Source organism: Methanosarcina baikalica (assembly GCF_031461075.1).
Taxonomy (GTDB): Archaea; Halobacteriota; Methanosarcinia; order Methanosarcinales; family Methanosarcinaceae; genus Methanosarcina; species Methanosarcina baikalica.
The window spans coordinates 1-53,784 of record NZ_JAVKPK010000022.1 but is presented as its reverse complement, the minus strand read 5'-3'; the positions used below and the strand labels follow the sequence as shown (position 1 = coordinate 53,784).

Sequence of the window (53,784 nt, the reverse complement as noted above, 5' to 3'; positions counted from 1 at the left end):
CTAAGTTAGTTAGGAAGCTTTAGACGATGTTGAGAAAAAATCATTTCTAAAAAAGTCATTTCTAAGCCATATGGCCATACATTTTTCGTATTTCTGGAGGGTAGTATATGGAGCTTACAAAGAGATTTTTAGAAATTACACATAAACGTTATCATTAAACATTATTAAAGGTGGTATCAAAAAATGTAAAAATTAATTGGGGGTTATGACCACGTTCGAGCAGGCGTTAACGTCTTCTGCTTCGCTTAATTCGTGGGGTGGTTGTTTTTACTTTCGGTTTTGGTTTGTTTCCGGCATCTGGACTTACTGAGTTTTTATTTTTTGAGTCTACTGGGTCTTTTGCGTCAACATTTTTGGAGGGGTCAGGGGCATCCGTTTTTGTTGCAGTGTTGGGGTTAATGTGAGATTTTGCAGCCCGGATATTAGGTGTTACGTGTCTGTTCCAGAGACTTGACCAGAACAGCATTGACCAGAAACCAGAATGCCCAGTTTGGTTATTATTATATGAAGGTGTTGATGTATTATTATCTTGTGCGGATTGTTCCTGTCCGATGCAACCGCTAAATCCGCTAGTGATTAGCACCATGACTAATAAAAGACATATTTTTTTCATCAAAAAACCTCTTGTACTTCAATTCGAGTGTTGAATTTCCACAATAGATACACAGGTTTAAGTTCTCTATGTATCTGCCTCCGAATTGGCCATGAATATCTCAAAGAGTTCTGAGGAGTTTTAGGCATTTTATTCTTTTGTAGGGATTCCCCCATTTGAACCATTTTTACCCATTTTTATAAAGTTGTAAGCCTGAATTTTCCGTTTTTTCTTTTTAAGCTTCATGTTTGTGTTTTTTGCAATTATTCACTTAATGTTGTTCATTTTTGGATCGGTTATTAAAGAGCTCATCCCAAAATCTTGATTCCATTTCGTTCTTGCTACTGAGCTAGTTTCAAAATTACCTTCAATCCCTCTGAGCCAATATTTCTCAGTAATAAATCAAAATCAATTGAACTAAATGGAATATTTGCTTTTGGTCACAAACATAAAGAATAGAAATTTTGAAACCAGCTCCTCTGATTTTGCGGGAGATTACTTTTATTAAAAATAGAAGACTTATTTCTGAAATCTGTTTTCAATTTTGTTCCTCTTCACTCAACAAATATATCACTCCTTGAAGCATCTTCTATTTATGACCCTTGAGCCCGTGCATATGCATAAGATCTCGGAGCTTGCAAAAAGGATTGACAGGTCGTTTGAGTTTGAGGAGCTCAATACGGCGATAGATATCTATGCGTTGCTTGAGGAGTTGAAGCTCGATGGGAAGGTCATCCTTAAGGCCATCGGCAGACTCTTCCGGGGGATTGTAAGGACTGAGCTTATGGCACAGGGCGAAGACCCGTATCCGGTTACTTATGCTTGTGACAGCGGAAGTACTAACCCCATGACTTATGACAGCGGGCTTTTTGTAGACTTCTGCCACTGCGGGCTGGCTGCAACACCTACTGACCTCGATATCCAGAGATGCAGAACAATAGTATGTGCTGCTTATTCTTCTTCCCAGAGAGTAGCTATGCAGGCCACATCAGGCTGGGAAACCTTTGATGAAGGGCTCGGAAGGGCAAAACTGGTTACAATTGCTCCTGACGAGCTGAAAAGAAAGGCTCCTGACATGGTGCACAGTTTTGCCATGTACCTCGCAGAATCCGAGCATATTCTTTTCATGAAAGACAGGGTGGAAGCAGAGAGCTTTTTCATAATGGACGGACCGATTTACCCAAAACAGCTCATGTACTGGATGGTACTGGATGACGAGGAAGTAAAAGTCCGGCAGAACAATGATGCCCGGAAAATCCTTCAGAATTACATAGATATCATGGATCATTTTCTGGAAAAGCGGATGCCTGTGATCGGGTTTGTAAAAAATCCTACTGACATGCAGATTATGGACAGCGTCCGGAAGAAAAGGGAATCCTTCGACCTGCCATGGATGCTTGATTCCCAGTTTTTCCGGAATCTTCTCTCCCCCGAGAAAATTGATAGTATGTCCGGACACGGTGGAAGTACTTCGAAAAATAACGGGAAGAACGGCAAGCATACTGGTTCCAGGAATGCTTACATTACTTACACTAACTGGTTCTTGCAGCCCAATAGGTTTTATGAAAGGCTGCTTAATGGGACTTCACCCCTTGCAGCTGCCGATATGCTCCAGCAGAAACTCAGGCACAGTTTTTCACCTGAGGATTATGCCCTTTGTTTTTTCATGCTTTATGTGCCCTCGAAGGATGTGGTCTTCAAAGTCGAAGCCCCTTACGGGCTTGTCAAGGATGATTTCTTCCGTATGCAAATTACCAAAAAAGTGCTATTTGACCTTTCTCTGCATGGTTTTCCCCTTACCCTTATAAAGGCAGACTATCTCGCAAAAATCAGAAAAGTAGAGAGGCAAGAGATCGATAAATTCTTTGAAAACATGACTCCTGATGTCAGTTATAATGATACTCGGTGGGGTAATATCAATGAAATATGAAGATGCCGATATTCTGGCTTTTGTCTCCGAAAGGCCTAAAAAGGATCTGGTTCCTCCAATGAATTCAGGAGCAGAAGAAAATGCAGGCTTAAAAGATATCCGTGAAGAAGGAAATCCTGAAAATAACATCAGGGATAGCGCCGTGAATTCTCTTGAAGGTGCTTCTGATCTGGCTACAATACTCACACCTGACACACCTGACACACCCGAAAAATTACTGGCCTCTTTACCCGAAGCTCTGAGGAAAGATTATCCGGAAAACGTATCTGAAATTCTTCCAAAAACAGTATCAGGAACTATTTTTGGCTCTTCTGAATCCGTTCCTGAAACTGCTTCGTTGTCTTTCCCAGAAGCCTCTCTTGAATCTCATGCCTTCATGAATTCCGAAAAAAAAAGCCTTCCCTTTGAAGCCTTTGCCGATTATGATGATGGAGTCCGGAATATTTCCGCATCTTCAGAAGCCTTCGGAATTGTTACTACAGGTTTAGACCCTCTCGAAATCACCCCTTCAGGAGCTGTAATCACTGGCTATATTACATCTGCCAGGCGGAATGAGATCCGGCTCGGGACGTATGTTGTCGTACCCTATGAGCGTGGAGAAAAGCTCTTTGCCAGAGTAGGGAAACTCCAGTACAGGCAGGAGTTTGTGGTAGACGACGCAACTGAGATTCATTCTAGGCGTATGCTCAGTGCCCGTGCAACCCCTGTAAAAGAAGAAGATTACAAGTTCCTTGCCTGCCTTGATCCGCTCTGTATTCTGTACCGGAAGACAGAAGGCACACTTACCCGGAGGATGGCAGACAGAATTCCACGGCCTAACACTCCCATCCTGCCTGTCACTGACAGGCTTGAGGTTCAAACAGGGCTTAATATTCCTGAAGATGGTATTTTTCTCGGGCACCTCAGTGTTGGGGGAGAACTTTTGAAAACCCATTCCGAGCCCGAAACAGTTGCATATTACCTCAGAAATGACTATTCAATGGGTGATCCCCTTATTTTCAGGCATATGCTGATCTGCGGGAGCACCGGGACAGGAAAGACCTTCCTTTCAAAAAATATCCTCCGCCAGTTCATGACAGAAAATAACAGGTACAGGCTGAGGAGTTCTCCTGATAAAGCCTGGAAAAACTCCTGCCTGGTAATTATGGATCCCCAGGATGAATATTCCCAGCTTTTTGAGGACAACGAGACCCTTAATGAGGACGATAAATTCGGGTTCGAATCCGAAAATGTGACTTACGGCCGGGTCCGGTCTACAAAAGCTTTTGTAGCAAAGGTCGGTGGGCAGAAATATGCCGGGGACAAGTCACGAGCTGAGCAGATCGAGTTTACTATTCCTTTTTCCCTTGTAGAATACAATTCCTGGCTTATTGCAGCAGCCGGGATGTCCGAACTCCAGTTCATAGGGCTTGAAGTGCTTCTTGGTGATTTTTTCAAGTCCAGCGTGCCCCATACTTACCTGAATTTCCTCAACCATATAGAGAATGAGGGCACTCGTTCCTATTATGTCGACAGTGGAAAGCTTCATGAGTCGTCCTATGATGGGATTGCTAGGAGAGTAAAGAGCAAATTCTTCTCGAAGGTTTTTGATCAGGATGCAACCTCAATTATCGACATTTTAGACAGGATATTCAAGCCAGGGCAGATTTCGGTTTTCCCTACCGAATACATAAGCGCTCCGAGAATCAGGGATCTTATAGTACTTACGATCATGAGCCTGATAGTGGACAACAAGCTCAGCACATCGGGCACTGACGCCATTAAAGAAACTCCTATAATCCTGGCGCTGGATGAAGCTCACCGCTATCTCTCCAGAGCAAGCGGCGAACATTCCCGCCTTATTATCTCTCGTTTTGCAGATGCAGCCCGCCAGGGCAGAAAAGAAGGGTTGGGACTCTTTTTGATCACCCAGGACCCTCAGGATATAGATGACACTGTTTTCAAACAGATCAATACAAAACTGATCCTTAACCTCAATAATGACGCAGCTATTACATCTCTAAAAGTTCCGAAAGAATATGAGCGGAGAATTCCTTATCTTAAGAAAGGACAGATGATAATCCATTCCCCGGATAACAGTGATATAGTGGAAATAGTCGGGCTTTCAAATTGTGTAGTCCGACATCGCTGATCTTCATCAGGTCTGATATTTAACCGGTTTGCTGAGATAATTCTTCGGTTGTGCAGGGTAAGATTCCGGCATGATGAAAATCAACAGCGAAAAAATTTGAAACTCAATATATTTGATGTGGAAAATTAGTTTAAATAACCACCGGGCTAAATCCCCGGTGGTTTAATCTCTTCCTTTCCGGTATCTCTTTTCTATCGTTTTTTCAATTTAAGGTTTTATTTGTTTTTAGAGTATATACCCGGTCTTGTATTTGTTGGGGTGACTTTTATATAATTTTTTACTGTTTTCGTATTGCTGCCTACATCATTGGTTACTTTAAGCGATACTGTATAGTTTCCTTCTACCAGATATTTATGTTTCGGATTCTTGGCTGTTGAAGTTGTCCCGTCTCCAAAAGTCCATTTCCATTTAGTCGGTGTTCCTGTACTTTTGTCAGTAAAAGCAACAGTTAATGGTGCTTTTCCGGAGGTAGGTGTCGCAGAAAATTTTGCTACAGGAAGTATTGTGTCGCCACCCACCGCTTTAGATGCATTTATCCGGCCTGAACCATAGTCATTATCCTTTCCTACCGATCCAAGATCTACAGCCGTACTTTCTAATTTCTGCTTTGCAGCAGACGGCGTAAGAGTCGGGGTCTTTTCCAGCATTAATGCCACAGTACCGGAAACATGTGGTGTTGCCATAGAAGTTCCGGACCAGGCCTCATATCCACCGCCTGGAACTGTTGAAGTGACAGATACACCAGGTGCAGAGAAATCGGGTTTAACGTATGTCTGCCCATCAAGAGTAACGGGTCCACGGCTACTAAAATATGCTATTACATCGAAGGAATCTGTTGCACCGACAGTGAACGAATTTATTTCATCCCCGGGGCACGAGATTGTGCTAGATCCCGGTCCGGAATTGCCAGCCGCTATAACAGGAATTACACCTGCTGCCACAACATTGTTTATTGTAGTTGTGTACGCCGATGAATGAGAGGATGATCCACCACTGTAGCTTATAATTCGGGCTTTATTGTTGACTGCCCACTCAAAGGCAAGAATAACGTCAGATGAATATCCCGAACCGTATGCATCGAATACTTTTGCTGCAATCAGCTGTGTACCTGGTGCAACGCCGGTTTGCACACCGTTAGCCCCGGTTCCTGAAATGGTCCCGGATACATGAGTACCATGCCCGTGATCGTCATAAGGAGACGACTGCGAGTTTATGTAGTCAATCCAACCGACAACTTTCGGATCGTTTGTATTGGCATTGTCGTCAAGGTCGTCAAGATCGGGGTGCTTCGCATCAATTCCTGTATCTACAACAGCAACGGTTATCCCTTTCCCATTTATACCCCGCTGCCATACCGCAGGCGCTCCAATTTTATCAATTCCCCATGCATTTGCAGATATCGTATTTTGGGGTGTAGTAGATGCTTCTATTTCTGCGGAGGAAGTTTCGGATTGCCCTATGATAGAAACAACTTCATCAAGCTCGATCTTCCAAACGTCGGGTCTCTCGGCAAGAGAAGCTAAAACTTCCGGTGTTACACTGGCTGCAACAGCATTAACGATTTTAATAGGTTTTATTTCTTTTACTTTGTTGTTTGATTTTTCATTCTCGAGAAACTTTATTATATTTTTCTGATCGCTCTCGATTTGAGATTTCCCATTAGCAGTATTAAATGCTATATGCTGATCTGCTAGCAATATAATTACTGGAATTTGTTCACTTGCTGAAGTTTCGGCAATTTTTGAAGACAAACTTGTTGAGATCTTATCATTTGAGTTCATACTGGGGGATAGGTTTATATCTCCAGCCAATGCCGTAAATGAAAACAACGAAATTAAAACCAATGACATACAGATAATACATATTAATTCAGGAACCATTTTTTTTAAAGGGTTCACGGCTTTTTTTTGCACCTATTCACACTCCTTTTCAAGACTATTCCTATTTTAGAGATTTTGTATTATCTTCCGAGGTCGTCAAAATTTATCCTTATTTCAGTATTTAAGTGACGGCAGCCAATTGAAAATTCAGAACATAATAACATCTCATATTTTTACTTAGTTCCAGAATCTGATGATTTTTGGATTCCGGTCAAAAACATAACTTTTGTAGCTAACGCACTCATGTTTCCAAGCACCTGCAATGTCAACAGTATAATAACATTTGGCTGTCCGAATAATGACATTTTGTAACTGACCCGCAGGTGATCGATTTGTTTACAGAGTGTATCAGTTCTATCAAATATAGATGGCCTTCTATAAAATACTTATGAGGTTGGCAAATCTTATGCTTGATACCAAGAATTCAAAAAAAAAGTATTATACAAAGGTTCCTTAGCTCGATTGAGGCATGCAAAAAATTGTTTTTCGATAGGGGAAAACGTAAATCAAACCGTAGAATTGCGATTTTAGGAACTCAAATTTGGTGGTTTTTGTTTTAAGTTACGCACCGAATTAGAGGACCGCTTATAAATTTGACATTTAAGAAGTACGAATCTCAGTTTTATTTTCCCCTTGAATCGGACTGGATTAGCTATTTGAATAAAATTGAATCAATAGATCTTTCTTACCATTTCTTAAAAAGCTAGCTGTAATAAGAATACACGCATTTTTATTTGGGTGAATATAGAATACTTTCTTACTTTTTATAACCCTAATCCCACTATAATAGGAAATTCATACTATTTTTTTGGCGACATTAGTATGTTGTTCATCACGCTTTTCCTTTATGGATTTTTTCCCGCGGTAGAGGATGCAGAAAAAACAGCAATCGGTCGTGTTCCAGTTATAACATTTATGTAGTTTGATTTTTTTAACGTATTACTGCTTTTTGCATTCTTTACTGTTAAACTGACGGTATATTTTCCTGCTTTACTGTATGTGTGTGCAGGATTTTTTTGTTTTGAAGTTGTTCCGTCTCCAAAACTCCATTTCCATGATGTGGGTGCTCCGGTACTTTTGTCAGTAAAACTGACTTTCAGTGGCGTATTTCCTGAAGTTGGGGATGCGGAGAAGGCAGCAATGGGTGGGTTTTCATTTTTTAGAGTAAGAGTGTATATACTATTGCTTCCTCCTCTGTCAGACCAAAAAGCAATTTTTTTGCCATCAGGACTCCATACCGGAAATGAATCCGATGCTGGATCTGATGTTAACTGCACTTGGTTTTTTCCATCTGCATTCATAACCCATATATCTTCACTTCCAGTCTTATCCGATATAAATAAGATTTTACTCCCATCAGGTGAAAAAATAGGAGAATCATCATTTGCCGAATCTGAGGTAAGTTGAGTTTTCCCGGTACCGTCAGTTTTTATAGTATATATTTCTGAGTTTTCATCTTCAGAATAGGATTCATCTTTTCCGGCATAGTATACTATTTTTGAACCATCCGGAGACCATATCTGTGACTGCCAGGATTGAGTTTGATGAGCAATTAATCCAGGCCGAAATCTAGTCAAATCTTTACCTATCCTTCCACTGTCAATATAATAGTCAATATCAGCCGGTCCGTGCGCATAAATTGTTATCTTTGATGCATCCGGTGACAAGGCAATACCGTCAGCAATACCTATGTAACCGAGTTCATGTTTATCGGACCCATCTGAATCAATTTCCCCATAAGGGCCCCCCATCTCTTCATAAATCTCAGCATAGAGTATTTTTGAACCTGTAGGAAACCAGGTGTATATATAATAATATCTGTACCATACCGTATCGAGCAATTGGGTTTTTCCTTTCCCATTTGTATTCACTACCCATAAATCACTCCTGGGTCCCTCAGCATCATCATATCTGTTTTCGATATACGAAATTTTGCTTCCATCGGGAGACCATGCATAATCGGATGTAAAATTACTTCCCTTTGTAGAGGTGAGCTTCTTTTCTCCTGAACCATCTGAAAATACCTTATACAACCCACTTTCCCGTGAGAACAGAATTTCTTTCCCATTTGGAGACCAAACAGGATTTGAATCGTACGCAACATTGGATGCTACCTTTGTTAATTTCTCAGCTTCCATGGTATCAGCTAGTGCTACGTTTGATGCCATCAGCAGAAAAGTAAAAACTATTGACAGATAAATCACTCTTGGGTTGATTTTCACTATATTACCTTCACTTTCAACACGTACAGGTATTATTATTACTATTATTATTATTATTATTATTATTATTATTATTATTATTATTATTATTATTATTATTTTATTATATTACTATTATTTTATTATTACTTTTCATAAACTCTAGCAGGAGGATTTGTCCTGCTAGCGAAAAATTATCTGCCTTCCTTTACTCAGGTTCATAAAAAATAACCAAGAGAACCTGCTGTTTTTTCAGATTATTTCCAGGCTAAAATCCACTTAACAATAAGATTTCTCATTTGTCTTCGGTTAAATTCAAAATGCTAAAAATGTGTTACTTATGCAGAGTTTTCTCTAATCCAAAAGTTAGAAACTCTACATGTACCATTATTTTGAGTAACCATTTTAGGGTAGACAAATTCTTTACCCGAATACAAATTAATGAATTTTATCCCCGTTTTTCCCACGTTTAATATTTATATAATGTTGTAGATTATACAACTATAATTTATATTATATGTTAACTGATATAAGAATTTTTCTATGATCTTTTCACAAATATATATCATTAACTTATTCAATTTATTCTATATTTCCCCGAATGTCTGATTTTTATAATTATACCTGTATATATTGAGTTAAATGGAAACTCATACTAAATTGTATTTTCGTTAAAGATTTGAAACTGATTTTTGCTTTAAAAAATAAAATTCACACTAACTTTTTGTAAATTTCCTGCTTTGTGCTGGAGCCTTCAAAAGAGAAATTTATAAAAAACGGACCTTAGAAGTCAGTTACTAAAAACCGCAATAAAGGTAGCTCTCAAATCTGACAAAACAAGGCAAATGTGAGTTTTGTAATATTTGATAAATAATTCCCCCACTACCCTTTAGCTTTGGCCTTTTTTATTGTTTATCAATTTAATAAATTCATTTTTTGGAGACTGTAATATATCCAGATATAGTTTTAGTGTTGCTTCCTGCAGCATTCTTTACTGTTAAACTGACGGTATATTTTCCTGCTTTACTGTATGTGTGTGCAGGATTCTTGGTTGTTGAATATGTTTCGTCTCCGAAACTCCATTTCCATGAAGTTGGTGCTCCTGTACTCTTATCAGTAAATGTTACTTTCAGTGGTAAATTTCCTGAGGTGGGAGCTGCCAAAAAAGCAGCAACAGGTTTTATCGGGGCTGCTTTTACAATTATATAGTTCTTTATTGTTTTCGTATTTGTTCCAGCTGCATTCTTTACTGTTAAACTGACTGTATATTTTCCTGCTTTACTGTATGTATATGCAGGATTTTTAACTGTTGAAGTTTTTCCATCTCCGAAGCTCCATTTCCAGCTAGTAGGGGTGTTTGTGCTTTTGTCAGTAAACTGCACCTTCAGTGGAGAGTTTCCAGAGGTTGGGGATGCAGAAAATGAAGCAACTGGTTTTACGGGAGCTGTTTTTACAGTTATATAGTTCTTTATTGTTTTCGTATTTGTTCCAGCTGCATTCTTTACTGTTAAGCTGATAGTATACTTTCCTGCTTTACTGTATGTATATACAGGATTCTTAACTGTTGAAGTTTTTCCATCTCCAAAGTTCCATTTCCAGTTAGTAGGGGAGTTTGAGCTTTTATCCGTGAACTTGACTTTTAATGGCGCATTTCCTGACGTTGGGGATGCAGAGAAATCAGCAATGGGTTTGTTTCCGTTTTCTAAAGTAAGAGTGTATATACCAAGATCTCCTCCCCTCTCAGAGTAAAAAGCAATTTTTTTGCCATCAGGACTCCACTCTGGGTATGAATCCGTTGCTGAATCTGTTGTTAACTGCACTTTGTTTTTTCCATCTGTATCCATGACCCATATATCTTCATTTCCACTTTTGTCAGACAGATATACAATTTTTTTACCATCGGGTGAAAAAATGGGATTTTCATCATTCGCCGAATCTGATGTGAGTTGAGTTTTTCCGGTTCCATCGGTTTTTATGGTATAAATGTCTGAGTTTCCATTTTCATCGGAATTGTACACGATTTTTTTACCATCCGGGGACCATACTTCTGGTTGCCAGGATTGGGTTTGTGGGAATATGCTCCCATCGGTTAGATAATAACCACTATTTTGATTCAAACTGTGGACGTATATTTCCTCTGGATACTCCCAGTCCCAGTTCGTACATAATATCTTTGACTCATCAGGTGACACGGCAATTGCGCCATTAACATTAACACCAATTTCATGGTTGTTTGAGCCGTCTGAATTAATTTCATAAAGCGAACCGAGATTATCAACGCCACTGACATAGGCTATTTTTGAACTTGAAGGGAACCAACTGTATATATAGAAAAACAAATTACTGACTGGATTTAATAACTGAGTTTTTTTAGTTCCGTCTGCGTTCATCAGCGATAGGTCATACGATCCAACTTCATCTATAATTTGATAGTACGAAATCTTGCTCCCATCTGGAGACCATGCATAGCCCCCGTATGTATCGGATGCTAATTTCTTTTCTCCTGAACCATCTGAAAATACTTTGTATAAATTTGCCCCATAATTCCCTGCACCCTTTGCGAAAAGGATTTCTTTCCCATTTGGAGACCAGACGGGATTTGAATCAGATGCAACATTGGATGCCACCTTTGTTAACTTTCCAGCTTCTAAGGTGTCAGCTGCTGCTACATTTGATGCCATAACTACTAGAACAGTAAAAACTATTGACAGACAAATTAATTTTGGATTAATTTTCACTATGCACCCTCCTTTTAACAAGTATTCTTATTTTTCATAGAACTCTGAGAGTCAGATCATTTTGTTCTTCCAAGAAAAGACCATTTTTCTTTAACATTTGACATTTAATTTAAATCAAATTCTCGGCACTGCCTTTTATTCCAATTATAAAATTAAATACAGTTTTGAGACCGCCTGTTAAACTGTGTTTCTCTATTTTTATTTTAAGGCAAATAAAATTAATAGGTAGGATTTCTCACTTATCTTTAAACTTTTCCATTTTATTATATGTTTTTATAAAAATTTTCTAATTGATATCACTTTAATAGAGATCTGGCGTGAATACAGTGAATCCGTGTAGAAACTGCAGTGTCTTTAGACACGAAAAATAAAAAGAATGCCTTTAGAATTTCAACTCCGCGTAAATAAATTAAAAAAACCAAATTGTAAATTAAGTTCCCGAAAATTGTAAGGAGAACAATTATACTTAAATTTACCCAAAAAATAGATTTCCCTCTTTTACGAAATTTGATCAGTAACTCATATCTGCTGCATGAAAATGATATGGGAGAGAAAAGAGAAAGAAAAAAACATAAATTTCAAAAATGAAAGTTCTAAAAAAGAAGCATTAGAAATAATATATAAATGGGATAGCGCGGATTTGAACCGCGGTCCAAGCGTCCCAAACGCTCGAGGATGGACCAAGCTACCCTACTATCCCAAGGGGTACCTCCTCACAAAGGAGATTATCCTTTATATAGCTTTCGTTAGAACATGGATCTGTTGTTCCTTTTCTTCACATCAAAACTCCTTCTATTTCTTCTTTAGCTCTGTTTTCCCGATTTCTGGTTTTTCCTGAGATTATTTTCCCTTCACTCCCAGCGCCGATAAATCTCGTTTTCTATCCCTAGCAGGTCAAGAGTTCTCCCTACCATAATATCTATGAGGTCTTCAAGGGTTTTGGGTCTTGAATAAAAGCCCGGGCAGGCTGGAAGGATACTTGCACCTGCTCTTTTAGCCTGAAGCATGTTTTCTATATGTATAAGATTAAGAGGAGTTTCCCGGGTCATCAGGATAAGTTTTCTCTCTTCTTTCAGGCAGACGTCTGCTGCTCTTGTAATGAGGGTATCGGATACCCCATTTGCCACTGCAGCAAGAGTTTTCATGCTACAGGGAGCAATAACCATTCCTGCGGTCCTGTAAGAACCGCTGGCTATTGGCGCTGAAAAGTCTTTCTGGGAATAATTCCAGGTTGCAAGTTTTTCCACTGCCTCGGGCGTATAATCAGTTTCGATTTGGATTATCTGCTTTGCGGCGTCAGTCAAAATCAGATGGGTTTTAATCCCTTTTTCCGCCAGCACTTCAAGAAGGCGGATTCCGTACTGGATCCCTGAGGCTCCGCTGATCCCTACCGTTATTTCCATTATTCATCTCTCCCTGTCAGTTTATCCTTCTTTTCATAAAAAGCGATGAAACTTTCTACCATTTCCCCCGCGGCTGAGACTATATCCCTTATTTCCTCAGGGCTGATATTATCCTGATGTATGCCGGCAACAAATACCGATGTCTTACCCGTGGCCCTGCTTACCTGCCTTGCCCCATTCAGGGCGAGCTGCTCTTCCCGGTGTCCGGGCATTGTTATTACCGACGAGCTCGTTCTCTGGCTTTTTTCGTCAAAAAGCCCTATGGCAACAGCTCCCACATGTTCCCTTCCACCTGTAAGGGTCAGCAGGTAATCTTCTCCTATTTTCTTTGCTTTAAGTATTATTTCGGTTCTGCCGACTTTCCGTTTAATCTGAAACAAATTTCTTACCTCAGCGTTTCAAGCTTTTCCGGATGATTCCAAGCCTTATTATGCTTTTTATAAATTTGGTGCCACGTCTATTAAGTTCAGGCCCTTAAAACCTCAAACTATGAGCGAAAATCCCCTTTTTCCTTTCTATCTGAGATATCACTCAGTTTAAACTGTTTTGTGGCTTTTTTAACATCAAAATAATCTCTAGCAGCCTTTCCGACGGCTTCGCAGTGTTCTCTCAGGCTATATACCCCCATTCTCCAGTTATCCATATGGGCTTCCTGCAGGATGGATACGAAATGGGAAGCCTCGTTAAGAGGGATCATCTTATGGTCAGTCTTTATCATGGCCCGCATTTCTAACATTTCAGGTGTCTTTGGAATATCCAAGAGCACATACCGCGGATCAACCCCGGCGAGTTCTGCAATTTCTTTTTCTGCTCTCCGTATTCTGTCACGGTGCCTGAGTACGCCTTTTCCAACATCTTCAAGCCCTACATACAGGGCCCGCTTATACAATTTACGTGCATCCAGCTGCCGCGAAAGTTCCTCTGCATATCCCGATCCTGTTGCATTTCTCATTGCTGCCACAAGGTCTATGTCATCCATCTGTCTGAGCCTTAACGGGTCAAGCTCCTTATTTTCGATCATGTATTCCACTGCTCTGGAACACATAGCTTCTGAGATCCTGGTTACGTGATGATAATAGACAGATGTGTTCATCCAGAAGCGGGAGACCAGAAGAGATTCTGCAGCTTTTAATCCTCCATAGTCGACAACGAGCCGGTCTTCGTAAAAATTCATTTGATTTATCAGGCGGTTATAATCTACAACTCCGAAGGCAACACCTGTGTAATGTGCGTCCCGGACAAGATAATCCATTCTGTCCACATCAATCTCACTGCTCAGGATCTGTCCTATAGAGGTTTCTCCTTTGATGTGTTTTGCAAGGTTTCCTGGGGAAATTCCATATTTGTTCAATACTTCCCTTATTTCGCCCTTTCCCAGTATTTCTTTTACATCATCATGCCTGCGCCGCGTGTACCTGTCAATTATATTCTCGGTAACATGGGAAAAGGGTCCGTGCCCAACGTCGTGCAGAAGGGATGCCGCTTTTATCTCTGTTTTTTTATCCCCTTCAATTGAATCGAGATTTTTGGTTAGCATGGATGTAAGGTGCATTGTTCCAAGGGAGTGTTCAAAGCGGGTGTGATTCGCTCCCGGGTAAACAAGGTTTGAAAATCCAAGCTGTCTGACCCTTCTGAGGCGCTGCATCTGGGGAGTGGCAAGAAGTTCCTGAATCAAATCGTCCAGTTCGATGTAACCGTGTACGGGGTCAAGGACAACTTTCATTATTCTTTAGACAGATTTCATTATATATTGCTGTTACTATTACTCTGGTACTGTAAATTTTGCAGAAAACCCGCTACCCGAAAGTTGGACAAAAACCGGAAGAGGTATTCTCATGATTATATTTTCAGGCGGCACCGGAACTCCAAAGCTCCTTGACGGACTTAAGGAAATCCTCCCACCGGAGGAACTGACTGTTGTTGTAAACACTGCAGAAGATCTCTGGGTTTCGGGAAATCTTATTTGTCCCGATCTGGATACGGTGCTCTATCTGTTCTCAGACCAGATAGACAGGAACAAATGGTGGGGAATAAAAAACGACACCTTTCAGACTCATGAACGCATGCAGGAACTGGGAGTCTGGGAAAGCATGAAACTTGGGGACAGGGACAGAGCAACCCATATTATCCGCTCGGATCTGATCCGGGGTGGAGTATCCCTTACAGAAGCAACTTTAAAATTTGCGTCTATTTTAGGAATTGATGCACAGATTTTGCCCATGTCTGACGATCCTGTCTCCACTTATATAGAAACTCTTGAAGGAGTCATGCATTTTCAGGACTTCTGGGTCGGGAAACATGGAGAACCCGAAGTACTGGGAGTTGACATAAAGGGAGTTTCCGAAGCTCCAATTTCTCCAAAGGTACTCGAAGCCCTGGATAATGACGACAATGTCCTTATAGGGCCAAGTAACCCGATCACGAGTATAGGTCCCATTATTTCCCTGCCAGGCATGAAGGAACTGCTGGCGAAGAAAAACGTCGTGGCAGTCAGCCCAATCATTGGCAATGCTCCTGTCAGTGGACCTGCTGGAAAACTGATGCAGGCATGCGGGCTTGAGATCTCTTCCATGGGAGTTGCGGAATATTATCAGGACTTTCTGGATGTTTTTGTTTTCGATGAAAGGGATCTGGCAGATGAATTCGCATTTGAGAGACTCGGATGCCGTGCCTCCCGTGTTGACACCCTCATGACCTCAACTGAAAAAAGCAGGGAACTGGCAGAGTTTGTAACAGGGCTTTTTGATACTATTGTTTGATTTTCTAATTAATTTCTTAGTTCTAGTTTCTTAAATTTCTATTTGATTTTTCTTTTTACTCCTTTTCTACTTCTTTTTCTTCCCTTATCCTTCTTTTTTTCTTTTATTGTTTATTCCTTTTTACTCCCCTTTTATTTTTCCTCTTTTTTTACTTCTCATGTGCCCTGTTTAATATTTTTTTCATCTGTTTTCAGCGTTAACAAAATTAGAAACTTTTATGTAATACTTACTTTCTCTTTTGTAACACTAAAAAACATTAAATTTAAACTTTGTCTTATTTATTCTGCGCTATTTTCAGTTAAATGTCGCTTTTTTTGTCAAATTACAACTAAGTCTGACTTAATGAGTTAGAGGAAAAAATATGATTGGAATAAACATGATTAATATAAAGAGAATCAAAGCAAAATTCATCAGTTTCGTTTTCCTAGCAGCGCTTGTTATTTCCCTTGGTTCTATTCCAGGGATGGCAGCTGAGGTTAATAAATCGGAGTTAATGGCTCAGGTCTTTGATGCAGCCGAAGCAGACCTTGGAGGTATTGGACCAGAAGACACACTTATTATTACGGATATAGGCTCTCCTGCAGAGTCTTATGTTTTCCTGGACGATTTCTACTCAGAGTTTTATGACAGGGACCTTCAGTACACAAAAAATCTTCTCACTGTCCAGAACTCAAGGAATAGTCCTCTGTGGTTTGCATTCTTCGATAAATTCAGCGGGAACTGCACTTATATCGAGGTCTCTTATGAAAACGAAAGTGAGGTCAGCTACCAGGTAACGGAAAACATAGACTTTTGTATGCTTTCGAAAAGCCCGGAATCAAGAGCTGCCTGGAATGAAAAAGTAAATGAAACGGTATTTGACGGGCGCGAGTTTGCCATTCTTACGATTTCTAATGCCTGGGCTACCGGTGAGCTCGATTATGAGCTTATGCAGTGCCTGGAACTGCACAACCACTTCTGTCCAGGGATTTCCAGCGGTTATGTGCTTGCAAACTGGATAGAAGAAAATTATCCACTTAAGAAAGGAGTAAGTTACACTGTTTTCTCCTGCCCTAACTGGTGCAAAGAAGACGTTTTCGTAAAGCGCTGGGACGCAACTCCTGGGAAAGGAGGAGTTTGGGTATCCTCACTAACGGATGAAGAATTAGAAAAAATCGGAAACTCTACTGCCGGAATTTTCGTGGTTACGGATAAAAATACCGAGACTATGAAGGCTGTGGTTCTTGGGTTTGATTTTGATATTGTCCGTGCGGAATGCGGAGCAAAAGCAGATGATCCGGCATGGGTTTCAAAATATTTGATGGATCTCTGGCTTATGGACAAAGAAAATTGGGATACAGAGGGACTTATTTCGGTAATTTCAGTCGTTGACATTGATGCCGATACTTTGAATGAAATGAAACAGGCAAACACCAATCCCTATATAGTTCTTGGGTTGCTGAATCCAACAGAGATTATTAATCCCTCTAAGAACGGAATTTATGGAGTCGGTAACTGGACTAATGAATCCAAACCCGGTCAGAAAGCCTGATCTGATACAGTTGACAGCTTCCGATAATCTTCCTTTTTTCTTTTTTACTCTTCCTTTTTTAATTCCTTTTTGTTTTCTCTTTTTTTTCTTTTTTATTTCTCCTCCTTCTTTTACATCTGGAGCTTCTTCAAGCCGTCTAATTCTCTGGATTCTCCTTTACCTGTATCTTTAAATTTATTAACACTGACATGATTATTTATTATAAGTCATCCTGTTGAATAAGGCATGCACACATTAGGACAGCTAAAGTTATATTTTATGCTTCAACATTTTTTTCTAAAGTAGATCTACCTTCCATAACGTGTTTGCATGCGCCTGCTTGCTGACTGGATACAATGTACTCTTGATTGCCGGATAATATTACAGAATTCTTTGGACAGAATTCTTTAAATGGGATTCTTTACTTACAGGAATATCGCAACAGCCAAAAAGAGTTAATACCATGCTTGAAAGACTGAAAAGCTCCCTCATTAATTCTCCTGTGATCAAGCGAGGAGAATATAATTACTTTATCCATCCGATCTCTGATGGTGTACCCTCAATAGACCCCCGCCTGGTTGAGGAGATTTCCGATTATATCAACAAGATTACCGATATGAAACGGGTTGACACTATTCTTACGGTAGAGGCTATGGGTATTCCTGTGGCAAATGCTCTTTCCCTGAAAACAGGGATTCCTTTGACTATTGTTCGAAAACGCCCTTATTTCCTTGAAGGAGAAGTGGAACTGTCTCAGAGCACAGGGTATTCGAAAGGTGTACTCTATATAAACGGGCTCAAAAGAGGTGACCGAATAATTATTGTGGATGATGTAATCAGTACTGGTGGAACGCTGCTCGCACTCGTAAAAGCGCTAAAAACTATAGGTGTAGAGGTTCTTGATGTAATTTCCGTTATCGGCCGTGGAGATGGCTATTTAAAATTAAAGGAACTCGGGGTTGAGCCCAAGATTCTCGTCACAATTGATGTGGGCGAGAAAGGTGTGGAGATTAAGCATGTCTTTGGGGACCAGTGAAGCGTTTGACTTAAGGCCTGACTATATTATCAATGTAATAAGGAAACTGGGTGCAAAAACCGTAGGTTTCCAGTTTCCTGAGGGACTCAAAAGAAAAGGTCCGAAACTCGCAAAAAAGATTGAAGAAGCTACAGGCGCTGAGGTTCTTATTTCCGGAGACCCCTGCTTTGGAGCATGTGACCTGGACAGGACCTTGCTGGAGCATGTGGATATTCTTTTCCATTTCGGGCATGCAGAACTTGAGGATACGAAACTTTCAGATAAGGTCTATTTCATAGAAACGCGCTCCGCAGTTGATATTCGGCCTGTTGTTGAAAAAGCAGTCCCTGAACTTAAAGGGCAGATTATAGGGCTGATCACTACTGTTCAGCACGTCCACAAACTCCCGGATGCATGTGCTGTTCTCGAAACCAGTGGAAAGACCTGCGTGATCGGACGTGGGGACTCCAGGATCGCGTATCCCGGGCAGGTACTGGGCTGTAATTTTTCGGTTGCCAGGGACGAAGTTTGTGATGAATACCTATATATCGGAAGTGGGGATTTCCATCCTTTAGGCGTGGCTCTTTCCACAAAAAAGCGTGTCCTTGCAGCCGATCCTTTTTCCGGGGAAGTCCGAGAGGTCGATCCTTCAAGAGTTCTTCGCCAGCGGAGTGCGGTAATTGCAAAGTCCCTGGATGCAAGGGTTTTCGGGATTATAGTCTCAAGCAAAAACGGGCAGGAAAGGATGAAACTGGCTTCTTCTTTAAAAGAGAGTGCTGAAAAGCATGGAAAAGAGGCATATTTGATCCTGATTGATCTTGTAACTCCTGACCAGCTTCTCCAGTTCAAGGTGGACGCTTTCGTAAATACTGCCTGCCCGAGGCTTGCCGTTGATGAAGTAGGGCGTTTTCCCTCCCCTATGCTTACGCCTCAAGAGTTTGAAATCGTACTTGGAGAAAGGGAATGGGAAAAGCTTGTGCTTGATGAAATTACCGAGGAACCTGTGTGACCTTTTACCTACAGATTCCAATGGTAAAAAAGCTGCAGGATGTAGAAGAATTTGCTAAGGGCTTTTTACAGGAAATTTTATAAAATATAAAATTCTGAAATATTTATATAAAGCATGTATAGCATGTATATATTGAAAACTAAAGTCGATTAAATGAAACAAAGAAAACTTGAGATACTGCTTGAAGAAGTGGAAGATTTTTCCGATCATGAACTTGAGCTGGAACAGTACCAGACTCCTTCTCCCCTGGCTGCGGAAATCCTGCACTTTGCTTACATGCAAGGTGACCTTGACGATTCTGTCCAGGATCTGGGCTGCGGTACCGGAATCCTTGCAATCGGGGCAAAGCTTCTGGGAGCCAGAACGGTCTTAGGGTATGATACGGATCCGAAAGCGCTTGAAATTGCAAAAATAAATGCTAGAAAACTTGGAGTAGAAGTCGAGTTCGTATCCACGGATATTGCCGACGTTATAGGTCATGTAAAAACCACGCTTATGAATCCCCCTTTCGGGGCAAGAGTAAAGGGCAGGGACAGGCCTTTTCTTTCGTCAGCATTAAGAACAAGTGAAGTGATATATTCAATTCACAACCGCGGAAGCCTTGCTTTTATCCAAAAGTTCATTAAGCCTGCGGTCATTACACATTCTTACGTTGCAAAATTTCCTCTAAAACGAACCTTCGACTTTCATAAAAAAGAAAGAGAGGTTATTGAAGTAGAAATTTACAGGATTACAGTCTCTAAATAAATTCCAAGTTGAGTGCCGTTTACGGCATCACATTTTATAATGCTATGTCTTCAGGGCTTTATTTCAAAAAGGTGAATAATAAACACATGCTTAAACAAGTATGCCTATATATCCAACTATACTGTGCGTCTATAGGGATAAATTGGGCAGGAATACGAACATGATAATCTATTCTCCCCCTGAGGCTGATTATCTGTCGATTGGAAGCTGCCAGCATTCTATAATATTTTGGTAGTTACTGCGATTGCGATTTATATTGATTACTAACGATAATTCGAATGAGGGATCATGATTAGAATCCGAAAAAATAAAACTACGAGAAAGAAATTGACTGGTCCGAGCGAAGGAAAGCCACTTGCCGAAAAGGCGGCTCAAATCTCTTCAGAAAGCAGGGAGCAGTCCAGGGACCAATTCAAAGGTCAGTCGAGAGACCAGTTTAAAAGTCAGCCCAGGGAACAATCTCGGGAGCAATTCAAGGCTCAGCCCAGGGAACAATCCCGGGGGCAGTTTAAAAGTCAGCCCAGAGAACAATCCAGGGAGCAGTTCAAGGCTCAGCCCAGGGAACAGTCGAAGGACCAGTTCAGGGGAGACCAGAATAAAAAAAGAAGGCTTCCTTACTCGAAAAAAGCTCCAAGGGAAAGAATGGATATGCCTGGCTCCAGGGTGCCGCGCGAAGTAGAAACACCGGAAGAAGATCTTGAAAAAGGAAGCTTTGTTCTCCCTGGAGAACTTGTTGGAACCACAGAGGAGTTCAAGCCGGGAGCAGGAACAACCATATCTGCCGGAGATATTTACTCTACAGCTACCGGGAATGTAATTATTGATAGGAAAGCCAGAATAGTTTCGGTTAAGCCAAACACACTCACTCCGAATATCCTTAAAATAGGAGATATCTTGTATGGCAAGATAACTGATGTGCGCGAATCCGGGGCAATGGTAGAAATTGCAGGAATTGAAGGCAAAGAAGACAGGGAAGTTGTCAATTCACGGCTCGGGGATATCCACGTGTCAAATGTGAGGGACTCTTACGTTAAGAGACTTGCAGATGAGTTCAGGCCCTCTGATATAATCAGGGCCAGAGTCGTCGACACTGAGAGAATTCGCCTGACAACAGCTGAGGATTCTCTCGGAGTTGTGAAAGCCTACTGCTCAAATTGCAGAGGGGAACTGGTGCTGGAAGGGAAAAAGCTTAAATGTCCGGCATGCAATATGACTGAAACCCGCAAGATCTCAACCGAGTACGGGAAAGGGATAAAATAAATTTCTTTCTCCCTATTGGTATGGGTTTCTGCACAATCGATTATTATTACTCACCATTTACAGGTGATCACCAATGGAACTGAACATTCTCTCTAAAACAGATAACGAGCTTGAAGTTGAGCTCAAAGGCGAGACACATACCCTTCTCAATATGCTTAAGGACCTCCTGATCAAAGATGAGAGAGTTGAGATCGCCTTTTATGATATGAAACACGTGAGCATTAGTGACCCGATCCTTTACATCAAAACCGATGGTACGAACCCTATCGAGGTCTTAAAGGACGCTGCTTCGATAATTATTGCTCAGTGTGACGAATTTACTGATGTCTTTAGCAAGGCAGTAAACGCCTGAAATTCCTTGAAATGGCTGCATAACGTCTTCTTAAAGGCGTTCTGCTCTCCTTTTCCGGTAATCTGAACTTTTCCGGTTGAGAATTTCTGGTAGTTTTTCCAGTGAGCTTTTGCTCTCTTTGAATTTCAGGGATTTTTGGAATACTTTTTTATGAATTCTATGCGTATCCTGGGGAAATAAGGACTCTCAAATGCGGCAATTTGGCTAGAAGCATTAAACCGGACAGAATATGCCGGCTCTTGTTAGCCTGATGAACCATAAATCAGTATTTGTAACTTAATAATCATAAACCAAACCTACAGTTAACATTGAGGTATGAAATAAAATGAAACTTGATGACTCATCCCTTCAGAAGTTCGGTTTTATAAAGAGGGAAACCCTGGGCAGCATAAATATCGACCCTCTTCAGACAGGCGGGATTTTGACAGATACTGCAAAACAGGCTCTTGTAGAATGGGGAGACGGGTATTCGGTATGTGATTTCTGCGGAGGAGTTCTTGACCAGATAAAAAAGCCTCCGATTCATGATTTCGTACACCAGGCTCTCCCTGAATTCCTTGGCTGTGATGAGGCAAGGGTCACAAACGGGGCACGGGAATCCAAGTTTGCTATAATGCATTCTATGGGGAAGCCCGGAGACTGGATTGTGCTTGACGGACTTGCTCATTACTCTTCTTATGTTGCAGCCGAAAGAGCAGGTCTGAATATCAAAGTCACACCTCATTCAGGCAGCCCCGATTATCGTCTTGATCCTGAAGGATATGGCAAGGCAATCGAAGAGGTTATAAGGGAAAGCGGAAAACCGCCTGTTCTTGCACTTGTAACGTACCCTGACGGAAGCTACGGAAATCTGCCTGACGCTAGAAAGATTGCATCTGTCTGTCATGAATACGATGTTCCCCTTCTCCTGAATGGGGCATACGCAGTCGGAAGAATGCCAATATCCGCAAAGGAAATCGGTGCCGACTTTATTGTAGGTAGCGGGCATAAGTCCATGGCTGCATCAGGACCTGTTGGAGTGCTCGGGGTAAGTGAAGAATATGCCCCTGTCGTATTAAGAAAATCCGTACACAGCAAGGTAAAAGAAGTCGAGCTTCTCGGGTGCACTGCAAGGGGTGCTACAGTTATGACCCTTATTGCCTCTTTCCCTGACGTAGTAAAACGTGTCCGGAACTGGGACCAGGAGGTCGAAAACGCCCGCTGGTTCTCTGCACGGCTTGAGGACATGGGCTTTATCCAGCGCGGGCAGAAACCCCATTCCCATGACCTTATGTTCTTCGAAGCCCCTCGTTTCTTTGAGATATCAGAGAAGGTAAAGAGTGGCAGGTACTTCCTTTACAGGGAACTCAAAGAACGCAATATACATGGTATAAAGTCCGGGCTCACCAAATATTTCAAACTCAGCACTTTCGGGCTCGGTAAGGAAAAGCTGGAAGCTGTCGCAGATGCCTTTGCAGATATCTTGAAAAAGTACGAGGACGTTTAAGTCCATTTAAACCTGATCATAGCTGATGCCCGAGAAAATCGAAACCGTTGGTTCCGAGTCTCCGGCATCTTTAATATTTTTTGAAGCCGATAAATTCAGAGATTTCGGAGCATAAAATGCATCTTTCCGGAATTCATCTGTTGAATCGATCTGCTTTTACTTTTTCAACTCAACGTTTTCCACGTATCCTTCTCCTCTGGGAGTGAGGACATAATATGTAACTCCTTCGCTTTCCTCCTTTTCTATACAGAGGGTGCTTTCGAGCATATTAAGGTTGTAACTTGTCTGGGAGTCCGTGAGCTTGAATTCGGCTTTTATTTCTTCCAGGGACTTCTTTTGCTCTATCAGGGCTTTAAGGATGTTCCTTCGGACAGGGTTCTGAAGGGCATTAAGGCAGGACTTGTGGTCTTCGGTCATATCCTCTTTCATCCTGCCTTCCAGTTTCATCTTTGCAACCCATTCTCCTTTTCTTTTTGCGGCTTCCTCGGGGGTCATTGCTGATCATTATTATATTGGCCTGAGTATCTAAATAAGTTTGCAAAAAGCGAGAATTATGAGAATTGTAAAACAACCCCTTCAGGGTTGAAAGTTTCCGGCGTGAGCAATCTGAACTGTGGTGCCTGCGGATTTGGAACCTGCAAAGAAATGCTTGAATAGGGAAAAGTGCAGAAATAGATTCTTGGCCCCAGTGCATGATCAAGTATCTTGACATCGGGATTGCGGTGGGCTCGGCAGCAGCACAGGCAAAGGCGCCCTCTTTATCGGCAACCGTATCCTTTCTCCTCTGGGGCTGCAGCCTGCTACTTCAAAATGATAGAAGCAGACATATCAATGGGGCTTCCTTTGAGCGTTAATGAAAAAAAAATATCTTTTTTGACCGGGAATCCACAAGAAAAGTTAAGGAGTAAACCTCTTTTTCTATTTTTTACATAAATTGAGTATAAAGACAAATTCAGTATAAAGAAAAGGTTAATTCAGGCGCAGCAGTGAAATTTTTCTGCTGCTGACCTGTCTTTATGAGATCCCTTTCGGAACGTTTTTCTTGTTTTCACTGGAGAATTTTTCTCACCTGAAGTCTTTCAGGGCTTCGAAATCGAGGGTTGCAAAGTAATCCTCAATGGTTTCGGCTCTCCTGATCTGCACAACACTTCCGTCCTTTCTGAGAAGGAGTTCGGCCGAACGGAGTTTTCCATTGTAATTGAAACCCATTGCATGCCCATGAGCTCCGGTGTCATGAATTGCAAGGATATCCCCGATTTCTATCTCAGGAAGCTGCCTGTCGATTGCAAACTTATCGTTGTTTTCACAAAGGGAGCCGGTTACGTCATACTTACGGACAGGAGTTTCATTTTCTTTTCCGAGTACGGTTATGTGGTGGTAGGCTCCGTATATTCCGGGGCGCATTAAGTTGGCCATACAGGAATCCATCCCAACATAGTCTTTGTAGGTATGTTTTAGGTGCCTTACCTGAGAAATGAGGTATCCGTAAGGGCCTGTGATCACACGGCCGCATTCCAGGAAGACTTTGAGCGGATAAAGTCCGTTAGCTTTGATTGTGGCTTCATAGGCTTCTCTGGTGCCTTTTGCCACGGCTTCGAAGGAGACAGGTTCCTGATCTGGCCTGTAGGGAATCCCTATGCCTCCGCCCAGGTTCACAAATTCAAACCTTATATCCAGTTCCTTTGTGATTTCAACTATTAGTTCGAAAAGGATTCTTGCGGTTTCAACAAAGTAATCAGGGTTTAATTCGTTCGAGGCTACCATTGTGTGTATTCCGAAACGCTTCACTCCCTTATTCCTGAGTATACGGTAGCCTTCAAAAAGCTGGTCTCTTGTAAAGCCATACTTTGCTTCTTCCGGCTTTCCTATGATGGAATTTCCTCCCTTAAGGGGGCCCGGATTGTACCTGAAGCAAACGATTTCCGGAAGCCCTGCATATTTCTCAAGGTAGTCAATATGGCTTATGTCATCAAGGTTTATGTAAGCTCCAAGTTCTTTTGCCTTTATGAACTCGTCAGAGGGGGTATCATTTGAGCTGAACATAATGTCTTCAGCAGCCATTCCCGCTTTTTCAGCAAGAATTAGCTCAGGTAAAGAACTACAATCAGCACCGAATCCCTCCTCTTTGAGGATTTTGAGAATAAAAGGGTTTGGAAGGGCTTTTACAGCGAAAAACTCTTTAAAACCGGGAACTTCCCTGAAAGCTGCTTTCATTCTCCGCGCATTTTCCAGAATGGCTTTTTCATCGTAAATATGAAACGGGGTAGGGTACTGTTTTGTTATTTCCAGAATATCCTTTTTGGTGAAGGGAAGGTCCTTTGAAACCATATTATTACCTTTTACCTGTTTTTTGTTTAATGGATTTTGTACTAATTTGAACTTTTACTCCTTTATTAGTCTTTCTCCGATTCCCGAATTGCGCCTCGGGAGTACGCTGTCCTTCCCGAGTTCCGTTTCGGGAGCACGGGGTCCGTTTCACTCGCTTCGCTCGCTCAAGCGGACTGGTTTATATTAAAGATACTGAGCTGCGCTCGAGAGGACTAATTTATGGGATAAACGATGTTGTTTTTCGCGTCTCTCAAGAGGACTGATTTGTAAATAGTGAAACAATTTTTCCGGCCTGTAGGTGTTTTCCATGGTTACAGAACCTGAAGTTAATATGTATGAATATTTACATTGGAAGGTATAATCAGGGTCAGTGCTTGATTTTTTTGAATACTTCTTTAAGCCTTGAGTAAGGATATGTATTTACAACATCCTCTTTTTCGAGCCAGCCCCTTCGTGCCTGCCCGAGCCCGTACCTCATGGATGCAAGGTCTGAAATAGTGTAGCTGTCCGTAGAGATACAGAACTTCAGCCCAAAATTCTTTGCTCGCAGGATAAGCTCGTCGTTAAGGTCAAGCCTCGACGGTTGGCTGTTTATTTCCATCACCTTTCCGTTTGCAGCCGCAGCTTCAAAAACATTTTCAAAATTAACCGCATAAGCTTCTCTTTTTCCAAGCAGCCTGCCTGATGGATGGGCGAGAATATCAAGATACCTGTTTCCGATAGCAGAAACTATTCGTTCGGTCATCTTTTTTTCAGGAGCTGAGAAGCCTGAATGCACAGCTCCTACTACAATATCAAGTTCTTTGAGGACTTCATCCGGATAGTCCAGGCTTCCGTCTTTCAGGATCTCAACCTCAGAACCTTTGAGGATTTTTATCTTGAAACGTTTTGAAAGTTTATCAATTTCATACCATTGGGCTTTTAATTTTTCGATTTCCATACCGCTGGCAATCCTCTGGGAACGAGAATGGTCAGTGACTGCTATATACTCATAACCAAGGGCTTCTGCTTCTCCGATCATGGTTTCAAGGCTCTCTTTCCCTTCGCTATAGTTTGTATGCATATGGATGTCTCCCCTGAGATCACCTACCTCTATAAGTTTAGGAAGGGCATTTTTTGCAGCGGCTTTAATTTCTCCCCGGCTTTCCCTAAGTTCGGGTGGGATATACACAAGGCCCAGTTTCTCATAAATTTCCTCTTCGCTTTTGCCTGCAATCTGTTTTTCTGACTCTTTTGAATACAGCCCATATTCGGAGAGTTTATAGCCTTTTTTGATTGCAATATTTCTAAGTTCTATATTATGCTCCTTTGAGCCCGTAAAATATTGAAGTGCTGCTCCGTAACTTTCGGGTGTGACTACTCTCAGGTCAATAGCTGTCCCTTCTTTCAGGATTATACTGCTTTTTGTACTGCCTTTTAAGACAACCTCTTCGACGTCCGGAAGGGAGACAAAGGCATCCATTACCTTCAATGCCTCTTCTTTTTCTGCTTCTGCAAGGATATCAATATCCCCGATTGTTTCCCTCAGCCTGCGAAGTGAGCCTGTGTAGATTATCTTTGCGAGATCTACTTTACATCTAGCGCTCTTACACCTGGCTTTTAAGGCTGATATGATTTCGTCTGCAAGCGGAAGCGCCTTTCCGAGAGCTATCCTGGAATGACTTTTTTCATACTGCTCAACTGCCCTTGCAAGATTTTCTTCGCTTTTTTCTCCGAAGTTTTCCAGTTTCCTGAGTTTGTGTGCATTAATTGCTTCTTTGAGGTCTGAAACATTCATTATCCCAAAGGCGTCGGCAAGCTTTTTCATTTTCTTCGCCCCAATACCCCTGATTTCCATCAGTTCCGCAGTGCCTGAAGGAGCTTTCCCTTTAAGTTTTTCAAATTTTTCCACCTTGCCGGTTTCGAGATACTCGGCAATGTGATCGGCGATGGATTCTCCTATGCCCGGAATTTCAGTCAGCCCGTCTTTTCCGCTTCTTTCATAGATTTTTTTGATATCTTCCCCGAGATTCTCTATCATCTGAGCTGCTTTCCGGTAAGCTCTTGGTTTCCATTCTACCTGCTGGTATTCAAGAATGTCAGCAGCTTCGTAAAGTAATTCGGCAATCTCGCGATTTTTCAATGGTTTCCCCCTTCCCTTTTACTCTCTTTTTCTATTCCTTTTTTCTCCCTTCTCCCTTTTTCTCTCGTTTAACTCAAATACCACATCCCCTAAGATCCCCTATCCCTGAATACCTTTGTTTAACTTCCTCTTCGGAAACTCCGTATGCCCCTTCAATAGCTTTTAAAGCAAGCTTGTTCCCGATTTAAAGTGTCATGCTTTCAAAGGCAGGCCTTATTCTCCCTAGAAAAATATATGCAATTTCCTTTACTTCCAGCTCCTAAAAAAAATTAGCAATTTTTCGGACTATCTCCTTATGAGATGTAATCTTTTCAATTTCCTCAAAAAGTTCTGCAAGCTCCATTAACCGAGCCAGTGTCCTATCTCCGACAAAACGCCTTGATATTTTTCTCTACCTCTTATTCCATCCCCTGATCTTTATCGCTTTGCATCCTCAAATTTCAGAACTAAAACCTTTTCATTCTTCCTATTAAAACAGCTATCCTCGCCATCCTCTACTCATTACCGAAACCTTTAATATCTAAAAGATGCATGAGAAGAATACATCTCACTTCTTTACATCCTTGCGCGACTGTGGTTTAGTGGCTATGACCTGAGCTTCCCAAGCTTAGAACCCGGGTTCGAATCCCGGCAGTCGCATTGAAAACTCTTTTAGCTCTTTTTAATAAGGCAGTGGCATATATCATTTCCACTCTTGAAATTTAAAAAAGTATTTTTGCAGAAAACCTTCTGAAAATGCTCTTTTCCAGCTAGACTTTCTACTGAAATATTTCCTACTGAGATATCTCATGTTGAATTTAAATGCAGGAAATGTCATCAAGTGAAGCTTTTTTCCTGTAGCCCATTCCCTGAAATATTGCCACAAGATCTCCTTTATCATCAGTTATGTTTACCGTATACGTTGAAATTTTAGGGTTTATTGACGTTTCTTTTGCTTCGGCTATGAGGGTCTTGCCTGTTGCGGCTTTTACGAAAGAGATATTTGCATTAATAGCAACAACAACAGTGCCATAAGCATTTGATGCCGCAGCAAAAGTAAGATCTGCAAGAGTAAATAATGCACCTCCCTGAACAGTCTTCAGGGCGTTAAGGTGTTTTTCTTCTATATTTATCGTGGCTTTTGCATATCCTGGAGAAACTTCAAGCAGTTCTATTCCTGAAATTGCAGCGAAATTATCTTTCTTAAAAAATTCTTTGATATTTTCCATATAATAACTCCGGCTATCGTCAGTAAAGTCGTGCTCTATTCTCCATATTTTTAATTAAAGTTATGCATACTGAACTGCAATCTGGGAGATGACCAGCTCCATTCCTTTTTCCTTCCCTGCATCACTTCCCTCCAAAATTTTCCGTTTAAGGAATTTATATTCCTGCCGAGCCCTGAATTTAGCTGTCCAAATCTTTTTGAGCACAAAAAATAATCCCTTTTTGGGGAGAATATGGTGGAAAAGAATGCAGTATTTTGGAAGGCAGTTGCCAGGAGGGCCGCACAGGTTATAGGGAGCCTATTCTTCATGATGGTATTGTTCTTTTTTCTGCTGGTAGGCTTGACCTGTCAAGGGCATGGATTTTCTTCAGCCTTTATCTCGTCTCGTTATTTTTCAATATGGTTCTTTTTCTCAAGTTAAATCCGGAGATTATCAGTGCCTGTAGTGGAATGATCCTAGGAGAAATGAAGTGGTGGGACAAGCTTTTTGAAACGACAGTCCGGGTCCAAAAGGAGAGGGGCCGCAAGGTTGTTTCCACAGGGCCTTATTCTATTGTCCGGCATCCGGGCTATGCCGGCATGATTCTATTTTACGGTTGCACTCCATTTATCATTGTCTCCCTTTACGGGTTGATCCCTGTACTGTTACTTGCTGTTGCTTTTGTTTTTCGTACATACTTTGAAGACAGGCTGCTCTACAAGGAGCTTTCAGGATATAAAGAATATGCGAAAAAGGTAAGGTACCGGCTTGTGCCGTTTATCTGGTGAAGAATAAACCTGGAAGAATCAAAATATGTATAAATGCGGTAGATTGTTCAAAATAAGTCTCAGGCAAGGTTTTGCTTGAAAGCAAAAAACGGGATTACAGACAGTTTAAGGTAAGCATTAAATACGATTTTTCTTTATGGTTTTTGGGTATGCTACTCGATATCTGTTTATTACATATGATAAACTCATCCCAAAACCAATATTATTCTCAACTAATAATAGTTTCATAACTATTTTCATGATCCGAAATTCTATTAATTATTCAGAATATAATATTCAGAGAAGCAATTTTGAGTTTTGGGACGAGCTCTATAAATATATGGAATATGACTACTTTTAAAACGCCTATTGCTTCTTAAAACCAGACTGTTCTTCATAGTTAATATAGATTAATTATTTATACGCGAACGGTTTATTATTCAGATGATTTATATTAAATTAATTTTTATTTAATTGAGCTATATGATCGACCCAATGGTCGAACTCGCATACGGGGGGTAAAGAATGAATTTGAAATTAATAGTTTCTCTGCTAGCGTTATGCCTAACGTTGTCTGTTGTATCTGTGCAAGCGCAGACTGACACGGCCGAAAATATGAAGGACATGAGTATAATCATGGCCGGAGATGTAACTAAAACCATTAACTGCAACGTGACCGGAAACGCATTTGTGGTCGGTATGGATAATATTACCGGAGCCATGGGTGGAACCCGGCTTGGAAACATGACCCAAACTCAAACTGGAACCATGGCAGAAAACCAAACTGAAGCCATGACCGGAAACATGGGTAACATGACCAGCCCTATGACATGTAACGTGGTCGGAAAGGTAGTCATAATCAAAGACATGGGTAATATGACCGAAAAAGCGCTTATGATCGGCAAAATGGATAATATGCCCGGAAAAGTGGTTATGTTCGGAAAAATGGGTGGAATGGCCGAAAGAATGGATAACATGTCTGGAATGTCTGAAAGAATGGACAAAATGCCTGGAATGGCCGGAATCCTGAAGAACATGACTATAGTCATGGTTGGAAACATGACCGGAACCATGACATGCGATATGACTAGAAACATGGAAAATATGACCGGAACGGCCGGAAACATGGAAAATATGACCGGAAGAATGGAAAACATGACTGTGCTCATGGCCGGAAATATGACTGGAACCATAACATGTGATCTGACTGGAAAAATGGTTATAATCAGAAACATGGGTAGTATGGACGAAATGGCCGGAAGAATGGATAACATGTCCGGAAGAATGGACAACATGTCCGGAAGAATGGACAACATGCCCGGTAGAATGGATAATATAACTAGGCCCATGATGTGTGACATGACCGGCAGCATGATTATATTCAAAGATATGGATAACATGACCGAAATGGCCGAAAAAATGGATAACATGGGAATGGCCGAAAAAATGGATTACATCAGTGGAATGGACGGAAGCACTGTTATAATCCAAGACATAGAAATGACTAGAATGGCCGAAAAAATGGATAACATGACCAAAATGGCCGGGAAAATGGATAACATAACAGGAAAAATGGTTATAATCAGAAATATAGATGATATGACTCAAATAACGACTAAAACCATTACATGCAACATTACTGGAAACACGACTATGATCAAGAACACGGACATAGCCGGAAGAATGAGTAGTAGGATTAACTATTGATCGGTAAATGTTTGTTTAACGAAGCATGGATAAAGTGATAGTATTCTATCATTTGATTTGAGATTTCGGCTCAAAAGTAGAGGCTGCAAGCTTGTAATTCTACAGTTTACAGTGCTTTACTTTTCTTTTCTGGTTATTTCTGGTGTTCATTATTTTGTGTGGATGTTTTCTTATGAGCTCATCCCAAAACTCAAAATTTGCTTTTCGAATCTTATTCGGAGGAGATAAACAAGATCAACAGAACTGGAATACCTGTTTTTGGTCAAAAATATGGATAATCTGAATTTTGAAACCAGCTCAATGATTAAAAATGAAATGGCTTTTGGGATAAGCTCGATATCTCAAATCAGGCTTTCCAATTTATTCTCTCTGATTGTATGTTCAGCGTTAAACAAATTGTCCGGCTAAAATAAATTGTTAAAGATTATCTATAAATGCTCCTAGAGGACTAAGTATATTTATCAATTTTAATTGATGGGTGTAATCGCTTATAGGTGACTATAAATTCGACGAGAGTAATATGGATAAAGAGCGATTAAATGAAGAAAGAATAGAGTTACTTTCCCAGATTAATGCTCTTTTTGATTTCCCTCTAATGCTCTTGTCAATTATATGGTTGATTCTAATTCTTGTCGATTTTGTCTATGGGTTATCTCCATTTTTGCAAACATTAAGCCTGGTTATCTGGGGTATATTTATAATTGACTTTTTTATCGAACTGGACATTTCCCCTCACAAAAAAGACTATTTAAAGAGGAACTGGCTTGTTGTTCTTTCATTATTTTTGCCCGCATTGAGGATTTTAAGCTTATTTAGCGGATTCAGGATGGTCAGATTTGCGAATTTTGTCCGATCTCTAAACCTGGCTCGGATTCTCTCTTCTTTTAATAGAGGCATAAAAACGGTTCGGCAAGTGATGAGGCAACGAGACTTGAAGTACGTCCTCCTTCTTACAACTTTGGTAACTTTTCTTGGAGCAGCAGGCATGTACGATTTTGAGCGTTCAGGGCTTACTTCTTATTGGGGCGCTCTCTGGTGGACAGCAATGATTATGACAACAATAGGAAGCGACTACTGGCCAAAAACTGCCGAAGGTCGAATACTGGCTTTTCTATTGGCCGTTTATGCTTTTGCAGTTTTCGGATACATAACTGCAGCCCTTGCAAGTCTGCTTGTCGGAAAAGATAAAGGGTCGTTCTCAAAAGACATTGAAGAACTGCGCAGCGAAGTACAACGTCTTTCCAGTGAAATTAACATGTTATCGGAAAGGGAAAAAAAGTAGATTTTCTAAAGTTTCCAATAGTTTTTGCTACCTGCCTGTTACCGGTTCTTTTTCCCCTGGACATTTAAGCAGCCGAATTAAACCTGCAAAGGCTACAAGTTCACATATCCATTCAAGGATCACAAAGTGTAGTCAATAAGGACTGAAGCATAACATGAGAGCTCTGCTCCGACAACGTTAAAGACTGTATTGGTTTTAGTATCTGCTCTGTATTGAAGACATTGAGGAAAAAAGTAAGCAGTAAAAGGAGTACACCTCTTGCGTTCACTATAACTGAAAGTTAAACCCTATTCTAACAATTTAATTTTTATCTTTATATTTTTTCGATTCCATTCCGTTGAAAATGTAGCTTCATCTCTGTATTAACTTTTTCAGCTTTTTTGTTTTGGTGCCAATCTCTTACCTCTTGTTAGAGTTAGCCTTTATTACTGTAATTTATTAAACGACTTTAATCTCATAAAATGAAATCATATTAATCAAATTATCTTCTGTTCTCTCTTTGCAGGCAAATTCAGGAGATATTTGAAGGTTATTCCTAATTCAAAATTAGTTTTTTTGAATCTATCCCTGGAATTAACAGTCTAATTTCACATCATAGAGCAATCCTTAAATCCCCATAATTGCGAATGAAATGGATTTTAAGACAAGTCATGTAATAATGGTGTTACGATTGATAAAATATAGTTGTGTAAGATATCATGATCCAGAACTGAGCTGTATTAAATATACTATAAGATATATCTTTTTAATTAATTATAGTTTCTAATTTATATTTCGTTATATATTATATTCTTCTACTAATAATCTTCTGTTGATACGTACAATTGTTGGCATATTTAAAATTATTTTCATTGACTCATAATTTCAGCACATAAAAAGGGGTAAAATTTGCCAGTACTATATCTTCCCGAAATAGACATGGATGATTGACTGGTAAAATTATTTTTAAGCGCTGCATTTGCCAATGGAAAGAGATTGAAATACCAACAGTATCAAAATAGTATCAAATTGAGGAGTGTATACAGATGGGAACATTTAGAAAGACAATGAGCATTTTAGTGCTGGTATTTTTCGTAGTGTCGCTGACAGCTGCATCAGCTAGCGCTGGCTACTGGAACAGTGGGTATAAGAACAAATGCGGCTGTGGCTATGAGAGGAATCATTGCGGCTGTGGCTATGAGAGGAATCATTGCGGCTGTGGCTATGAGAAGAATTGCGGTTGTGGCTACGAGAGGGATCATTGCGGCTGCTGCTACGAGGAGGATGACTGCGACTTTGATTTCTTGGCGTTCTTCGGATCCAACTTTTTTGGGACCGGCTTGAACGGTGTTGACAGCTGGGACGGGTTTGAAGGTTTGTGGGATTAACTACACTGGCATAGTCTAAGGTGTAAAATAAAGACGACACGTTCGTACAGCTCTTCACGGATTGCAGGACAGTAAAGCCCTCAATCTATTAAAACTTAAATATCTATGAGGAGTGTTCTTAATAGGACTTATGCGCTTGAGAAGTAAAAAGGTATGAGCAAGCCTGCCACAAATATTATGAATTCGACTGTTTGAGGCCTCATGCGCTTGTTCTTCAGTTAAACTGCGTAAATCCTTTTCTGATATTGGTTTGCAATCATCAAAGTGGGTCTACGAATGAGTCTTATTTCATATTTTTTTATTTTTTATATAATCTCGAGAAAAAGTAAATACTTCTAAAACTTTATAAAAACTCTGAATTTTCGATTCTGTTTTATCTAGGGAAAAATCTTCAGGTTCCCCGTACTCATTTCTATTTTGTACGCCGCATTTTCGTTCATCCGGGGTATCAGGTAGCGTTCATTACTTAATCCTTTATCTTCAGGCTATTTCCTTATATCTTTAATTCTTTCTAAGATTAGTTTTATTTTCTATCTGCCCATCTTATGCGTTAAATTCTTATATCGGAGGCCGATCCAGGAATTCTATTGCCTTTCTTATAAGGTATTCCCTGTGGATGGATTTTTTTCTCGCCAGGCGACTCTGAGCAGGCCGTAGCTCATATAGAGTGGAAGAATCCTTTTTATCCGGCGGTATTCCTTTCCGTCTCTGCTGTAATTGCGGAGGAAGCGCTTGATATGGGGAATAGAGGTATATGCTACGCTTTTTCGTGCGAAATGATGGAGTATTTCAGCGCACATTATACCCACGGTCATTTGCAGCATTCCTGTGCTCTGTGGAGTGCTCCAGGTCTATTGCATAGGTTTTACCCCTGTAAAAGAGGTGATTTACAGGGATCGCATCACTGTGTATTGTACAGCCCTGGTTTTCGTCCAGAAAGGGACTTTTCTGCCATCCTTCAAGTTTTTGTTCATATTTTTCTGGTCGAACTACGGAGTGGCATATACTGGAGGCTACTGCAAATCTTTTTAAAATCCTTGTCTTTATTGTAATAGTTCTTTGTAGCCCGATGAAGTTTGCTCAACAAGTTGACTATTACTTCTAGTTTTTCATCCAGTTTCTTTTCGTTTTTCAGGTACCAGAAAAAAGGCTTTCCAGGGATATACTTGGTCATAAGGATGCAGTTAAAATGACTGTTCAGGTCAATAGGCTCAGGTACATCTATTATTTTTTCAAGCCTCTTTAATTTATAATATTCATTCAGCATGGCTTCTCTAGCATCGTACTTTTTTATTTTCCCTGTGGGTTGTGCTAAATATTTTGCGATGACGCTGAATCCTTCTCCCTCAAACTCATATCTATATACTTTATGGGACGCCGACCTTACTCTGAATTCCCTTACATCGCACTTTTTTTATTCTGTGCTCCAGAGCGTGGACTATCCAGTGCCTTAATGGATCCCCTGGCTTGAGTTTTCTAACATATTCCTGTGAAATACAGAACCCCATTTATAAGAAATCGGAAATTGATCTTCTTTTCCATTTAAGATCATGGTAATAGAAACCCTTCACAGGCAACAAAATACCCAACCTTCCTTCTAATATACAATCTAAGTGCATAGGTATAAAAGTGCTGGCTATTCCTTTATCTCTCCAGATTTATAGCAGTTATTTTTGAATTCTATACAGATCATCTGAGTATGAAAATCTACAACTAAGTGGAAAGAAATGAAAGATAAGAATGGATGAGGACTTATCATTCATTGAAAAGCCAGATATTGATGTAAAAAGTTAATATTTGTTTATTATAGATAATCTCCAACGTCTTTTAGGTTTACCTTATGAAAACGGTTTCAGGTTTACCTTAAAAGCCATCAGATACTTAATTAATATAGACAGTTATTGCCCTGAATCCGGCAGTTCATTCGATAACGGGGTGGAATTTCAGAACAAGCCAATTAACTGTTCCGCCGGGGGGAAACAAGCCACATGATGCTGGTTTTTATATAGCGGATCTTTGTGGAGCACACATTAAAGTGAACTTTTTTCCCCATGATAAAAATTACATGAGTATGCCTGGAAATGAATTATAAATTGGAAACTTAAATTGCAATTTATATATAATTAAGGAAAAAACAATACGGTTGATAATAATGAATTGTGATAAATACTATTTTAAGAAGATATCTAAGAAAACAGGGCTAGATAATGTCAAGTTTTATTTAATATTGGTTTCTAATTATTATTTCTCTATATATTATATTCTCTGACGAATAATCACCTAATGATGCGATTAAGGGGTCATCTTCGTCGGCTTATAAGTCCAATGCGTACAAAATGAGGACATGGGAGTAAATTTTACCAGTACCACGCTTTCCAAGATAACTCTGGATGACTGGTTGGTAAAATAAAATTAAAAATAAAATTATCCACTGAATTGCCGATGAAAAATTGACTGGAATATTAACCTTAGATTGTATCAAATAAAACAAAAAATTTGGAGTGTAGGAAAATGGGGAAATTTGGAATAAAAAAGACACTGTGCATTTTTATGCTAGTGCTTTTTGTAGCTTCAGTAACAGCTGCGTCAGTAAGTGCAGGTAGTTTCGACAGGTTCGACAGGGATAGGGTCAATTTCAAGTTCGTAGAAAAGTTCAAATTTGTGGAAAAGGAAAAGTTCGTATGCGTAGAAAAGGAAAGATGCTGTGACAGAGACAGATGCTGTGACAGATGTGACAGAGACAGATGCTGTGACAGATGGGACAGATGCGACAGATGTTGCAAAAACAAATGCAACTTCGATTTTGTTAGTTTCTTCGGTTGTGGTAATTTCTTCGGAAATGACTGTAACTGGTGGTAAAGACTAAATTGGCCTAGCTATAAAACGTAAAAACGATGATGACTCGTTCGTACAGTCTGCGTCAGATTGGAGCGAAAGGCCCTTACTCCAATAAAACCTAAAATGCATTAAAGGGTCTTTCCTCCTGATACTGACCTGTAACCTCAAAATAGGTCGGCGAATGAGCCTTATTTTACATTTTTGATGGGTATATTCCGGGGATGGATTCTAAACATTTCTGATAGTTTCTACTTTTCTGTTCTGTTTCAGTCCATGAAACAATCGTGAGATATATTACTCATTTTCATTTTATACGCGACGTTTGACGTTAAATTTTTCCTATTCCTTAATCATTTGTAATGGCTTCTAACAAACATTATAGATGGTAATAGGAATAATTGGAATTATATATGTTATTCTTTAGCTTATTTTATTAATGGATTTATCCCCAGAATCCCGCTTAAAAATCAAACGAAGGTTAATGTGTATGAATGGTCAATAATCTCTTGTAAGTAAATCGAATTATACAAGGGAAGCAATTTCTACATAAATATATGCGTAATAACAAAGAAATAACTGTATCCAGTTGCTTTTCAGGGTATCAAATACAATACTGGAGGAAGCTGATTGAACAAAAATAGTTTGACGTATCCAGGGGCTCTTCTTTTCCTGTTTCTTATAGCATTTTTAATCTTTGGAGATCAAAAAAAGGAGACTCCGTCGGGGTTTAAGAATGTAAGTGTCGAAGAGGCCAGGGGAATGATTGAAAAAGGCGACGTGTTCGTGCTTGATGTTCGTACGCCTGCTGAGTTTAACTCGTCACATCTCGAAGGGGCAAACCAGATCCCTGTAAACAATGCCTCTGGATCAAATCTGAATCCGGATCAACTGCTAAAGGCTCGCATAAACGAAGTCCCTAAAACCAAAAAAGTACTGGTTTACTGCAGAACAGGACACAGAAGTGATGCAGCAAGCACAATCCTTGAAAATGCAGGATATTCTCAGGTATATAATATGGCAGGAGGTATCACTTCCTGGATAGATGCGGGGTATCCGGTTGTAAGTTCACAGGATCAGAAGAATAAAAGCCCTTAATATTCAAGCCTGTGGCCGAGATCCTCTAATCTCAAAGTGCAATTGGTCATTCTTCCTACCGAGAGATCTGAACCACATGAACGGTTTTTCCTTAATTATATTTTAATTTTTTACAGTATTAAGATATATTACTTTATATGATACCCTTTCACAGTTTTGGCCTTCCTTTCTCTTTCTGGAGCTTCTGTAGTCTTTCATGTCTTCGCTCTCACCACTCAAGTATAGTAAAGCCCCGAAGGGTCTGTTTTTGGGTATTTTTCTCATGTAGACCACCTGCGAAAATGATCAGCTCTCCTTAAATATGAAAATTAGAGTTATCATCGTCTAAGGGTATAATTTTTGAAAATGATATCCTAAAAACTCATCGAATTGTGAAACTGCAGAAAACATCGACCAAAGGAAAAAATTACTCCCGAATTTACAACCATGGAAACCCTAGAAGAAACGGGAAATCTATACGGCAATTCGAATGGTAGTTCACTTCTTAGTTTGAAACCGGTTAAGTTGATTGTAATTATTTGTTTAATTTCAGGTATATTAGCCTCTTAGGCAACTATTTTATATTCGTTCTAAAACTGAAAAGCCTTTTATGCTCTAAAGTCACAACCTAATACGAGATACTAATTTGGGGGATAATATGAATAAAGGTAGAAACACACCAAATGAAGAAACCCGTTTTCCAACACCCAGGGAAAGAGGTACGGACTTTGAGGTCCCTTATGCACGATCTAACATCGAAAAGTGTATGTGTTCACAGTGTCCTGTCCAGGCAGACAGTAAATGTGCACAGGACAAACTTCAGAGCTCAAAAAAGGCGATGGGGGCCATGCCCGGAGTAGAAGTCCCGAATCCAGAGGACGTTCCAGGAATATACTGCTCGACAGGCAAAGCCACCTGCCAGGATCTTAACTCTGAAAGACAATGCATTTGTAACAGCTGTGAGGTCTGGAAAGAGTACGATCTCGGAGAAGGAATGCCATCTCAGTACTTCTGCAAGAACGGCAAAGCAACCTGATATTTTTACAGGATGGTAGTAGCTTTTTTTTATACTGTAATACCATCTTTTTAGACAATAGCTCAAAATTTCTCTAAAAATTCTTTTTTTCCAGGACCCCTATTTTAAGTTGATGACCATCTCTCACGGAGAACATAAACTCCTGCACTGTGTGGAACACGTAATAAGTTGTCAAGATTTTGTTCCATGTCTTTCTCTTCCATCAATATTGCCATTTCTCCCTTTCCTTCAAAACATCCTCTGTTAAATTTAATTAAATCAGTAAGTCCTCTCAATTTAAATTCCAAGCTCAGTTTCAATGTAAAATATCTAACTCTGTGTGCACTTAGGTTAGGAAAGCAAAACTCTAATTCACCTTTTTTGGTTAGATTTGAGAAACCATGCTTTCGTTTGCGATTCTCGTAATTGACCCCACGCCCTAATCTCTTAACTTTTTTAAGCTCATATAAATATTTACAGGCTTACATTTACGTTTTTTCGCCAAAATGCCTTGGTATTTCTATGTAGAGTTGCTTTGATTCTATTCTTATCCGTGGACAAATTCTCTCAAATTAAAGTATTTCTATAGAGCCTAAATTCAAAAGGAAACGTTTAAAAATAATTAAGAAGTACACTATATTAAAATTATTATAATGAGTGCTAACGAAGGAAAAATAAGTGAAAAATAAAGAGATCGCAGAGAAGAATTCTCTAAATTTCAACCTTGAGTTGACTGAAACTGATTTACAAGTCGTCACTGGCTGGGCAACAGAATTCTGTTCTTGTTCGTTAGTCCGGGAAGATTGGAACAGGGGCAATAAAACGGTGTTTACATGTCAGTTAATGACTCAATCAACCGAATAGTGGTAGGTTCAGGGGTAATCTTTACAGGAACTCTTGCCGGATTGCTGTTCGATATTCTCATTAAAGGAGTGCTCACCTCATATCTCCCTCCAGCTGACTTCGGAACATATTCCCTTGCACTAACGGTAATATCAATCACTGGAGCCGTAGCAACTCTCGGGCTCCATGAAGGAGTACCAAGGTATATTGCATACTTCAGGGGCAGGCATGAGGAACCTAAAATTCAGGAATTAGTAATATCAGCCATAATGATGGGCCTGATTGCCGGTGTACTTGCCATGCTGGTTTCGCCGGTTCTGTTTGAACATTTAGTAGGGAAAGGATTCGATGCGCAGGGCAAAATTCTGTCCGTAGTCAGGATAATGATCTTTGCCATTCCATTTACCATAGTCCTGAATCTGGCAGTAGCAATCTACAGGGGATTTGACCGTACAAATGTCAATACTTACTTCTATAGCATCATAAGACCGATTTCCCTGCTCGGATTTGCTTCAACTGCTGTGTTTCTGGGCGTGTCCCTTAGAGGAATAGTGCTCGCTGACCTATTCTCAATGATATTCACATTTTTCATAATGTCGGTTTACTTTATCAAGAGTCCTCCGTTTAAACTCGAATGGAAACTGAAATTCAGCGAGCCAACCAAACAATTGATCAGGTATTCGTTTCCACTTTTGATAAGCGCAACTCTGTTAAACCTCATGACCTGGACAGATACAATAATGCTTGGCTATTTCAAGTCAGCTGAGGTAGTAGGAGTTTACAGTGCAGTATATCCTCTTGTAGGATTTCTGTCCATGATGATCAACTCCATGGGCTTTGTGTATGTCCCTGTAACATCAAAGTTATGGGGAGAAAACAAGCCAGAATCGCTTGGTCCCATCTACCAGATAATGACAAAATGGTGCTTCATGCTTACCTTTCCGGTCTTTGCATTGATGTTTGTGTATCCTGAGTTTCTTCTCACAAAAATTTACGGAGGAGCCTATGCAAGTGGCGCCACTGTCCTCCGCATCCTTGCTCTGGGATTCGTAACAAACTCATACTTCGGATTTAACTATCACACGATAATGGCATCCGGAGATTCTGACTTCCTTATGAAGTGTTCGGTAGCAAGTGCAGGAATGAACGCCCTTCTTAACTTTATACTCATACCTCAGTATGGAATGGTAGGCGCAGCGGTTGCATCTTCTGCATCTTTTGCATCGATCGAAGTCTTAATGACTTTAAGAACTTGGAGGAAGCAGCATATACATCCCTTTACTTCTCTGTACAGAAGGGTGACCCTTATCGGGATCTTCATGATTGTGTTCATGCTTGCCGCCAGAAAAGCACTCCTGCTTTCAGGAGCAGACTGGGAATATGTAACTTTTGTTATCGTTTACTTTGTGATTATTAAGGCCGCAAATGTGCTGGACAGCACAGAGCTGAACATGGTAAGAGAAATAGTAAAGTCAATCAGGTATAACTTAGACATTCGTATCCTTCAGGCACTTAAAGCGCTTGCATCCTAATTTGCTTCCTGAGTTGCCAAGAGGCCGACAAATATCCCTTTGAAGAATGCCGGCAATTCGATTCTTTGACGGTTCCAGATGATTTGGATCGAAAGCTACATTTTTCGCTACATTTTTCATCTTTTGCATTACAACCCTAATGTGACAGATCCTGCTAATTAATACAGTATTTTCTTACAAAAAACACGTTGCATCGACACATTACATTTTTGTAAAATGAAAATGTCAAAAATCAATAAACACAAGATATAAATTTGAATTGTATGTAGAAAACAGAAGCATGAAGCCCATTTATACATTAAAAATGTATGCTTCTGTCAAATTAGGGTTACAACTTAGGCACTAAATTTTGATCTTTTTCTCATTTAAAATAAATTTAAAATATACATGGCTATTTATATGTTCAAATACTGTTATATTCTGCAGAATATTTTAAAGGGAGAAATTTATAATCCTTCTGCATAAGATGTTATATGGGCTATTTCCGGAGGGTAAATTCATAACTTGCTTGCATAAAAAATACATGGCGGTAAAAAATAGGGGTGAAACAAACAAAAATATTGCGCCAGGAGCTGCAGGCAAAATCAATGCAGAACTAAAAAACGAAAAAGAAATCCATACAAAAAGAAACAACTAAATAATAGGTTTTGGCCGTGAGTTATTGATTAAATCTGAAAAACCGGACACAATTTAAATGTTTGGAAAAAATGTAGAGAGATTCTTGTGCATACGTTTTTCAATAACTCCTCCCAATTATCTTATTTTGGTAATTGCCATTACTAAAGGTCCGAGTAGTAATCCTACAAAACTGACAAGTGCTTTTATTTTATTTTATTTTATTTTATTTTATTTTATTTTGATCTGGAATTTTATCTAGATTTTAGCAATGTCCGTGAGTTATTGATCTATTCTGAAAAAACGAGTATGACATCAACATTTAAAAAAATACAGAGAGCTTATTATACTCACTGTTTTCAGTAACTTGCGGGTCCGACCAGATATCAAAAAGTCTATAAATTAATATAAGTTTGGTGGTAAATTGAATAAGCAATTGAAAGTATTATTTATAGGAACTTATGTTCCAAAAGAATGTGGTATTGCTACATTTACTTCTGATCTTTTAAATTCGGTTTCTGGAGAAAATAATGACGTTCATTGCGAAGTCATTGCTTTGAGTGATCCTTCTGAAACTTATAATTATCCGGAAGAAGTCGTTTTTCAAATTCAAAAGGAAAAACTTGAGGATTATTACCTGGCTGCGGATTATATAAATCAATCTGATGCTGATATCGTATGTCTTCAGCATGAATTCGGCCTTTATGGGGGAAATGCAGGAGATTACATTTTTGCTCTTTTATCAGGAATAAACAAGCCTGTAATAACCACAATGCATACTGTGATCCGGGAGCCCGAACTTGAGTATCGAGTATCCACTGAAAAGCTCATAAGGTATTCCGAAAAGCTGGTTGTAATGAGCCAGACTGCAGTTGATATGCTCAAAGATGTCTATAAGGCTCCTGAAGATAAAATAGAAATTATTTTCCATGGAGTTCCTGACTATCCGTTTAACAACTGCAGTAAGTATAAAAAAATGCTGAATCTTAAAGGGTCTCCCCTTGTCCTTACTTTTGGCCTGTTAAGCAAGAATAAAGGTATTGAAAGCGTGCTCGAGGCTCTTCCTGACGTTGTAAACCAGTATCCTGACCTTATTTACCTTGTACTGGGTGCCACGCACCCTATGGTCAAAAAGACTCAGGGAGAAGCATACAGGCAATATCTTAAGAACAAGGTCTCCGAACTCGGGCTTGAAAACAATGTAGTATTCCACGACAAATTTGTCGAAAAAGAAGAACTCTGTAATTATATCCTCGCCAGTGACATTTATGTATCTCCTTACCTTTCCAGAGAACAGATAGTAAGCGGTGCTCTGACCTATGCAATGGGTATGGGAAAAGCAATAGTATCCACTCCTTACTGGTACGCTCAGGAGATGCTTTCCGACAATCGTGGGCTGCTCATAGATTTCGGAGACACTGATGGCTTTAAAAAATCCCTGTCATACTTAATTGAAAATCCAGAAGAGTGTGATAATATGCGCAAAAAAGCATACGATTTTGGTAGAAAAATGACATGGAAAAACGTAGGTAAAAAATATAATACTGTTTTCGGTAAGGCTTTAATGAATTACAATACTTATCCCGGAATACAAAACAGATTTTATTTCCTTCCAATTCAGCTGCCTGAAGTTAAACTTGATCATCTTAAGCTATTGACCGATGATGTGGGCATTATCCAGCATACCAATCTTGGTGTACCGGCTCGCCGTTATGGGTACAGTACTGATGACATTGGAAGAGCGCTTGTTGCACTGACAAAGCTGATAGATAACCCGCAAAAAGTCGAAGAGTTCCGGAAGATAATTACCACATACATGAGCTTTCTTGAACATGCTCAGACTGATACGGGGCACTTTCATAACTTCATGAGCTATCAGAGAGAATTTTTGGATGAGAAAGGCAGCGAAGACACTCTCGGGCGTGCAATTTACGGGCTCGGACATGTGATAAGCTGCTCTTACCTATCAAGAAATATACGCACTCTTGCACATACCCTTGTCAGCAAATCCGGGCCGGAAATGGAAAATCTGGATTCCCCGAGGGCAAAAGCCTATGCAATGTGCGGGTTGTATGAGATTCTAAGGGCAGGAATAGATATAGATGAATTTGAGTCCGTATTCAACTCCTGTAGAGACGTTGTCAAGCCCATAGACACTCTTGTAGACAGAGATTACTTTGAATCCATATTTATCAGCCACGCGGATTCTCTGGTCGACTTATATGAGGCCAACCATAAAGAAGACTGGAACTGGTTTGAGCCCACAGTTACCTACAGTAATGCAAAACTGAGCGAATCCCTTCTACTGGCGTATAATTACACCAAAAACAGAACTTACAGAGAAATTGGCCTTGCCACCCTGGATTTTCTTACCGAAATCCAGTGGAACTGCGACTTTTTTGACACTGTTGGAAACCAGGGCTGGTACTCCTACAATGGAGAAAAACCGCTTTTTGACCAGCAGCCTATAGAGGCAGGTTATTTAACTCAGGCATATATTTCAGCTTATGAGATCGTGCGTGAGGAAAAGTATCTCGAGCTTGCAAAATACTCTTTTGAGTACTTCCTGGGCAGAAACCGCTTGCGAACTGTTATGTACGATTATTCAACAGGCGCGGTCTGTGACGGGCTCAATTCTGACGGAATGAATTGCAACCAGGGTGCTGAACCCGTAATTTGCTTCCTTATGGCATTGAGCTCTTTAAATGAACACACAAATAAAGCCTTCAGTACGATATTGCAATCCAGAGTAAGTGATGGAATTAGTGATGAGGCCCTGGAAAAACGAAAGAGCCTCTTATCAGTCAAGGCGGAATGAGGGAAGTAACATGATATGGAAAGACCATGGAGAAATGTTCCAAAGGTATAAGAAAAATCCTATACTTACTGTTGAAGATTGGCCGTATCAGGCTCATTCAGTGTTTAACCCTGCAGCGGCTATAGTTAATGGTATAACTCTATTAATGGTGCGTGTCGAAGACCATCGAGGCTTTTCTCACCTTACAATAGCAAGGAGTAAGAATGGAGTTGATGGCTGGGAAATTGACACCGAACCAACTTTTTCTCCTGATCCTTTAAACTATCCTGAAGAAATATACGGCATTGAAGACCCGCGCATAACTTACATAGATGAGATGGGAAAATGGGCTGTAGCATATACCGCTTTTTCAGATTCAGGCCCCTTACCATCTCTCGCCCTTACAGAAGATTTTCGTAATTTCGAACGAATGGGAGCTATCCTGCCGCCTGAAAATAAAGATGCTGCCATGTTTCCTGTAAGATTTAATGGCAGGTGGGCAATTTTGCACAGGCCTGTGTCTGGTATGCAGGGTGCAAAGGCAAATATCTGGATCTCCTTTTCCCCGGATATGAAATACTGGGGAGAACACGAGGTCCTTCTGTATGCTCGGGAAGGTGGGTGGTGGGATGCAAACAAGATCGGGCTATCCCCACAGCCAATCCGCACATCTGACGGATGGTTAATTATGTACCATGGAGTACGGCAGACGACTTCTAAAGCAAGTTATCGGCTTGGGTTGGCCCTTCTTGATCTTGAAGATCCCAGGAAAGTGCTTCACAGGTCCGAAGGATGGGTTTTCGGGCCTCGTGAAATGTATGAGCGCAGTGGAGACGTTAATGATGTTGTTTTCCCTTGCGGATGGGTCTTAGTGGATGATGAAATCCGCATTTATTATGGAAGCGCAGATACATCCGTATCAATGGCCAGTGCAAAAGTGCACGATATCCTGGAGTATATCCATGGATGCCCTGAAACACAATGCCCTGATGAATACTGCAGATGGTTTGAAGAAAACAGGGGGCTTTCCAATGATCCAAAAAAAGGTGATATTAAATTAAAATGAAATCGTAATATTCAACTTGGGAAAAACAACATCATCAGCCATCTTATTTAAGATAATGGGCAACTTTTTTTGAGCCTATTTTCTTCAATTATTGGCTATTGGTTGTGTTTTTCAGTTTTAAATGGATTGGTAATTACATATTTTTGACAACTTAAAGCTAATATCAATAGACTGATTTTGGGTATCTCAATAATGGGTGACGCTCCTAAAATCAAAAATATTGATAAAAAATAAATTAAGGGATGTGAGTAATTTTGGGGGTATTATCATAAGAATTGCAATGTTATCTCCGATTGCCTGGAGCACGCCACCTAAAAAGTATGGTCCATGGGAATCTATAGTATCTTTATTAACCGAAGGGCTGGTAAAAAGGGGAATTGACGTTACATTATTTGCGACAGCGGATTCTCATACGGCAGCCAAACTTCATGCAGTATGTCCTAGACCCTACGAAGAAGATAAAAGTATATTGGTAAAGGTATGCGAGTGCCTGCATATATCAGAAGTTTTTGAGAGAGCAAGTGAGTTCGATATAATACACAACCATTTTGATTATCTCCCTCTTACTTACAGTGCGCTTGTCAATACGCCTGTTGTGACCACAATACACGGCATTTCTTCCAGGAAAATTCTGCCTGTCTATAAAAAGTACAATAATAACACTTTTTATGTATCCATAAGTGATGCCTACAAATGCCCTGAGCTGGATTATATAGCTACGGTTCGGCACGGAATCGACATAGAAGGTCTGCATTTCAATGATAGCCCACAGGACTATCTCCTTTTTTTATCGCGCCTGCATGAAGATAAGGGTGCAAAAGAAGCAATAGAAGTTGCAAAAAAGACAGGAAGGAAACTTAGAATAGCTGGTTTTATCGCGGATCAGGCCTATTTCGAAAAAGAAGTACAGCCCCATATAGACAATGAGCAGATTATTTATGAGGGACATGTCGATCCTGAGCGGAAGAAGGAACTCCTGTCAAATGCTTACGCTTTGCTGCACATGATTAATTATGATGAGCCCTTCGGACTTGGTGTGGTTGAAGCTATGGCCAGCGGTACACCGGTAATTGCAATGAACAGGGGTTCGATGCCTGAACTGATAAGATCTGGAGAGACTGGCTTTCTGGTCAATAGCATTGATGAAGCTGCAGAGGCTGTACAAAAGATTGCTTCCATATCCCGCAAAAAATGCAGGGAAAATGTTGAAAAACGTTTTTCTGTTGACAGGATGGTAGATGATTACATCAAGGTGTACGAAACAATTCTGGAGGAATACAAACGTGAGTCAGAAATGCAAAAGTGAGTCCGAAAGGCCCTGGGGACACTATGAGGTGCTTACTCAGAAGCCCGGGTACAAAGTCAAAACTCTTACTGTTCTGCCGGAAGGTGAACTCTCACTTCAGCGCCACGCTCACAGAAACGAGCACTGGTACATAGTCAGTGGAAAGGGAATTGTAACTAAAAACGGGAGTGAAATCAGGGTTTTAGTCGGGGATTCTGTCGACATTCCGGTAAACGAGGAGCACCGTATTAAAAATATAGACAACGAAAATCTCGTTTTCATTGAAATTGCACAGGGTGGTTACCTGGGAGAAGACGATATCGTAAGACTTGAGGATAAATACGGGAGAGAGTAACCCGATTTGTATTTAATGGGTTTGTATTCTGGAAACAACCTCTATCGCAAATTCCATATACATTTCTCTAATTCTTTGTTACATTCCCGTAAATCACTGTTATATTTCTCTTTTTTAAAAGAAGGCAATGGTACTCCTATTATTATCACAGCCATTTTGAACATATCTCGGCGTTTTCTATACAGGTTGAGGCTCAAAGAAGAGATACTTATCCGGGAAATTAAAGATTATGAGGATTACGTAAAAAGTACAAACAGGCGAATCCCTAAATTATGGTGAGAGCAAAGTAAAGTAAACCCAGATGCTGGCTTAGAGGCCTAAAATGATATCATTTTACGTTATTTTTGTTTGCATATGGATGGCAAACCCTGAAAAACGGAAGTTTCTCCTGGAAATTCTTCCTGGTATTTATCTCAATGCTGCACCTTCTACATACTAAATTTATTTATCTTAATTTTCCCCTCTTTTCCATTTAATTATTTATTTCGGGTTTTTTGATCCATTTGAGTAGCAGCTTTTTCTTATACCAGTTCTCAATGATACAGAATCGAAAAACTCTGACCTCTTGTCAGCCTGGTAATATGCGTGTCTCGTACTTCAGAATAACTGCAACTTACTTCCCAAAGCTTTATGGAAAATATTCAAATTCAAGGAACCGGTTCCCTGAATTTGAGAAACATGAATTTTTTCTTTAAATATATTTTATAAATATCACGGTTCAGAATAGAGATATTCCAGAAAAAGAGGTTTTCAGGAAAGGTACTCTTCTGTAGTCATAACAGTTGCAAACATGCCGTCCAGTGCAGCCATAAATACCGTATGAACAGTGTGCGCAGGCAGAGTTTCATTCTTGAATTTCAGGTCACAGGTAGCGCAGGCATCGGCAATAAGAGTGCATTCAAATCCAAGTTCCTTTGCAACCCTGACTGTTGTATCTATACACATGTGGCTCATTGCCCCGCAGATTACGAGGTTCGTTATTTCCGCTTCCTTTAGCCGGAATAAGAGTTCTGTCTGGAAAAAACTGTTGGGAAAATGCTTCTCAATAATTTCTTTTTCCGAAAAAGGGCTTATACTCGTATGAATATCTATTCCCGGGGTTCCGGGTATAAAGAAGGCGGCTCCTTGCCTGGTAGATATATGCCTTATAAAGAAAACCGGCTTACCTGCAGTACGAAATACTTTGAGAATTTCTGCTGCCTTTTTTGATGCGTTTTCCATGCCGACAAGCTCCATCCTGCCGCCTGAAAAATAATCATTCTGGATATCGATCAGAAGAAAGGCTTCTTTCATACTGCTGAATGGGGTTTTTAACAGTAATATCCCTGACGGTTAATCTCAATTCTGCACTTTTCCGAATATTTCTATCTTAATTCTGCACCGTCTACATAATAAATTTATTTATCTTAATTTCCCTCTCTTTTTCCTTTAATTATAGTCATTTACGCAAAGAATTACACTTTAAATTGAACTGACCCATTTCCCATTCCGAGATATTGTGTTTTAATTCATGATGAGATTTCAAGTGTAAGTAGTTGCGCTCAAGACTATATTTATTTTTATTTTTAATTTTCGTCTAGCTCTAGAAACATTATCTATATTTATAACTCTCAAAGTTTCTACCGAAAATATTATATCCTTTAATAAATATTTTTTCTCTTGCACTCATATAATGGATTTGGGGCGGGTGAGTATAAGTGTTTACGTATCATGCTCAGGTTTATCGTTACCCCTATAAGATTTCAGGGAATCTAAAAATCTTTATTCTGATTTCCGAAGGAGCGAAATAAATGGTATCTTCTTTACTGGCAAACGTTGACGTAATTCTTGGCTTTGCCATTTTAATTCTTACTATCTTCTACAGATTTGAAGTCCCTCCTGTATTGGGCTTTCTTGTAACCGGAATGTTGATCGGGCCTTATGGACTTGGTATCCTGAGTGGAGGACAGAATGTAGAACTGAATGCCGATCTGGGCGTAATCTTTCTGCTTTTCACGATAGGAGTTGACCTTTCCTTAAAAGAACTCTGGAAAATGAAAAAAGCCTTATTGCTGGGCGGAACCCTTCAGATTCTCTTAACAACAGCCTTGGTTATCATAGTATGCTCAGCTCTTGGGTTCAGTCATGCCACCTCTGCCTTTCTCGGTTTCTTGATTTCGCTTAGCAGCACCGCAATAGTGCTTAAGGTTCTTCAGGATAGAAACGAAGTCTATACCGCGCACGGGAAAACCTCTCTTGCAGTTCTAATATTCCAGGATCTTGCTATTGTGCCTTTGATCCTTATTACCCCAATGATGGCTGGAAGTTCTGTAAACTTTGAGAATTCACTTTCAACAGTTTTTCTCAAAGGCTCACTAATTATCCTGATTTTTATCCTGAGTGCGAAATTCCTGATTCCCTGGGTATTTTATCATGTAGGCAGGACGGGCAACAAAGAACTATTCCTCGTCAGCGTTGTTTTTATCTGCTTATCTACAGCTCTCTTTACCTCCAGTATTGGTTTATCTCTCGCCCTCGGTGCTTTTCTGGCTGGAATCATTATATCCGGGTCTCAGTACAGCCAGCAGGCGATGGGCAATATAATACCTTTAAGAGACATGTTCATGAGTTTCTTTTTTGTGTCCATAGGCATGCTCCTGGACACCGGGTATTTGCTTGACCATCTACCCGTTATTATTCTTGCATCAATTGCCCTCATTTTTATAAAAACTGTAGCAGTGACAGCTATCACCTTCGGTCTCGGGTATCCTCTCCGTACCACTATACTAACAGGGCTTGCACTTTCACAGGTAGGAGAATTCTCTTTTGTGCTTTCCAGGCTAGGGGTGGAGTATTCTCTCCTGACAGAGGGGACTTACCAGGCATTTCTTGCAGTCTCTATCATTACTATGGGAGTTACGCCCTTTTTGATTAACGCTTCTTACAAACCTGCCGATTTCCTTGTTAAAAAAATTTCAGGCACAGCTTACGGCATGAAACTGGTACATGGCCTCTACTCGGAACCTATTGAAGAAGAGAAAGACGCCGAGCCCGAGATAAAAGACCATCTTATAATTGCAGGGTTCGGTTTTTCCGGAAAGACTGTCTCGAAGGCCGCAAAGGCCGCAGGCATCCCTTATATTATCGTAGACGTAAACCCTGAAACTGTTAAGCAGGAAAAAATGAAAGAGGAAAATATACACTATGGAGATGCGACATTTGGGGCTGTACTGGAACATGCAGGCATCAAGAATGCAAGAGTTCTTATTATCGGGATCTCTGATGCTGCCACCACAAGGAAAATAGTAGAGACTGCAAAGCAGTTAAATCAAAATATCTGCATCATCGCAAAGGTGCGGGATTTGCAGGAAATGAAACGCCTCAATGCCCTGGGTGCGGATGAAATTATCCCGGAAGAATACGAAACTTCAGTAGAAATCTTTGTCCGCTTGCTGGAAAAATATCTGGTTCCGAGAGAAGATATCGAAAAACTGGTAGATGATGTGCGGGCTAATGGATACAGTATGCTGCGGAAATTATCCGTTAATACAGGCATTGATAGCGAATTCAGCATAAAGGACGGGCTTCCGGGAGTAGATATCCAGGTTCTTAAGGTGGGAAGCGGTTCCAGTTTCGACGGAAAAACCCTTGCAGACCTGGACTTCAAAAAAAAGCATGGGGTGACAGTACTTTCTGTTCGCCGGGGCTCGGATATAGTCTACACTCCAGAAGGCAATTTCCTCCTTCATGCAAAAGATGCCTGCATCCTCCTGGGAAAACCTGAAGACCTTTATGGTATCAGAAGGTTTTTTGAAAATGTCCACGGATAAATGTTACTTTCCCTTAATTTTTTATTTATGCCTGCCTATACAATACAAATATATCCTATCTATCCTGACTTTTTTCTATGCGTCAGATTATTCTTGCGTCTGCATCCCCAAGGCGAAAAGAACTGCTTGAACAGTTGATAGGAGATAACTTCCTTGTCTATGCCAGTTCCTATGGGGAGGCTCCTCATCCTGGCCTGAGCCCTGAAGAGCTTCTCATTATGCATTCCTTTGAAAAAGCCAGGGATGTGGCTAAACATTTCGACTCAGGGCTTGTAATTTCTGCTGATACGTCTGTACTTTTCAACGGGGAACTTCTGGGAAAGCCGCATTCTCCCGAAAAGGCAGAAGAAATGCTGAAAAAGCTAAGCGGACAGAGATTCAGGGTTATAACCGGGCTTACCGTTCTTGACCTTGACAGCGGGGAGGAAATCAGTGAACTGGAGTCCACCATTGTCTGGATGACTGAACTAAGCAAAGAACAGATTTCAGCTTATGTCAGAACAGGAGAGCCTCTTGATAAGGCAGGAGCTTTTGCTGTCCAGGGGAAAGGGGCAGTGCTTGTGGAAAGAATAGAGGGAGATTTCTTTAATGCAGTAGGCTTTCCTCTTTTCCGGTTGGAAAAGATCCTGCAGAGAGTTGGAGTGTCCGTATTTGAGGAAGGTTTATCCTGAATTCTCCTTATCTTTTCAGTTTCCCGGTTTACTGACCTTTTAGTTTTCCAGCCTACTGGCCTTTTTATTAAATTTTCCTTTGCTTTCAAGCTGTTCTCTCAATAAATATCTCCAGAGGCAAATATCTCCGGAGAGGCGGCGAAAGTAATAAAGCATCTCTGACCAATTAGATAACAATAAGCGAATTCTAGTGACTCTAAAAAAACAGGGTCTCATTTTAGCAAGTGTTCCAGGCACTTTAAATTTCCAGAGGCGTTAAGGATGCTCCAGATTTACAATACCCTTACAAGAAAGAAAGAGATTTTCAAATCCTTGAAGGAAGGTGAAGTTTCTATTTACGCCTGCGGGCCTACAGTCTACAATATGCCGCATATAGGTAATTATCGAACCTTCCTGATGACGGATAATCTTGTGAGAACTCTCGAATACCTGGGGTATAAAGTAAAGCTTGTAATGAATATTACTGACATAGACGACAAAACTATCAGAGATTCAAAAGCAGCGGGAATGTCCCTTAAGGATTTTACGGACATATACACAGCAGAATTCTTTAAAGGCCTTGATATGCTGAACATAAAAAGGGCTTCAACCTACCCGAGAGCTACGGAAAATGTTGACGGTATGATCGAACTTGCGCAGAAGCTCATAGATAAGGGGCTGGCTTACGAAAAAGGCGGGTCGATATATTACAGGATTTCTGGGTTCCCGGATTACGGCAAGCTTTCAAAGATCGATTTTGACAACATTATAATTGGCGCGTCGGTGGATGTAGACGAATATGATAAAGACAATCCTCGCGATTTCGCCCTTTTGAAAGCTTCAACCCCTGAGGAAATCGAAAGAGGAATTTATTATGAGAGCATATGGGGGAAAATCCGTCCGGGTTGGCATATTGAGTGCTCGGTAATGGCTATGAACAGCTTTGGGCCGACCCTTGATATTCATACAGGAGGCGTGGACCTTATCTTCCCTCACCATGAAAACGAAATAGCTCAGTCCGAAGGGGCAACCGGAAAACCCTTTGTATATAACTGGGTTCATGGGGAACACCTGATAGTTGAAGGAGAGAAGATGAGCAAATCCAGAGGAAACATGTTCACGTTGCCTGAGATTGTCAGGAAGTACGGCGGGGAAGTTGTGCGCTTTATGTTTCTTTCAGTTCACTATCGGAAAAAGCTGGACTACTCCGACGCTTTTGCCGAAAACGCAAAAAATAATTATCTGCGGCTCAAAGAAACTCTCGATAATCTTGAGTTTGCCCTGGCCAGTGCAGAAGATGCAGCTTATCCCGAAGACAGTGAAGTCCTTAAAGCCCTTCCTGAAATTGAAAACCATTTCAGGGAAGCTCTTGAGGACGATTTCAATACTCCTAAAGCCGTAACGGTTTTCAGGGACCTTTCCCGCACAGCCAATAAGTACCTTGAAAGCGGAAAGAATAGACAGGTTCTTGGAAAACTCTATTCCCTTTACAGGCAGTTTTCGGACGTTCTGGGTCTGTTTGCAGAAGCAGGAAAAGAGGAAATCCCTGAAAATGTGATGAAACTTGTCGAAGAACGTGAAGCTGCCCGAAAAAATAAAGAATGGGCAATTTCAGATGCGTTTAGGGAGAAGATAAAGTCGCTGGGTTATATCGTACAGGATACGAAAGAAGGACAAAATGTGAAAAAGGTCGAATACTGATCTCGCCATGCATCTTTTTTTTCCCTGATAACTTTTATCTCCGTCTTCAGGTCTCTTCGGGTTGCTAGCCATTTTCTTTCTATTTTCTCACTTTTATGTTTACTACTTTAAGTTTCATTATTTTCAGAGGCCTTTATTCCAGCTTTCCACTCATTCGAGCATATAACTTCGTTAAAAGTATAATAACTCATTTAGTATATTTTGATACCGACTAAATATAAATCAATGGCTTGCTGATTTATATTGGGAAAGAGATCCCGGGGATCGAAAGAGAGGAGGTGAGATAGATATGGTAAAGTGCGGAATTTGTGAAGGAGAAGCTCCGAAGCAGCCCTGTATTACTGAAGAAGGAACATGTAATATTTGCGGTAAAAAGGTATCACTTGCTGAAGAAAAATCCACAGAGATGGGTAAACAAAAATGATTTGTAT

Annotated in this window: 43 protein-coding genes, 2 tRNA genes and 1 pseudogene; 27 read left to right on the top strand and 19 right to left on the bottom strand. The window is 40.3% G+C overall.

Annotated elements, in window-relative coordinates:
- Positions 1-226: 226 nt before the first annotated feature.
- The gene (locus RG963_RS07195) at positions 227-586 is read right to left on the bottom strand and encodes a hypothetical protein (protein ID WP_310575595.1); all 360 of its coding nucleotides are present in this window, start codon (positions 584-586) and stop codon (positions 227-229) included.
- A 601-nt stretch (positions 587-1,187) separates the two neighbouring features.
- Here RG963_RS07195 and RG963_RS07190 point away from each other — a divergent pair.
- Together RG963_RS07190 and RG963_RS07185 are read left to right on the top strand one after the other, a co-directional pair.
- Positions 1,188-2,522 (top strand): DNA double-strand break repair nuclease NurA, encoded by a 1,335-nt coding sequence (locus RG963_RS07190; protein ID WP_310575594.1) that lies wholly within the window; start codon positions 1,188-1,190, stop codon positions 2,520-2,522.
- A complete protein-coding gene (locus RG963_RS07185) occupies positions 2,512-4,653 on the top strand; it encodes an ATP-binding protein (RefSeq protein ID WP_310575593.1) in 2,142 nt (713 codons plus the stop codon). The genes RG963_RS07190 and RG963_RS07185 overlap by 11 nt, the downstream gene beginning before the upstream one ends.
- A gap of 215 nt (positions 4,654-4,868) precedes the next feature.
- On the opposite strand, the gene RG963_RS07180 is transcribed toward RG963_RS07185, so the two are convergent.
- From RG963_RS07180 to RG963_RS07150, 7 genes and pseudogenes are all read right to left on the bottom strand, one after another.
- Complete coding sequence (locus tag RG963_RS07180) at positions 4,869-6,434, bottom strand: S8 family peptidase (RefSeq protein WP_310575591.1); 1,566 nt, start codon at positions 6,432-6,434, stop codon at positions 4,869-4,871.
- 944 nt (positions 6,435-7,378) lie between these two features.
- Positions 7,379-7,678: pseudogene (locus RG963_RS16680) on the bottom strand (PKD domain-containing protein); the annotation flags it as partial.
- Positions 7,679-9,663: 1,985 nt separating this feature from the next.
- The gene (locus RG963_RS07170) at positions 9,664-11,472 is read right to left on the bottom strand and encodes a PKD domain-containing protein (RefSeq protein WP_310575589.1); all 1,809 of its coding nucleotides are present in this window, start codon (positions 11,470-11,472) and stop codon (positions 9,664-9,666) included.
- Between the two features lie 625 nt (positions 11,473-12,097).
- A tRNA-Pro gene (locus tag RG963_RS07165) sits at positions 12,098-12,172 on the bottom strand.
- A 151-nt stretch (positions 12,173-12,323) separates the two neighbouring features.
- The gene (locus RG963_RS07160) at positions 12,324-12,875 is read right to left on the bottom strand and encodes a UbiX family flavin prenyltransferase (protein WP_310575588.1); all 552 of its coding nucleotides are present in this window, start codon (positions 12,873-12,875) and stop codon (positions 12,324-12,326) included.
- On the bottom strand, positions 12,875-13,255 hold the full coding sequence (gene lpdD / locus RG963_RS07155) for a prenylated flavin chaperone LpdD (protein ID WP_310575587.1): 381 nt from the start codon (positions 13,253-13,255) through the stop codon (positions 12,875-12,877). The genes RG963_RS07160 and lpdD overlap by 1 nt, the downstream gene beginning before the upstream one ends.
- 107 nt (positions 13,256-13,362) lie before the next feature.
- Complete coding sequence (locus RG963_RS07150) at positions 13,363-14,598, bottom strand: HD domain-containing protein (protein WP_310575586.1); 1,236 nt, start codon at positions 14,596-14,598, stop codon at positions 13,363-13,365.
- Positions 14,599-14,710: 112 nt separating this feature from the next.
- Here RG963_RS07150 and cofD point away from each other — a divergent pair, with 112 nt between their 5' ends.
- The 8 genes from cofD (at position 14,711) to pscS (ending at position 23,013) form a co-directional block, all read left to right on the top strand.
- A complete protein-coding gene (gene cofD / locus RG963_RS07145; RefSeq protein ID WP_310575585.1) occupies positions 14,711-15,634 on the top strand; it encodes a 2-phospho-L-lactate transferase in 924 nt (307 codons plus the stop codon).
- Between the two features lie 361 nt (positions 15,635-15,995).
- Complete coding sequence (locus RG963_RS07140) at positions 15,996-17,165, top strand: FmdE family protein (protein ID WP_310575584.1); 1,170 nt, start codon at positions 15,996-15,998, stop codon at positions 17,163-17,165.
- 442 nt (positions 17,166-17,607) lie between these two features.
- Complete coding sequence (gene hpt / locus RG963_RS07135) at positions 17,608-18,180, top strand: hypoxanthine/guanine phosphoribosyltransferase (protein ID WP_310575583.1); 573 nt, start codon at positions 17,608-17,610, stop codon at positions 18,178-18,180.
- Complete coding sequence (gene dph2, locus RG963_RS07130; protein WP_310575582.1) at positions 18,161-19,168, top strand: diphthamide biosynthesis enzyme Dph2; 1,008 nt, start codon at positions 18,161-18,163, stop codon at positions 19,166-19,168. Before hpt ends, dph2 begins: the two co-directional genes overlap by 20 nt.
- Positions 19,169-19,321: 153 nt before the next feature.
- Positions 19,322-19,915 carry an METTL5 family protein gene (locus tag RG963_RS07125; protein WP_310575581.1) on the top strand — a complete coding sequence of 198 codons (594 nt, stop codon included), beginning with the start codon at positions 19,322-19,324 and terminating at the stop codon, positions 19,913-19,915.
- A gap of 288 nt (positions 19,916-20,203) precedes the next feature.
- On the top strand, positions 20,204-21,175 hold the full coding sequence (locus RG963_RS07120) for an exosome complex RNA-binding protein Csl4 (RefSeq protein WP_310575580.1): 972 nt from the start codon (positions 20,204-20,206) through the stop codon (positions 21,173-21,175).
- A 73-nt stretch (positions 21,176-21,248) separates the two neighbouring features.
- Entirely contained in the window at positions 21,249-21,527 is a 279-nt protein-coding gene (locus RG963_RS07115; RefSeq protein ID WP_310575579.1) for a DNA-directed RNA polymerase subunit L, read from the top strand.
- A gap of 325 nt (positions 21,528-21,852) precedes the next feature.
- Positions 21,853-23,013: an O-phospho-L-seryl-tRNA:Cys-tRNA synthase gene (gene pscS / locus RG963_RS07110; protein WP_310575578.1), complete on the top strand. Its 1,161-nt coding sequence runs from the start codon at positions 21,853-21,855 to the stop codon at positions 23,011-23,013.
- Between the two features lie 156 nt (positions 23,014-23,169).
- Here pscS and RG963_RS07105 read toward each other — a convergent pair whose 3' ends face one another.
- Complete coding sequence (locus RG963_RS07105; protein WP_310575577.1) at positions 23,170-23,508, bottom strand: winged helix-turn-helix domain-containing protein; 339 nt, start codon at positions 23,506-23,508, stop codon at positions 23,170-23,172.
- Between the two features lie 197 nt (positions 23,509-23,705).
- Here RG963_RS07105 and RG963_RS07100 point away from each other — a divergent pair, with 197 nt between their 5' ends.
- Positions 23,706-23,867, top strand: a complete 162-nt coding sequence (locus RG963_RS07100) for a hypothetical protein (RefSeq protein WP_310575576.1) — start codon at positions 23,706-23,708, stop codon at positions 23,865-23,867.
- Between the two features lie 211 nt (positions 23,868-24,078).
- Here the strand turns inward: RG963_RS07100 and RG963_RS07095 are convergent, their stop codons facing one another.
- Entirely contained in the window at positions 24,079-25,341 is a 1,263-nt protein-coding gene (locus RG963_RS07095; protein WP_310575575.1) for a diaminopimelate decarboxylase, read from the bottom strand.
- A 367-nt stretch (positions 25,342-25,708) separates the two neighbouring features.
- Complete coding sequence (polX, locus tag RG963_RS07090; RefSeq protein WP_310575574.1) at positions 25,709-27,463, bottom strand: DNA polymerase/3'-5' exonuclease PolX; 1,755 nt, start codon at positions 27,461-27,463, stop codon at positions 25,709-25,711.
- 567 nt (positions 27,464-28,030) lie between these two features.
- On the opposite strand from polX, the gene RG963_RS07085 reads away from it, so the two are divergent.
- Positions 28,031-28,102: transfer RNA gene (locus RG963_RS07085), tRNA-Gly, on the top strand.
- Positions 28,103-28,260: 158 nt separating this feature from the next.
- Here RG963_RS07085 and RG963_RS07080 read toward each other — a convergent pair.
- On the bottom strand, positions 28,261-28,671 hold the full coding sequence (locus RG963_RS07080) for a PaaI family thioesterase (RefSeq protein WP_310575573.1): 411 nt from the start codon (positions 28,669-28,671) through the stop codon (positions 28,261-28,263).
- Positions 28,672-28,731: 60 nt separating this feature from the next.
- A complete protein-coding gene (locus RG963_RS07075) occupies positions 28,732-28,875 on the bottom strand; it encodes a hypothetical protein (RefSeq protein WP_310575572.1) in 144 nt (47 codons plus the stop codon).
- A gap of 50 nt (positions 28,876-28,925) precedes the next feature.
- Between RG963_RS07075 and RG963_RS07070 the strand changes: the two genes are divergently transcribed.
- The 3 genes from RG963_RS07070 (at position 28,926) to RG963_RS16545 (ending at position 32,406) form a co-directional block, all read left to right on the top strand.
- Positions 28,926-29,438, top strand: coding sequence for a methyltransferase family protein (locus tag RG963_RS07070; RefSeq protein ID WP_310575571.1), 513 nt, complete (start codon positions 28,926-28,928; stop codon positions 29,436-29,438).
- A 504-nt stretch (positions 29,439-29,942) separates the two neighbouring features.
- Positions 29,943-31,124: a hypothetical protein gene (locus RG963_RS07065; protein ID WP_310575570.1), complete on the top strand. Its 1,182-nt coding sequence runs from the start codon at positions 29,943-29,945 to the stop codon at positions 31,122-31,124.
- A 520-nt stretch (positions 31,125-31,644) separates the two neighbouring features.
- A complete protein-coding gene (locus RG963_RS16545) occupies positions 31,645-32,406 on the top strand; it encodes a potassium channel family protein (RefSeq protein WP_396654695.1) in 762 nt (253 codons plus the stop codon).
- 1,094 nt (positions 32,407-33,500) lie between these two features.
- Here the strand turns inward: RG963_RS16545 and RG963_RS07055 are convergent.
- The 3 genes from RG963_RS07055 to RG963_RS07045 all read right to left on the bottom strand — a co-directional run bounded on the left by RG963_RS07055 (position 33,501) and on the right by RG963_RS07045 (position 35,040).
- Positions 33,501-33,647 carry a hypothetical protein gene (locus tag RG963_RS07055; protein WP_310575568.1) on the bottom strand — a complete coding sequence of 49 codons (147 nt, stop codon included), beginning with the start codon at positions 33,645-33,647 and terminating at the stop codon, positions 33,501-33,503.
- Positions 33,648-34,369: 722 nt separating this feature from the next.
- Positions 34,370-34,597: a hypothetical protein gene (locus RG963_RS07050; RefSeq protein WP_310575567.1), complete on the bottom strand. Its 228-nt coding sequence runs from the start codon at positions 34,595-34,597 to the stop codon at positions 34,370-34,372.
- Positions 34,598-34,743: 146 nt separating this feature from the next.
- A complete protein-coding gene (locus RG963_RS07045) occupies positions 34,744-35,040 on the bottom strand; it encodes a BUD32 family EKC/KEOPS complex subunit (RefSeq protein ID WP_310575566.1) in 297 nt (98 codons plus the stop codon).
- Between the two features lie 1,244 nt (positions 35,041-36,284).
- Here RG963_RS07045 and RG963_RS07040 point away from each other — a divergent pair.
- A complete protein-coding gene (locus RG963_RS07040) occupies positions 36,285-36,632 on the top strand; it encodes a hypothetical protein (protein ID WP_310575565.1) in 348 nt (115 codons plus the stop codon).
- A gap of 606 nt (positions 36,633-37,238) precedes the next feature.
- Positions 37,239-37,706 carry a rhodanese-like domain-containing protein gene (locus tag RG963_RS07035; RefSeq protein ID WP_310575564.1) on the top strand — a complete coding sequence of 156 codons (468 nt, stop codon included), beginning with the start codon at positions 37,239-37,241 and terminating at the stop codon, positions 37,704-37,706.
- 102 nt (positions 37,707-37,808) lie between these two features.
- Here RG963_RS07035 and RG963_RS07030 read toward each other — a convergent pair whose 3' ends face one another.
- Positions 37,809-37,970, bottom strand: coding sequence for a hypothetical protein (locus RG963_RS07030; protein ID WP_310575563.1), 162 nt, complete (start codon positions 37,968-37,970; stop codon positions 37,809-37,811).
- 373 nt (positions 37,971-38,343) lie between these two features.
- Here RG963_RS07030 and RG963_RS07025 point away from each other — a divergent pair, with 373 nt between their 5' ends.
- Positions 38,344-38,721 carry a DUF2769 domain-containing protein gene (locus RG963_RS07025; RefSeq protein ID WP_310575562.1) on the top strand — a complete coding sequence of 126 codons (378 nt, stop codon included), beginning with the start codon at positions 38,344-38,346 and terminating at the stop codon, positions 38,719-38,721.
- Positions 38,722-38,825: 104 nt separating this feature from the next.
- Here the strand turns inward: RG963_RS07025 and RG963_RS07020 are convergent, their stop codons facing one another.
- Positions 38,826-39,008 (bottom strand): hypothetical protein, encoded by a 183-nt coding sequence (locus RG963_RS07020; RefSeq protein ID WP_310575561.1) that lies wholly within the window; start codon positions 39,006-39,008, stop codon positions 38,826-38,828.
- 525 nt (positions 39,009-39,533) lie between these two features.
- On the opposite strand from RG963_RS07020, the gene RG963_RS07015 reads away from it, so the two are divergent.
- The 5 genes from RG963_RS07015 (at position 39,534) to RG963_RS06995 (ending at position 47,193) form a co-directional block, all read left to right on the top strand.
- Positions 39,534-41,075, top strand: a complete 1,542-nt coding sequence (locus RG963_RS07015; protein ID WP_310575560.1) for an oligosaccharide flippase family protein — start codon at positions 39,534-39,536, stop codon at positions 41,073-41,075.
- A 1,039-nt stretch (positions 41,076-42,114) separates the two neighbouring features.
- A complete protein-coding gene (locus tag RG963_RS07010; RefSeq protein WP_310575559.1) occupies positions 42,115-44,508 on the top strand; it encodes a glycosyltransferase family 4 protein in 2,394 nt (797 codons plus the stop codon).
- 10 nt (positions 44,509-44,518) lie between these two features.
- Complete coding sequence (locus RG963_RS07005; protein ID WP_310575558.1) at positions 44,519-45,553, top strand: glycoside hydrolase family 130 protein; 1,035 nt, start codon at positions 44,519-44,521, stop codon at positions 45,551-45,553.
- Between the two features lie 244 nt (positions 45,554-45,797).
- Entirely contained in the window at positions 45,798-46,859 is a 1,062-nt protein-coding gene (locus RG963_RS07000; RefSeq protein ID WP_310575557.1) for a glycosyltransferase family 4 protein, read from the top strand.
- Positions 46,837-47,193, top strand: a complete 357-nt coding sequence (locus RG963_RS06995) for a phosphomannose isomerase type II C-terminal cupin domain (protein ID WP_310575556.1) — start codon at positions 46,837-46,839, stop codon at positions 47,191-47,193. The genes RG963_RS07000 and RG963_RS06995 overlap by 23 nt, the downstream gene beginning before the upstream one ends.
- Before the next feature lie 750 nt (positions 47,194-47,943).
- On the opposite strand, the gene RG963_RS06990 is transcribed toward RG963_RS06995, so the two are convergent.
- A complete protein-coding gene (locus RG963_RS06990) occupies positions 47,944-48,486 on the bottom strand; it encodes a cysteine hydrolase family protein (RefSeq protein ID WP_310575555.1) in 543 nt (180 codons plus the stop codon).
- 497 nt (positions 48,487-48,983) lie between these two features.
- Between RG963_RS06990 and RG963_RS06985 the strand changes: the two genes are divergently transcribed.
- The 4 genes from RG963_RS06985 to RG963_RS06970 all read left to right on the top strand — a co-directional run bounded on the left by RG963_RS06985 (position 48,984) and on the right by RG963_RS06970 (position 53,777).
- Entirely contained in the window at positions 48,984-51,002 is a 2,019-nt protein-coding gene (locus tag RG963_RS06985; RefSeq protein ID WP_310575554.1) for a cation:proton antiporter domain-containing protein, read from the top strand.
- Positions 51,003-51,079: 77 nt separating this feature from the next.
- The gene (locus RG963_RS06980; RefSeq protein WP_310575553.1) at positions 51,080-51,673 is read left to right on the top strand and encodes a Maf family nucleotide pyrophosphatase; all 594 of its coding nucleotides are present in this window, start codon (positions 51,080-51,082) and stop codon (positions 51,671-51,673) included.
- A 261-nt stretch (positions 51,674-51,934) separates the two neighbouring features.
- Positions 51,935-53,353: a cysteine--tRNA ligase gene (gene cysS / locus RG963_RS06975; protein ID WP_310575552.1), complete on the top strand. Its 1,419-nt coding sequence runs from the start codon at positions 51,935-51,937 to the stop codon at positions 53,351-53,353.
- Positions 53,354-53,642: 289 nt separating this feature from the next.
- Positions 53,643-53,777 carry a hypothetical protein gene (locus RG963_RS06970; protein ID WP_310575551.1) on the top strand — a complete coding sequence of 45 codons (135 nt, stop codon included), beginning with the start codon at positions 53,643-53,645 and terminating at the stop codon, positions 53,775-53,777.
- Positions 53,778-53,784 lie beyond the last annotated feature (7 nt).

What these genes read in the sequence shown, in the direction of transcription:
- RG963_RS07185 (WP_310575593.1), top strand. Translation starts at nt 2,512, where the DNA reads ATGAAATATGAAGATGCCGATATTCTGGCTTTTGTCTCCGAAAGGCCT.
- RG963_RS07195 (WP_310575595.1), bottom strand. Translation starts at nt 586, where the DNA reads ATGGTGCTAATCACTAGCGGATTTAGCGGTTGCATCGGACAGGAACAA.
- RG963_RS07095 (WP_310575575.1), bottom strand. Translation starts at nt 25,341, where the DNA reads ATGGTTTCAAAGGACCTTCCCTTCACCAAAAAGGATATTCTGGAAATA.
- RG963_RS07120 (WP_310575580.1), top strand. Translation starts at nt 20,204, where the DNA reads ATGATTAGAATCCGAAAAAATAAAACTACGAGAAAGAAATTGACTGGT.
- RG963_RS07045 (WP_310575566.1), bottom strand. Translation starts at nt 35,040, where the DNA reads ATGCTGAATGAATATTATAAATTAAAGAGGCTTGAAAAAATAATAGAT.
- dph2 (WP_310575582.1), top strand. Translation starts at nt 18,161, where the DNA reads ATGTCTTTGGGGACCAGTGAAGCGTTTGACTTAAGGCCTGACTATATT.
- RG963_RS07150 (WP_310575586.1), bottom strand. Translation starts at nt 14,598, where the DNA reads ATGAAAGTTGTCCTTGACCCCGTACACGGTTACATCGAACTGGACGAT.
- cofD (WP_310575585.1), top strand. Translation starts at nt 14,711, where the DNA reads ATGATTATATTTTCAGGCGGCACCGGAACTCCAAAGCTCCTTGACGGA.
- RG963_RS07005 (WP_310575558.1), top strand. Translation starts at nt 44,519, where the DNA reads ATGATATGGAAAGACCATGGAGAAATGTTCCAAAGGTATAAGAAAAAT.
- RG963_RS07030 (WP_310575563.1), bottom strand. Translation starts at nt 37,970, where the DNA reads ATGAGAAAAATACCCAAAAACAGACCCTTCGGGGCTTTACTATACTTG.
- RG963_RS07140 (WP_310575584.1), top strand. Translation starts at nt 15,996, where the DNA reads ATGATTGGAATAAACATGATTAATATAAAGAGAATCAAAGCAAAATTC.
- RG963_RS07105 (WP_310575577.1), bottom strand. Translation starts at nt 23,508, where the DNA reads ATGACCCCCGAGGAAGCCGCAAAAAGAAAAGGAGAATGGGTTGCAAAG.
- RG963_RS07180 (WP_310575591.1), bottom strand. Translation starts at nt 6,434, where the DNA reads ATGAACTCAAATGATAAGATCTCAACAAGTTTGTCTTCAAAAATTGCC.
- RG963_RS07115 (WP_310575579.1), top strand. Translation starts at nt 21,249, where the DNA reads ATGGAACTGAACATTCTCTCTAAAACAGATAACGAGCTTGAAGTTGAG.
- RG963_RS07100 (WP_310575576.1), top strand. Translation starts at nt 23,706, where the DNA reads ATGATCAAGTATCTTGACATCGGGATTGCGGTGGGCTCGGCAGCAGCA.
- pscS (WP_310575578.1), top strand. Translation starts at nt 21,853, where the DNA reads ATGAAACTTGATGACTCATCCCTTCAGAAGTTCGGTTTTATAAAGAGG.
- RG963_RS07065 (WP_310575570.1), top strand. Translation starts at nt 29,943, where the DNA reads ATGAATTTGAAATTAATAGTTTCTCTGCTAGCGTTATGCCTAACGTTG.
- RG963_RS06970 (WP_310575551.1), top strand. Translation starts at nt 53,643, where the DNA reads ATGGTAAAGTGCGGAATTTGTGAAGGAGAAGCTCCGAAGCAGCCCTGT.
- RG963_RS07160 (WP_310575588.1), bottom strand. Translation starts at nt 12,875, where the DNA reads ATGGAAATAACGGTAGGGATCAGCGGAGCCTCAGGGATCCAGTACGGA.
- RG963_RS07015 (WP_310575560.1), top strand. Translation starts at nt 39,534, where the DNA reads ATGTCAGTTAATGACTCAATCAACCGAATAGTGGTAGGTTCAGGGGTA.
- RG963_RS07055 (WP_310575568.1), bottom strand. Translation starts at nt 33,647, where the DNA reads ATGATCCCTCTCGTAGCCACAACCGCAATTCTTCTCATAGCCACAGCC.
- RG963_RS16545 (WP_396654695.1), top strand. Translation starts at nt 31,645, where the DNA reads ATGGATAAAGAGCGATTAAATGAAGAAAGAATAGAGTTACTTTCCCAG.
- RG963_RS07040 (WP_310575565.1), top strand. Translation starts at nt 36,285, where the DNA reads ATGGGGAAATTTGGAATAAAAAAGACACTGTGCATTTTTATGCTAGTG.
- cysS (WP_310575552.1), top strand. Translation starts at nt 51,935, where the DNA reads ATGCTCCAGATTTACAATACCCTTACAAGAAAGAAAGAGATTTTCAAA.
- RG963_RS07080 (WP_310575573.1), bottom strand. Translation starts at nt 28,671, where the DNA reads ATGGAAAATATCAAAGAATTTTTTAAGAAAGATAATTTCGCTGCAATT.
- RG963_RS07190 (WP_310575594.1), top strand. Translation starts at nt 1,188, where the DNA reads ATGACCCTTGAGCCCGTGCATATGCATAAGATCTCGGAGCTTGCAAAA.
- RG963_RS06980 (WP_310575553.1), top strand. Translation starts at nt 51,080, where the DNA reads ATGCGTCAGATTATTCTTGCGTCTGCATCCCCAAGGCGAAAAGAACTG.
- RG963_RS07050 (WP_310575567.1), bottom strand. Translation starts at nt 34,597, where the DNA reads ATGCTGCAAATGACCGTGGGTATAATGTGCGCTGAAATACTCCATCAT.
- RG963_RS06990 (WP_310575555.1), bottom strand. Translation starts at nt 48,486, where the DNA reads ATGAAAGAAGCCTTTCTTCTGATCGATATCCAGAATGATTATTTTTCA.
- RG963_RS06985 (WP_310575554.1), top strand. Translation starts at nt 48,984, where the DNA reads ATGGTATCTTCTTTACTGGCAAACGTTGACGTAATTCTTGGCTTTGCC.
- RG963_RS07025 (WP_310575562.1), top strand. Translation starts at nt 38,344, where the DNA reads ATGAATAAAGGTAGAAACACACCAAATGAAGAAACCCGTTTTCCAACA.
- RG963_RS07125 (WP_310575581.1), top strand. Translation starts at nt 19,322, where the DNA reads ATGAAACAAAGAAAACTTGAGATACTGCTTGAAGAAGTGGAAGATTTT.
- hpt (WP_310575583.1), top strand. Translation starts at nt 17,608, where the DNA reads ATGCTTGAAAGACTGAAAAGCTCCCTCATTAATTCTCCTGTGATCAAG.